The sequence below is a fragment of the uncultured Tateyamaria sp. genome, assembly GCF_947503385.1.
Lineage (GTDB): Bacteria > Pseudomonadota > Alphaproteobacteria > Rhodobacterales > Rhodobacteraceae > Tateyamaria.
Genome location: NZ_CANNDO010000001.1, coordinates 846,684 through 902,039 on the forward strand (window position 1 = coordinate 846,684; position 55,356 = coordinate 902,039).

A 55,356-nucleotide genomic window follows, 5' to 3' on the forward strand; every position below is an offset into this window, starting at 1 on the left:
GCATTTGAATACCAAAGCCGAACATACGGGCCTGACCGATCTTTTTGCCTCGCGCCGCTATTTCCGCAAGTTCGAGACGATCATCTCGCATCTGGGCCGGGTCGCCGCGGTGATGGAAGCGGAGGGCGGGTTGAACCGGGACGAGGTCAAGATTCTTACCCGCTATATCGCCGAAATGACGTTTACGTTTCGCGCGCTTAGCCTCAAATATCTGCTGGTCGGACGAGATACCGGGCGCTTTTTTGGCAGCCTCGCCATTGATGCGCGCGAAAGCGGGTTTCCCGCCGCCGACGAAATCCTGACCATGGCCAGCGACGCGCAGCAGGCCGAGCGGCATCTGGCCAACAGCCCCTCCGCCGCAGAGTTGAAAAAGCAGATGGTGGAGGTGATCGTCGGCGACCGCCAAGTTCCGACCAAGCTGCAATTTGCCCTGTCCCAACGGCTCTATTACGAAGAGTTGCGGACAGGTCACCTGTTCTGGCCCCGCAACGATCCGGAAATTGTCTGGACCGGCAATATCAACGAAAGGCGTCGCACCTTCCGTGTCCACTGGGCTGTTTATGACAGTGGCCTGAACCTGCCCGTCATATACATGATGGAACTGGAGGACAGCGGGCGCACCGCACTGCCCAAGGATCAGCGGCGCTGGCCCGAAGTGCAGGCGCACCTGATGGCGCAATCCCTTGGCGCGCTCAAGCTGGTGACGATTGCCAAAGGCTTTGATGAGGATTTTGCCGACCTGCACCCAAAGCGTCTGCGCCGGTTCCACGTGGGTCCGATGTATTCGTCCGCGTTCACCACCCAGCCCGGTCCGGTGAGCCAGGTCCTTGCCGCGGCGCGTGCGCCCGAGGGGCAGGACTGGGCGCTGGTCTGGACAGAAGAAGAGCTTCGGTCCGAACGGGTCATCGAAGAACGGCACGGCTGGTTCTCCACCGTGGAGCGCGAGGTGTTCGCGCTCGACCCCTTTGCCGGGCGCGGGGCAGAGACGGGGACCACGCGGCTCGAACGGTCCATTGTACTGCCGCAACGTGCCTTTCAATCGCTTGAAGAAATGAACCCACCCGGCTTTGGTACGGTTCGCAAATTCGTTGTCAGCCCATCGGGCCGCGTGCTGAGATACTGACCATGTCGGGCAAAGCAAACACATTCGTGGCCTACCCGATGCGGCGCAAGCAAGACCATAACATCGCCGCCACCATTTGGGTCGCACTGACCCTCTTTTGGCTGCTGTTCCCCGGTATCGTCGAAGACGGCGGCCGCTATGCCGCGTCCGTCAAGTTCTGGGTGATCGCAGGTTGGCCCATGTGGCTGGCGGTCAATTACATCATCTATCGCGGCTGGCTAGGCGGCCCCAAGAGGAACAAGAAATGAGCCAAACATCCGATCAGATGGAACTGCGCGAGCAGGAGATTGTCGCCCACTACCCAATGGCGCTGGCCATGCTTCAGGGGTTCGACCACGCGCCGCGTATCGGCAAGGGCAAAGAGGTGCCGCAAGCCGAACGGTCATCTGGCGTGGGCACGCGGCGGCGGTTTCGGTCAACCACACCGGGTCTGGTGACGCGGCGGACTGTGCCCACGGGGGCGGTGCAGTTGCTGGGCACCATCGAAGGCGCGGATGACGATGATGCGCTGATGTCGCCGGTGCAGGCGACCGTGCTGAATGCGCTGCGCCGCGCCATTTCCATCGCTTTGGCGGTGGCGGAAAATTATGCGTCCGTGTCTGGTCTGGGCGATTTGAAACGCGCCAACCTCGAAGGCGCGTTGCCTGCCGCGCGCAAGACCGAGTTTGCAGAGTTGCTGGCGGCGGAGGCTTTGATCACCCTGTACGTCTTTGGCAATGCGACCGCTTACATGTTGTCGTCGCACCAGACCGAAGTCACGGTCGAGGTGGACGAGGTCGAAGAGATCCTGACCGACAACGGTCAGACGGCCATGCACGGGTGCCTGTGGGAACTGGATCAGGACATCGCCGCCCATGCGCCCGACGACACACATTTGGTCGCCACCATCACCGCATTTGCCGAAGCGCTGATGGAAAAGGTCGCCATGCGCGCCCAGACGGCGCCGCGTCTCGCCGCCTTTACCGGTGCCAGTTGGCACGTGGAGGCGGATGATTTCACAGTGCAAGGGTTCACACCTGCCACCAAGGCCAAGTCATCCACGCTGACGATGACGTTCAAGAAACCCAACGAGGTCGTGGGCAACCACATCGCCAAATATCAGGCCATGAAACTGGCCAAGATGTTGATGGCCTACGATTTTGACCGCCGCCTCAACCCGTTTGCCGAACTGGGCGGCTTTATCTTTACCTTTATGGGTGACGGCAAGCCGGGAACGGGCAAGACCACGCTGATCCAGATGATGGCAGGTCTGATCAACGATTATTGCAAGGTTGCGGGCTACGCCTTTCGTTATCAGAACCTGTCCACCGACAACATCGACAGCTATCAGGGCAAATCGGGCCAGAACGCTAAGGCGTTTATCAACAACGTGCTTGATCCGAATGCGATCGGATTTGGCACCATTGATGATATCGACCAGTTGGCGGGCAAGCGCGGCGACCGCCAATCCTCGGCGGGTCAGCTTGAGATTACGGCGGTGCTGATGGAAAGCTTTGCCGGGGCCAACACGGTTGTGCGGGGCAACTGCACCTTTGGTATGTTCTCGAACTACCCCGAAAACGTGGACGACGCGCTGCGCCAACGGGCGGGTGCGCGGTTCCTCGTGGACGGGCCGCAAACGCGCGAGGATTACATCGACATCCTCTACCTGCTCATGGGCAAGAACCATGACATCCCCGTGGGTCAGCACGAGGTGTTCTCCGCCCAGGAAATCAAAAAGGCTGTGGCGGCGTCGTTCGAGTCGCACAGCCGACCGCATGAAGCCGGTTTGATGGAAGTGTTCGACCGCGTGCATTCCCAGATCGGCGAACTGAACACGATTGCGAAGCTGGGCACCTACCTCAAAGGCATTCAGGAAGCGGACGAACGGTTCACCGGCCGGGCGATCAAGAACATCACAGATGCGGTCAAGGTCCGTGCGATGGATTTCGAACTGCCCGACGCATGGATGGAAAACCCGGAATTGTTCCTGTTCAAGGATTATGACGCCAAAAAGGCGATGATTTCCGAGCTGCGCGTGCCCATCACGGTGGACATGGTGATCCAAGAGATCAACCGCTACGCGGATTCAGAGTTCCGCTATGCTGACAAGTCCGACGAGGTCGCCATTGACGCGATGGTCCGAGATTTCGGGCGTCAGGAAGCGGCAAAAAAACGGTATCTGGCGGGGAAGGAATAGTTTTGCAAAGGGTCCTCCGCAGGTGTCGTGACATGTGTCGGTCTACACTGATGCTGGCCGTGTGCCGCCGTCCCGGCCTGCGCCAACGGCGCTCGGACCCGCACTTTGGTTTGCCCGCCTTGACCGCTGCAAAGCCAGTCTGATGCACACAGACACCATTACCTTCTGGAACACCGGCGTGCCGCTCATCATTTTGGGTGTGTTGGGTTGGGTGTTGCCGCGGATGTTGGTAGCCGATGACACTCGGTCGCATTGGTCGGTTTGCATCGCCGTGTTGTGCGCCGCCATCTTGCTTGTTGCCGCGTCGGCAGCTGTGCTCGTCGCGTTTGATTTTGGCAGCTATGTTCATGCGCTGGATATGGGGGGTGCCATTTTGGTGGCTGAAATCGCCCTGATCAACGCGGCGCTTTTTGCTGTGGCGTGGGTGCCGATGCTGTTGCTGTCGTGGTTCAACATGGCGCAACGGGTCGAGCATTGGCGGGGCAGGGACCTGTCGATGGAGAAAGACGTATGATACTGCTGCTTGGTATCTCCGCACTTGCCCTTGTCACCGGCCTGTTGGTGCCGCTCCATTGGGGCGTGGCGGGATTTGTTGCGGCGGCGGCGCTGCTTTTTGCGGTGCAGGCCGGTATCACCACGGCACTCGGTTTCGAAGGCACGCCATTGTCGGAAAGCCTGCTGCTCTTCAACAACGACTGGGGTGCCTATATCGGCTTTAACGTGCGGGTCACCTACCGCGCCTTCGCATTGCCGCTTCTCGCCCTCTCGGTCCCGTTCATCTACCGGTATGGCAAAGCATGACGCTTCATCTGATCGTTGCCACTGTTCTGATCCTTGCGGCGGGTTGGGCGCTGCCGGGACCCATCGCGCGTGCAACGGGCCTGCCCAGCGGCGCGGTGGCGATCCTGTGCACGGTCCTGCTGTTTGGGGTCGGGGTCGTGCTGATGTGGCTGATGGACGCCTATGGCCACCCGCTGCGGTTCACCGATCCGACCGAAGAGGGCGCGTTCCTGTTCTCTGCTGTGGCCCTTTGTATTCCCGGCTGCGTCGCTCTGGCCACGCGCACTGCCATGTTGAAAGGCAAAGACACATGATCGAGCTTATCAAACGCGGATTGATGTTCGGGAACCTGTTCCATGTGGCCTCGCCCGCGTTGGCGGCGCGCTATAACCGGGCGCTTGAACAATTGACCGGCAAGACCACGGGCCTGAGCGATTTCTACATCGACATTTCCGGCTACTCGCCCGAGATCGGGCAAGAGTTAGGCGACCCGCTATACCTCAATCAGGACGGCGTGAACCGGCAATTCATCCTTCTGAGCACGGAACAACGGCGCTGTCCGCTGCTGGACGCGAAATTCTCCATCTCGCGGCCTATCCTGCAAAAGTTTATCACCGAGAACGAGGCCGCCCTGTTTGCCCTGACCGCCCGCGATGCCGTCGCGGGGGAATTGGTGAATTCCGTCTATGACATCTCGCATCCTGCGCGCCTGTTCGATCTGCGCGCGATCACGGTGGAGGCGGATACGACCACTGGCACTGTGCGCAATGCAGCCAAACTGGCGGGCAAGATCGACACATTTCTGGGCGAAGAGGACGCGTGGTTCGACGACGTCCTGATCGGTGAGATGATCCAGTTGGCCGGTGATACCGGTGACGTCACGCGCGCGCCCGTTACGCTCAAACCCCTGACCATCGAAGCGGGCAATTTCTGGACGGCGCATTTTGGCGGGGTTTACGTGTTCCAGACGCTGGATCACCCGGCGGTTATCGGCAGTGTGTCAGCGCCGGAGGATGTGCCGATCAAGTACAGCTTTGACCTGACAGACAGGAACCGCATCGCCAAGTTCTTTGAATACAACGATCTGGTGGAACCCATCGTCAAGGCACGCGGCATCGACGGCGCAGCGATCCTGCGCCAGAAGATGGACTTCATCCTGATTTCTACCGTGGCGCAGGCCGGTGTGGATCTGACCGGCACCACGCGGCGGGACATGCGGATGCTCACCCGGCGTCATCACGATATCCTGCCCGACGAATTCCACGCGCTGGCCGATCTGGTGAACTGGGCGGAACACGGCGGATCGTGGCCCCGCATCTCGTCCGAGCACCCGGCCTATTTCTACACCTTGCGCGCGGCGGATACCGACGTTGCACCGCTCGTCAATATGCTGCTGTCGGAGCTGTGCCCGCGTGACGTGCGCCAGTTGTTCATCTGCCATAAACAGGCGTTCTATGCCGCCTATGCATCATGGCCTGCACCCAAACAGGAATATGTCGCGCAATATCTCGAAGCGGAGTATCAAGCGGACAAGATGGGTGTGCGCACGGCGCTGTTTGGTCACGATGCGCCGATGGAAGAGCCCGCCACACCTGCGCCGGACATGATCGCCCGTGTGGGCCCGTGGGGCGCAGTGAGGAGATAGGAGATGGCCGTGATCCGACTGTTCATTATCGTCTTTGTGGTGCTGAGCATTATTTACATCAGCCTCAGCTTTTACAGCCGGGCGCGCGCCCGTGACCGGCTTGAGGCCGAATGGGACGCAGGCGGCATCGACATGCCCCGCGATGCCTATGTGCGTCATGGGCTGACGGATTACGACGGGTCGCTGCGGCGCAAGCTGATCCTTGGGGTTTATGTCGTGCCCATGGCGGTTGTCGGCCTTATCATCTATCTCGTGAACTTCGCCTGAAGGGGACGCATATGCGCTATATCGGCTGGACACTTCTGATTGCCTTTTGGGTCGCCGTGGGGGCCGGGCTGCACTACACCCTGCCGCAACGCGACATTGTGCGAGTTGTGCGGGTGTTTGAAGAACGTCAGGACCTCAACGACTGGACCCGCCTGTTCTGGTCGCGTCCGGATGAACAATCCGACACGTTGATCAACCGCGATGTGCAATTCATCCAGACGGTGCGCGCCAACGGACGGCCCATGGTGTACCGGAACGAAGACACCGGCTGGAGTTGGCCGCCCTATTTCAAGTTCGACACCTCGAACCTGTTCACCGAGGCTGCCGACGCCGTTTCAACCCGCGCCGAGCCGGAATGGTTCGTGATCACGCATTACGGCTGGCGGAACGAATTTCTGACGATCTTTCCCAACGCCGTTTCGATCCGGCAGGTCGACGGGCCGGATGCGTCCAAGGGCATCCCATGGGTGAACATCCTCGTCCTGACGATCATTGCGGCGATTTTCTATGCCATCTGGGTGCGCTGGCGGCGTTTCCGCAGGCGCCGTATCGATCCCACGCTGGAGGAATGGCAGGACAACTGGGAAGCCGCCGGTGACGCGGTTGAGAAAAAGCGCGGCCGTTTCCGGCGGTGGCTCAACACCTGGAAGTAAGGGGGTGATGGGCAGAATGCCCATCCTACGCAAGCGGGTCGGTCCGGTAGAGACGCACACGCAGGCCGCCATGGGCGATGGGCGGACCATCGGGCAGAAATGGCAGATCGCAGGTTTTGGCCAGCGATGGTTCGCTGGTCACGATCCCCACACGCCAACCCGAAAAGCGTGTGCGCAGCGCCTCGCCCAGCTTTGCATAGACAGGATAAAGCGCTTTTTTGTTGCCGATCCGTGCGCCGTAAGGTGGGTTGACCATCACCAGACCGGCGGCGGCACCGGGTGGCTCGATCTTCATGGCGTCGGCGGTATCGAAGGTGATCAGGTCGGACACGCCCGCCCGCTCCGCGTTTTGCTGCGCCATCTGGATGACGCCCTGATCGCGGTCTGACCCGTAATGCGTCACAGCAGGCGTAGCGCGGCGAGCCGTCACCCGCAGGGCGGCGACTGCATCCGCGTCGAACCCGCGCAATTGCTCAAAGGCAAAGCTGCGCGCGCGTCCAGCCTGCAATCCTGCCGACATCTCGGCCGCCTCAAGCACAAAGGTGCCCGACCCGCACATCGGATCCAGAACAGGCTGGGTTCCGTCATATCCGCACTGCCGCAAAAAAGCCGCCGCGATGGTCTCGCGCAGCGGCGCCTTGCCCACCGCCGGCTTGGTGCCGCGTTTGTGCAGCGGATCGCCGGACGTATCCACGCTGACCGTCACGCGATTGTCGTCGATCCGTATCTTGAGTGTCACCGGCGCGTCTGCGGCCACCGTGAACCCACAGGCCTCAAGCCCACCCGCGACGCGGCTGGTCGCAGCACCCGCATGGTAGATCTTGGACTTGCGCGATGTCGCCACCTCGACCCTTACCGGCACAGCGGGGTCCAGAACCGCGCCCCAATCGAACTTGTGCGAGCGTTTATCGAGCTGTGCGAGGTGAAAGGCCATGAACGACCCCATCCGCCACAGCACCCGCGTGGCGCAGCGCAGTTCCAGATTGGCGCGCCACAGATCGGGCCAGTCGCCCGCAATCTCGACCCCGCCGGGCGTGACTGCGCCCAGCGTGAAACCGGCGGCGCGTGCTTCGTCGGCGAGCACGGCCTCAAGGCCGGGCAGGGTGATAGCGTAGATACTGGGACCGTCAGACATGCGCCCGTGCATAGCGCGTCAGCCCAAACGGTACGAGCGGATATTCTCAATCGGCAAAGAGGTAATCAACCGCAGCAATCTCGCGCGCCTTGTCCTCTGGCACCGCAAGAAAACGCGACAGCGCCTTGGCATTGTCGTCGACGTCCGCATTTTCGCGAATCTGCTCGAGATGTTCGAATTCCGCGTCGCGGATGCGGTCGCTTTCAAAGGTCATGTCGTTGCGGATCGTGGGCAATAACCGCTCCAGCGTTTCCGGTGCTGTCTGTTCACCGGCCAACCCCACGCGCATCGCATGACCAATCAGATAGCTGTCAGAAAAGTTGCACTGGATTTCCAGCATCCGCGTGATCGACCGGTCGCCTGCAAAATCCTGCAACAGGTCCAGTTCGCCCGGATCCATACACACGATCAGCCGGTCCGTTTCGTAATAGTCGAACAGCATCCGCATCAGTGCGCGGCGGTGGCGGGTGCGCTTGCTCAGCGTGGTCTGGATCCCGCCCAGATCGGGCAGCGGCGTGTGCTCTTCGTTGAACAGGTATTCGATGGTCGGCACATTGGTCATGATGCGGATGCGTTCCAGCAGCCGCTTGGCCACGTGCCATTTCTTGCAAATGATGATCATCAGCTCGCGATTGCGGCCCAGCGTGCTTTCTGTTTCCCAGAACCGCGTGGCAAAGCGCCGTCCGATCCGGCCTCGGCCGGTCAGGAACTTGAACAGGCTCGCCCCTTCGTTCGAGATTTGGAACTGCACGTTTTCCGCGGCATAAAGCAGGCCCAAGCGCCGTTTCAGGTCCTGCGCTTCGGGGCTGATCTTGCGGGCGAACAGGAAATCCTGGCTCAGCAGCAGGTCATAGTGGTCGTCGTAGAATGTGACGGGCATCCCGTAGTCGGTGAACATCAGAAAGGTCAGCGTGCGTGTGCGGATTTCCTCTTCGGGCACTAGATGGCGCACGATGGTCTGAAAAAACGTCTCATCCGGAATCCATGTGGTGCGGAAAAACCGCATCACGTCCCGGCGCTGGCGGGTGAAATCCAAAACCCATTCGATTGTGCGGCGGCGCAGGCACCACCACTGGCTGCCGATCATCACTTGCAAGTCGTGGGGCACCTCGCGGGTCAGACCAAACCGTTTCTGGGTGTTGAAGCTGGCATAAAACAACCGCTTGTGTTTGCGCTCGTTGAAGAAGTGGCGGTAGATCAACCGCTCTTCCTTGAAGCCCGTCTTGATCCAGTCGCTTTCGAAATAGTCGAAGCTCTCGATAAAATCAGCGTCGTTCTCATCAAGGAACTTGTGCGTGTATTCCGCGGACTTTATCGCCATGCAATCGCCGGACAGCATGTAGAAATGCGTGGCGCGCGGAAATGCCTTTACCGCTGATTCCACAGCATAAAGTGTTGCCTGAACAAGGCTCCATTCGCCCCAGCCACATTTGATCCGACGTTTGGCGAATGTCACGTTGGGGTTGTCGTCCAACGCCGCGCGTATCTGTGCAAACGCACGCGCATCGGCCCGCGCGTCAAAGTGGATGGACATGTAATCGCCCGCCGCTGTCAGCCGCTCTGCCTGCTTGATGATGGCCTCTGGGTCTTTGTGACACAGCAGGATGTAGGCGATTTTTGCCATATGAGAAACTTAACTGCCCCTTTACGCAGGATTGTTTACGTAGATAAGACTAAGCAGAGATTGAATAAACACAATTTCTTTGCTTTTTTGACGTTAAGGTAAGCCGTGCTGCAACGCGGCGTGTGTATGAGGACGAGCAAAATGGGATTTCCCGGTACCTGGATGACGGAAAGTGAGAGCGTCGTGTACCGTGTGGTGCCGAAATGCGCCTGCTCCACTATTGGTCAGATCATGTTCTATTCCGATCATGGTGCCTTCTTTGACGGCGATATCCATGACGCGCAGGGCGGTATGCACAAGTGGGCGCTTGAATCGAGCCAGCCGATCATCACCGAGAATGTGAAAACCCACGGCTCTTACGCTTTCACCTGCGTGCGCAACCCCTACACTCGTATCCTGTCGTCCTTTTTCGACAAGATTTGCGGCATTCAGCGCAATGGCAAACGCTATCGCGGCAACCTTGTCCCGCTTTTGATCCAGAAATACGGGATCGAGGTGGGCGGCGACGACGGCAAGGAGGAGTTCGACCAGATCCAGTCCTTCCGACGCTTTTTGCTGTTTGCGCGCGACACCATCCGCTGGCGCCGCCCGATGGAGCCGGACATTCACTGGTCTGCAATGTCGGGCCACGTGAGCACGTTCATCGTGAACGGGGGGCGCTATGACAAGATCATCTGGACCGAAAAGTTCAACGAAGGCATGGCCGACGTGATGAAGGCGATTGATACGCCGAACAAGGTCGATCTCAAGAACGTCCCACGCTTCAACGAAAGCGAAGGGCACGGGCCGAAACGCGCGCACCCGGTCGAGGATTATTTCGACGATCTGTCCATGCACTTGGTCTACGAAATCTACAAACGCGATTTCGAAGTCTTCAAATATGATTTCGAAGACCCTGCGAACAAGCTACCCATTGCCGAGATTGATCTCGACGAAGTTCACAAAAAACTGGGCGAATAGGCCCTCACAGCGCAGGTACGCGCCTCGGTTCGCTGGACCTACGGCGTGACGTCTTGCCCCTCGCCTGCCGGGGCATCGGCCCATGGGGGCGCATCAGCGACGAATTCGTGGAATGTGTTTCGAATGCCGGGATCATCGTCGAGGCACTGTGCGTTGACCGGAAATGACGCGTCCGGTGACAGCGGCTCACCCAGCGATGTGCCGCAAGTCCGGCAAAATGATCGGGTGTAGGTAAAGGGCGCTTGTGGCTCAAGGGTCGCGATATGCGTTGGATCACTGTCCAGCCGAAATTGTTCGCGTTTCACAAATACGATGGTTGACGCGCCAAGTTTTCGGCACCGCGAACAATGACATGTGCCCATGGCGCTGGGCGCACCTTTGATCACAAAGCGCACCAGACCGCAGGCGCAGCTTCCCTTGATATCCATTCCTTTTGTCCTTGTGTTGTCTCGCCTGCCCCTTTTTAGCCTGCCCATGCTGACAGCATGGTGTCAGCATGATCGGGTAGACTGGCCTGAGGTCTTTCAGAAGGAGCGGCGCATGAGACGCGCAGACCGATTATTCGAGACCATTGAGATCCTCAGGCGCGCGCGGCACCCGATCTCCGCTCACGCAATTGGGGCAGAACTGGGCGTGACCAAATGGACGGTTTACCGCGATATGTCGGCCCTCATGGGGCAAGGCGTTCCCATCGAGGGGGAGGCAGGTGTCGGCTATGTGCTCAACGCAGGGTTCCATATGCCGCCGCTCATGTTGACCGCGGCCGAGATCGAAGCCGCCGTGCTTGGCGCGCAGTGGGTGCAGACACGGGGCGAACGCGAATTGTCACAGGCTGCCGCGGGGCTGATTTCAAAGATCGAAGCGGTGTCACCGGCCAGCGCGCGCGCCTCTTTTTTAGCACCGGCTACGAGCGTTGCCCCCGTGGCCCAACCCCAAGAGCATCTGAGTGCGGCAGACATCCGGCTGTCCATTCGGCGTCGGACCAAGATCCAATTGATTTACCGCGATGAAAGTGGAGCAGAAACGGATCGTGTGATCTGGCCGATCCTCTTGGGCTATCGTGATGTGGGGCGGATCGTGGCGGCGTGGTGCGAACTGCGGCACGGGTTTCGATACTTCCGCACAGAGCGGATCGTTCAGGCCGACATGCTGACGGACAAAATCCCGCGTCGCATGGACCTGTTGCGCGCGGAATGGGCTGCGGCGATGTAGGTCGAACGCCAAACCTTCGGAAACGCTGCGACGCGCGACGGCTGATCCGCCGGATTACTGCATCAATGCGGCGAGCCGTGCGGCGATGGCGGCGCTGCCCTTGGGGGATGGGTGCAGCAGGTCGCTGTCGTGAAAGCTGCGGTCGCCGTTGGGCACAAGGTCGCTGTTGGACACGAAGACAACGCCCGGATCGCGTGCGGCCAGTGCGGCAATCCGCGCTTCCAACGCGGAGCCGATGGCGACGCAGCCTTCAACAGGGGACCGAAACCCCGGCGTGCGCAGATATCCCACATAGGCCACGCGCGTCCCCTTGGCCCGGATGCGCCCGATCAACGTGGGAATGGCACCGCTGGTCCCGTCCGCAGAGATCAGACGCTCCAGTTGACCCCGGCACTTGCCGCAGCCGCAGCCCCGCCACAGATCGTTGCCGCCGCCGTTCAGGACAATCCAATCCCAGTCGCCCGCCACGAACTGCCGTTCGATGCGCAGGCCAAGGCTTCCGCTGATGGGCAATGGGTAGAGGTAGCTCGCCCCCGGCACCGACCGGTCCACCACCGGTTGGCCCAACCGCGCCTCCAGCGCATCCGACACGGCGCGGCCTGATCCAGCATTCCACGCCAACAGGCTGTCACCCATCGCCATGATGCGCGCCTGCCCGCCCGACGGCACAGGCTCCACACATCCAACCAGAAAAAACAGGGCCGCAAGGGCGCAAATCACGCGTCGCATCAATCCGTCCTCAAAGTGCCCCGACATCCTTTAATCAAACCGTTCAGATTCGGTGAAGCCCTCACAAAGCCTTGCGAGCATGAGGCCGACAGCCTACATGCCCAAACCATGGCCCAAGGTAAATCAGACCCCAACTACAAGGTGGCCGCCGAAAACCGGCGCGCGCGCTTTGACTACGCAATCGAGGATGACCTCGAATGCGGCATCGTGCTCGAAGGGTCCGAAGTGAAATCCCTGCGCGCGGGTGGTGCCAACATCGCCGAAAGTTATGCACAGGTGGACGAGGGCGAGCTGTGGCTGACCAACAGTTACATCGCGCCCTACGATCAGGCCAAATCCTTTCGCCACGAGGAACGTCGCCGCCGCAAGCTGCTGGTCAGCCGCAAGGAATTGTCGCGCCTCTGGAATGCCACCCAGCGGCAGGGCATGACGCTGGTGCCGATCGTGCTTTATTTCAATCACAAGGGCATGGCGAAACTCAAACTGGGCATCGCCAAGGGCAAGAAGTTGCACGACAAGCGCGACACCAGCGCCAAGCGCGACTGGAACCGCCAGAAACAGCGCCTGCTCAAAGAGCGCGGCTGAACGGTCCCTGTCTCTGTCCTGAAAAAATCCCGGGGTGAGGCCGCAGGCCAAGGGGCAGAGCCCCTTGCGCGGGCCAGCCAGCGGCGTTACCCAAGGGCGTTTTTCCCGCAGGGGCCAGAGACTCACCATGTCCGACGATCCAAAAACCCTCGTTTCAACAGATTGGCTTGCCGCGCATCTCAAGGACCCCGATCTGCGTATCCTTGATGCGTCGTGGTACATTCCCGGCACGGGACGTGATGCGCGCGCTGAATACGAGGCCGCCCACATTCCCGGCGCGCGTTTCTTTGACATCGACGAAATCAGCGACGCGCGGTCGGACATGGCGCACATGGCGCCCCCGCCGGAAAAGTTCATGTCGCGGATGCGCGCGATGGGCGTGGGCGATGGGCATCAGGTGGTTGTCTACGACGGCCACGGGATGCTTAGCGCGCCACGGGTCTGGTGGACCTTTCGGCTGATGGGGCACCGCGACGTTGCCGTCCTTGATGGCGGCTTCCCCAAGTGGCAGGCCGAAGACCGCGTGGTCGAAGACCTGCCGCCCGTGATCAAGGACCGTCACCTGACGGCGCGCTTTCAGAACAATCTGGTGCGCGACGTCACGCAAGTCAGCCGCGCGTCGAAACTGGGTAGCCCGCAGATTGTCGATGCCCGTACCGCCGCTCGGTTCCGCGGCGACGCGCCTGAACCACGCGAAGGCCTGCGTGCAGGCCACATCCCCGGTTCGCGCAACGTACCCTATGACACGCTCCTGAACGAGGACAAGACGATGAAGTCACCGGACGAGACGCGCGCCATCTTCGCCGCCGCCGGTGTCGACCTGTCTCAACCCATCATCACCAGCTGCGGCTCCGGCATCACCGCCGCCGTCCTCGCCCTCGCGCTTGAGCGGATGGGCCATGACAGCTGGTCCCTCTATGACGGCAGCTGGGCCGAATGGGGCATGTCGCCCATGGTCCCCGTCGCAACCGGAGACGCCTGATGTTCGAACACCTCAAAGCGCAAAAGCCCGACGCCATTCTGACGTTGATGCAAATGTACCGCGACGATCCACGAGACCAGAAGGTCGATCTGGGCGTGGGCGTCTACAAAAACGCCGCCGGTGTTACGCCGGTGATGCGCGCCATCAAAGCGGCTGAAGAGCGTCTGTGGCAAACGCAGGAGAGCAAGTCTTATGTGGGGCTTGCAGGCGATCCGGCCTTTAACGACGCGATGATCCGGCTGGTGCTGGGCGACGCCGTGGCGCGGGGCGATGTGTCCTCCGTTGCGACGCCGGGTGGCACCGGTGCGGTGCGGCAGGCGTTTGAGCTGATCAAGATGACCAACCCAGATGCCCGCGTTTTCGTGTCGAACCCCACGTGGCCCAACCACCTGTCGATCCTCGACTATCTTGGAATGGACATGGTGCCTTACCGCTATTTCGACACTGAAACACGAGGTGTCGACTTTGATGGCATGATCGCGGACATCAAGGGCGCGCGCAAAGGCGACGTGGTGCTGCTGCACGGCTGCTGCCACAACCCCACAGGCGCGAACCTGACCTTGCCTCAATGGCAAGAGGTGATTGCCGTTCTGCTCGACACCGGGGCTACCCCGATGATCGACATCGCCTATCAGGGCTTTGGCGACGGGGTCGAGGCGGACGCCGCAGGCACCCGTGCCGTCGCGGTCGCAGTGCCGGAATGCCTGATCGCGGCCAGTTGTTCCAAGAACTTCGGCATTTACCGTGAACGGACCGGCGTTCTGATGCTGGTGGCGCGCGGCGGCGACAAGGCTGTGCGCCAAGGCACGTTGGCCTTCCTCAACCGGCAAAATTACTCCTTCCCGCCTGACCACGGGGCGCGACTGGTCACGATGATCCTAGAGGATGACGCCCTGCGCACAGATTGGCTGGCAGAGTTGGAAGAAATGCGCGTTGGCATGTTGTCCTTGCGCGAACAGCTGGCCAAGGAACTCGAACAACGCTCGGGTTCCAACCGCTTCGGCTTCATCGCCGAACATCGCGGTATGTTCTCCCGCCTCGGGACCACACCCGAACTGGTGCAAAAAATGCGCGAGGATCACGGCATATATATGGTTGGCGACAGCCGCATGAACATTGCGGGTCTCAATGAGGCGTCGGTGCCGGTGCTGGCCGAGGCGATTGTCGCGGCGGGGGTCTGACCCCGCAGTTGGCCACAGGTTTGACACAGGAACGCCCGAAGAAAGCCGCAATTCCCCGAGAATGGAACGTGGCGTTCTGTTCATTAGAGGGGTGTTGGTGACAGAACTTCACGACAAGTGGCAGCAGTGGACAATGCTGCCCCAAAAGCGTCAACCGAACTATGCCGTGCTGGTCGCGTCCCTTGTGCTGGTGACCGCGACGATCCAGATTTCGGCGTTGCCCAGTTTGTAGCAGGTCGGGTTCAGGCGGGACAAACGCTTGGGGTGCGCACGATGTGCGCGCCCTTTTTTGTGGCGTGCGCAAAAAAGACCGGGCGCGAACGCCCGGCCAGTTGGTCTAAAAGGGTTGAGAGGAAGGAGGAGCTCAGCCCTTGGAGAAATCGGGATAGGCTTCCATGCCCAGTTCGGACATGTCGAGGCCATTGATCTCTTCCTCTTCGCCGACACGGATGCCCATGACTGCCTTGAGGATGAACCACACGATCAGGGATGCCACAAAGGTGAACACACCATAGGCGACGATGCCGGTGATCTGCGTGACGAGGGACGCGTCGGAGTTGTAGAACACAACCGCGATGGTGCCCCAGATGCCCGCGAACAGGTGAACCGGGATCGCGCCGACCACATCGTCCAGCTTGAACTTGTCGAGCATTGGGATGGTCAGGACCACGATGATACCGCCCACGGCACCGATCCACAGCGCACCAAACAGAGTGGGTGCCAGAGGCTCGGCCGTGATCGAAACGAGGCCCGCCAGCGCGCCGTTCAGCACCATGGTGAGGTCCGGCTTTTTGTAAAGGATCTGCGTCAGGATCAGCGCTGTGACAGCACCGGCTGCTGCAGCCATGTTCGTGTTGGCAAAGATGCGCGACACGTCGGATACGTCTCCCACGGTGCCCATCGCCAGTTGCGAACCACCGTTAAAGCCGAACCACCCCAGCCACAGGATAAATGTCCCCAAAGTGGCAAGCGCCAGGTTCGAACCGGGCATCGGGTTCACTTTGCCGTCCTTGTATTTGCCCAAACGGGGGCCAAGCACGATCACACCAGCCAGAGCGGCCCAGCCACCCACAGAGTGCACAACGGTCGAACCGGCAAAGTCGGAGAAGCCCATTTCGGACAACCAGCCGCCGCCCCACTGCCAGGAACCCGAGATGGGGTACATAAAGCCAGTCAAAACAACGACAAAGATCAGGAAGGGCCACAGTTTGATACGCTCAGCCACGGCACCAGAAACGATGGATGCGGTCGCCGCGACAAATACCAACTGGAAGAAGAAGTCGGAGCCGACAGAGGCGTAATCAAGGGCTGCATCCGCGGCCGAAACGCCGACGGCATCCAGAACGGTTTGACCGCCCAATGCAAAGTAGCCGTTGAAGTCGCCGGGATACATCGTGTTAAAGCCGACGATCCAGTACATGATGGCCGCGATGGAAAAGAGCGCGATGTTCTTGGTCATCTGCATCGTGACGTTCTTGGACCGCACCAGCCCGCCTTCGAGCATGGCGAAACCCGCCGCCATGAAGAAAACGAGGAAGCCCGCCATACAGAACAGCAGGGTTGTCATGATGTACGGGCCGATTTCATCGAAACCGGGGGCCGCGTCTTGCGCCATGGCTGCCATCGGCAGAGCCGTCAGCGCGGCGGCGATTGGAATAAGTCGTTTCAGGTTCATTTCTCGTGTTTCCCTATCTCAGCCGCCGCTTTTACAGCGCGTCTTCGTTGGTTTCGCCGGTGCGCACCCGCACGGCCTGTTGCACGTCGAGGACAAAGATCTTGCCGTCGCCGATCTTGCCTGTCTGGGCGGTCTTGGTGATGGTCTCGACGATCTGGTCGGCCATAGCGGCGGCAACCACGATCTCGATTTTGACCTTGGGCACGAAATTCACCGCGTATTCTGCCCCGCGGTAGATCTCCGTATGGCCCGATTGTGACCCGAAGCCCTTGATTTCAGTGACCATCATGCCGCGCACGCCGGCTTCGGTCAGCGCTTCGCGGACCTCTTCCAGCTTGAACGGCTTGATTGTTGCAATGATGAGTTTCACTTGCGTCCCCTTCGTTTTGGCAGGCGGCCCTGCGTCATGCCCGGAAAAGAGAGCATCCCGTGCGCAGGGCAAAGATTTCAGCCCATGTTTTCGGGGGTGGATCAGATGCGTGTGCACAAAAAATGCGCAAAAAGTGTAGGCTGCTTAATAATTGTGCGAACTAGAATCGTGCAGTGCGACGGACCCGCGCGTGGCAAACCCTCAGAAAGACGGTATGGTGCGTGCAAAGAAAAAGGCCGGGCAGGGGTCGAGAGATGAGCAACGCGAAAAAAGGCAAGCGCCCACTGGTGGCCGATCGCCGGTATCCCAAGGCTGGGACCAAGAAGCCTGCGCGCAAACCTGCGCCCAAGCGGCGCAAGCGCACGCCAACACCAAAGAAGCGCGGCAATATCCTGACACGTCTGATCCGCTGGGTGATGCGGCTGATCTGGGTTGTGACGTCGCGGGCTGTTCTGGTGGGCTTGGTCGCGCTGGGGTTGGCAGTGGGCTACGTCTATACGACCCTGCCGGATGTAAGCACCTTGTTGGATGGGCGTGCCCGTGGATCGGTGACGATGGTCGACCGAGACGGCGCAGTTTTTGCGTGGCGCGGGGATCAGTTTGGCGGGGCTGTAACGGCCAACAGCGTGTCGCCTGCCTTGAAAAACGCCGTTGTCGCGACCGAAGACAAACGGTTCTACCGCCATTTCGGCATCAGCCCCCGTGGTGTCGCCAGCGCCGTGCGCATCAACCTGAGCGAAGGGCGCGGACCCTTGTCCGGCCACGGTGGCTCCACCATCACCCAGCAGACGGCCAAATTGCTGTGCCTCGGGGTGGAGTTTGATCCGACGGCTTGGGAAAGCGAGGCGGCATATGTCGCCGATTGCCGACGCGGGTCCCTGCAACGCAAGGCACAGGAGGGTGTCTATGCCCTCGCCATGGAGGCCAAGTACTCCAAGGACGAAATCCTGTCGATTTACCTGAACCGTGCCTATATGGGCGGCGGCGCCTACGGTGCCGAAGCGGCCATGCAACGGTATTTTGGCAAACCCGCAGCGGCGGCCACGCCCGCCGAGGGTGCAATGATCGCCGGGTTGCTCACAGCCCCGTCGACCCTTGCGCCCACCGCCAACTTGCAGCGGTCGCAGGACCGCGCCGCCACGATTCTACGCCTGATGGGGGAGCAGGGTTATTTGTCAGATGCCGAAGTGGCCCAGTGGCAGCAAAATCCCGCCACCCTGTCCCCTGCCGCCAAGCAAAAGGCGGGCGGCTATTTCGCGGATTGGGTTATGGCGTCCGGCCCTGAGTTTTTCACCCGCAACACGACCGAAGACGTGGTGATCTCTACCACGTTGGACCAGCGCATCCAGAAAGCGGCAGAAGAAGCGATCAGCACGGTCTTCGAAACCAAGGTTCGCGAAGGGTCCAAGGCGCAGGCCGCTATCGTGGTGATGAGCGCGGATGGCGCAGTGCGCGCCATGGTCGGTGGGCGCGAGACCCGCGTTGCCGGTGTGTTCAACCGCGCGATCCAAGCTGAACGGCAGACCGGATCAGCGTTTAAGCCCTTTGTCTATGCCGCAGCGCTTGATCTGGGGTATTCGCCACTCGACACGGTCGAAGATGAACCGCTGACCATCAACATTCCCGGTTCCGGCCCTTGGTCGCCCAAGAACTACACCGGTCGGTATGAGGGCCGCGTGACACTGGCCCGCGCACTGGAGCAAAGCCTGAACATCCCCGCCGTCAAAGTCTCGGAAAGCGTGGGCCGTGACCTTGTCCGGCAGGTGGCGAGCCAGTTCGGCATTGAAAGCGATCTCGCCGCTGGACCTGCTTTGGCACTGGGCGCATCCGAAAGCAATCTGCTGGAGATGACTGGCGCCTATGCGGGTATCCTGAACGGTGGGTCGTCCGTGACGCCCTACGGTCTGGTGGAATTAAGGCTCAAGGGCGACGACGCGCCCTTGATGGGCACCGGTGGCGGTATTGGCGAACGGGTGATCCAAGAGGATGCGGCGGCCCAACTCATCTGGATGATGGAGCAGGTGGTGAGCCAAGGCACCGGTGCGCGCGCGCAACTGCCGGGCCGCCCGGCGGCGGGCAAGACGGGCACGACGCAGGCGGCGCGGGACGCATGGTTTATCGGGTTCACTGCCGATTACGTGGCGGGTGTCTGGATGGGGTATGACGACAATACGCCGCTCACAGGCGTCACGGGTGGCGGCCTGCCGGCGGAAATCTGGCGCGAGGCGATGATCCGCGTACATGACGGCGTGCCGGTCCGGCCTTTGCCCGGAAATGTGCCCGCACAGCTGCGCAACCAGACACCGCAGCCCCAGCCGCAAACGCAACCGGGACGCCGCGAGGTGCCCAGTTCGACCGAAGGGCTGATCGAAATGCTGGTGCGCGATATTCTGGGCAGCATCGGTGAGCCGGGTCGGCCCAACGACAATGTGTCCGGCAGCGATCGCTGACTGGGCTTAACCCGCTTTTGACAGGGCCGAGATCATGGCGTCGATGTTGCCGCCGTTGCGGTCCAGCAGCGCGCCCACTTCGGTCCGTTCGGTCAAAAGCAGGTTGATGCCTTCGATGAACATGTTGAAGAACAGCGGCTTGCCCGACCGATCCGACACGTGGAACGTCACATTGAACGGCGATTCACCCCGCAAGAACGCGGTTGTGCGGACTTCGTACCAGGTCTTGACCTGTTTGACGTCGTTGACCTCAAGCCGCCCGCCGATGAACTCCCGGAACCGTTTGCCGTATTTGCGCGATATATAGCCCTGAAACGCGTTGGAGAACGCCCGCTTTTGCGCGTTCGAGGCGCGACGCCCGTCCACGCCCATCGCGTAGGCGGCGATGTAGGAGGTGTCGCTGTAGCGGGCAAAAATGCGCTCAAAATCGCGAAACATCGCGTTTTCACCCTTGCCCGAAGCGATCACAGTGTTGATGTCCGCCACAAGGCCGTCAACCAGACGGCTCGCGCCGTTTGCGTTCAGTGCAAGCGCAGGCAGCGGCGGCACAAGCAGTGCGGTCCCCACACCAGCGATAAAGAAACGACGGTCAATCATCAGAATCCCTCCGTATCCAGGGCAAACGGGTCAATGGTGTTGCCGGGGTCATCGGCCCCCAGTTCAAACCTGCGGTTTTGCAGATAGATCAGGCGCGCCTGCGCATAGCTGTCAGCACTTTCGTAGAGGATACTGTCGACGGTTTCAGTAAACCTGCCCCGCGTGCTCAGCCCGGCGGCGACGCCCGCCGCGGTCCCGTAGTAACGCTCAGGCTCGTCGATCACATAGCTCAGCGGGTTGGTGAACAGGTCCACGATCATGCCGGTGGTGTCGCGCACATTCGATGGGCCAAGGACGGGCAGTTCAAGATACGGACCTTCGCGTGCGCCCCAGACATGGAGCGTTTCGCCAAAGTCGGTATCGTGTTCCGGCAGATTGAATTCCGCCGCCACGTCGGCAAGGCCGAAAATGCCGAGCGTGGAATTGGTCAGAAAGCGGACGGTAGAAAGGCCTGCGCCGCGCAAATCGCCCTGTAGCAGGCTGTTGACCATCACGGATGGCTCGCCAAGGTTGCTGGCAAACTGGCCAATGCTGTCCTCGATCTCGTCCGGCAAAACGGTCGAATAGCCGATGGCCGCAGGCCGGACCAAGGTACGGTCCAGACCCCGGTTGAACGCGTGCACTTTGCGGTTCTGGGTCTCGTAGGGATCAAAAACGCCATCCGGCGACGTGGCAGCGGGCGTATTACCGCCACAGGCCGCCAAGCCTGTCAAAAAAACAACAAGAACCGTCAGGCGTATCGCCGGTTTCAAATGCGCCAATGGAAATCTCCGAACAACACGCGTAAGCACCCACTTAATACCTTCGTGGCAAATGCCCATAGGGCGACCGAGGGAAATGAAGGGTTGTGGCACTTGCGTGACACGAAAAATGCGCCAAAGGTGGCGCGGCGACAAGGCCATGCCCGAAGCGGGCAAAAAGGCGCCGATGCAGGATAAAGCAATGAATCAAGGCCAGTCAGAGTTGCGCGCGGCGCGTAGTCAAAGCCGGGGATTGTATTGGACGGTCGGGTTGTTCAGCATGTTTGCCAATCTGCTGATGCTCACCGGGCCGATGTATATGTTGCAGGTCTACGACCGGGTGCTCGGCAGCCGCAGTTATGAAACGCTTGTGGCGCTGTCGCTGCTTGTGGCGTTTCTCTACGGGATCATGGGCATTCTGGATTACGCGCGCGGGCGTATCATGGCCCGTGCCGGTGCGCGGTTTCAGGCGTCTCTGGACCGGCGGGTATTTGACGCGGTGGTGCGGAAATCGGCTGTGGCCCCCGACATGCGGTCGCAGACCGGGCTTGCCGATCTTGAGGCTGTTCAGCGGTTTATGACCTCGCCCGTGTTGATGGCGATGTTCGACCTGCCTTGGACACCGATCTTTATCGCCGGAATTTTCATGTTCCACCCGATGCTGGGCTGGCTTGCTGTCGGGGGTGGCACGCTTTTGATACTGATCGCACTCGCGAACCAGTTTCTGTCCCGTACACCGCAGCTCAAGGCGGGTTATGCCGGTCAGGTGGCGACGAATATGTCAGATCAACTGCGCACAGAGGCCGAAATGGTGCAAGCCATGGGGATGCGCGACGCGTCCTTTGATCGCTGGCAAAAGGCGCGCAGTGTTGCGCTCGAAGAGCAGATGCGGGCGACGGATGTTGGCGGTGGTTTCACCGCCATGACAAAATCGATGCGCTTGTTTCTGCAAAGCGCCATGCTGGGTCTGGGCGCGTATCTTGTGCTGCAGAACCAGATGACGCCGGGTGCGATGATCGCAGGTTCGATCCTGCTGGGCCGCGCCTTGGCGCCGATCGAACAGATGTTAACCCAGTGGCCCGTGGTCCAGCGTGGGGTCAAGGGCTGGAATGCCCTCGCTGAATTGTTGAGCACTGTGGGTGTTGAGGGGCGCAAAACTGCCTTGCCGAAGCCCAAGGCGCGACTGGTCGCCAAATCGCTGACCGTTGTGCCGCCCGGTGAAAAAACGGCGGCGTTGCGCAGTCTTGATTTTGATCTGCCGCCGGGCAAGGCGATGGGCGTTATTGGCCCGTCCGGTGCTGGCAAGTCCACGCTTGCCCGCTGTCTGACAGGCGTATGGCGTCCTGCGGGCGGCACGATCCGGCTGGATGCGGCGGCGCTGGATCAATACGAACCGGCTGTGCTGGGTCAGCACATCGGCTACCTCCCCCAACGGGTACAATTGTTCGACGGCACCATTGCCGAAAACATTGCCCGCCTGTCCACGGACCCAGACGCGACCAAGGTGGTCGCCGCCGCCAAGAAGGCCGCCGCGCACGAGATGATCCTTGAACTGCCCGAAGGCTACGACACCCGCATCAGCGCCAGCCAGCAGCGGCTGTCAGGCGGGCAGATTCAGCGGATCGGGCTGGCCCGCGCGCTTTATGATGATCCGGTCATCCTTGTGCTGGACGAACCGAACTCGAACCTTGACAACATCGGCACGCAGGCGCTGAACCAAGCCATCCGGCAGCTTAAATCCGAAGGCCGGTCGGTCATCATCATGGCGCACAGACCGGCTGCCATTCAGGAATGCGACCTCTTGCTGGTGATCGAAAATGGCATCCGCTCTGCCTTTGGGCCCAAGGACGAGGTGCTGCGGTCAACGGTCAAGAACCATCAGGAAATCGCGCGTGCGCCAGCGGGTGCGGGAGGCGTATCATGAGCGAACGCAATTGGTCTGCCCGCGTACCGGTCGTCGTGGGATTTCTGGGGCTTGCCACCCTTGTGGGCGGGTTCGGCGTGTGGGCCACGCAAACGCAAATCGCAGGCGCGATCATCGCGCCGGGTCGGATCGAGGTAGATCAGAACCGTCAAGTCGTACAGCACCCACAGGGGGGCGTCGTGGTCGAAATCGGCGTCAAGGAAGGCGATACGGTCGAGGCGGGCGACCTCCTGCTGCAACTGGATGTCGCACAGCTGCGCACCAGCCTCGCGATTGTCGAAAGTCAGCTTTACGAGTTGATGGCCCGGCGCGGGCGGCTCGAAGCGGAGCGGGATGATCGGGACGAGATCACGTTTGACCCAGAACTCATCGCCATATCCAAGGATCGCGAAGAGGTGGAGGAACTGCTGCGCGGTCAGCAAAACCTGTTCGAAGCCCGCCGCGAATCCGCAGACAGCACCCGCGAACAGCTGGCCGAGCGCAGCGCACAGACCCGCAACCAGATCGTCGGGATCGAGGCGCAAGAGGAATCGTTTGCGCGCCAATTGGCCCTAATCGAAGAAGAACTGACCGCGCAGCAAAGCCTGTTGGATCGGGGATTGGCACAAGCCTCCGGCGTCTTGTCCCTGCAACGGCAGGCCGCGTCGCTTGACGGGCAATTGGGGGAGTTGGCCGCAAACAAGGCGCAGGCCGAACAGCGCATCACCGAGGTTCAGATCGAAGTGCTGCGTCTGGACAGCGACCGGCGCGAAGAAGCGATCACGCAACTGCGCGACCTGCGCGCGCGCGAACTTGAACTGGTCGAGCAGCGGCAAGGCCTGTTGACCGACATTGACCGGATGGAGTTGCGCGCCCCGGTGTCTGGCATCGTCTACAACATGCGGGTGCAGACCCTGCGGTCGGTTATCGTACCGGCGGATCCGGTGCTGTTCCTGATCCCGCAGGACCGCCCGCTGGTGATTGCCGCACGGGTCGATCCGATCCATATCGACCAGATCGTGACCGGGCAGGCGGTGAACCTGCGCTTTTCTGCGCTCGATCAGCGTACGACGCCTGAACTGGTGGGGCAGGTCGCGCTGGTGTCGGCGGACGCGTTCGAGGACGAAGCATTGGGTGCCAGCTATTACCGGGCTGAGATTGTCCTGAACCCCGGCGAGCAGGAAAAACTGCCAGATGGGCAGGTGCTGATCCCCGGTATGCCGGTGGAGGCGTTCATTCGCACCGATGACCGGTCACCGCTGACCTATCTGGTCAAGCCGATGATGGACTATTTCAACCGGGCGTTCCGCGAAAACTAGGCGTTGTCCGGCCCGCTGCGCTGCGCGGCCAGTTCCTTGAGCGAGGCGGTCATTCCCGCCACGTCCGAGGTTTCCTCGACGCCATTGTCGGTCAGCATCTGGGTCGCGCCTTCGCCCGGCTCAAAGGCCGCGTCTTTTGCCTGCGGCGCAGGCGGGATCGTCGCGGCGTCCCCATCAGTCTCACCAAGCGACGCAGCCGTCACTGCGGCAGCGGGCACTGCGGCCAATGGCACCGGGTCGGGGGCGGCCAGCAACTCGGGCTCGAAATCATCCATGGGGGCGCTCACCGCGCGGCGGAACACCATCATGTTGCGCCATTCCGTCGTGGTGCTTGTCAGGCCTGACCGCTCGATGGAGGGCAGCGTCTCTGCCCGCTGAAATTCCCAGCCTTCGGCACCCATCTCGTTCATCAACGTCTCCAGCGCAAAGGCGAACCGACCTTCTGCGCCTTTGACACCTTTGCCTTTGCGCCCTTTTGTCGGCGCTGGCACGACCTTGTATTCCCAACCTGCCATGATGCGGTCCCCTCGTCTGGCGGGCCGTATAGCGCGGGCAGGGACCGAGGGAAAGCCTGCCTCACCGCTGTCGTCGTATCCCGATGCTGGCGCCTACGCGGTCCGGGCGTGGCAGATCCGCGTGCGCGTCCCGCAAGGCTGTAACCTGCGCATAGATATCGGCAGGCATCGGTGCCACACGAGGCCCCGACTGGTCCACGTGCAGCGTCATCGTCTCGCCCGTGGCGGCCAGCCAGCCATCCTCGTGCCAAAGCTCCTGATACGAATGGAACCGCTTTTCGTCGCAGTCGATCATCTGGAAAGTCACGGTCACCGGCGCATCCACGTGCAACTCGCGCACGTAAGAGATGTGGAACTCCGCTGAATAGGTCGTGTGGCCTGTGCGTGTCTGATAGTCCGGACCAAACCCCATTTTCTCGAAAATCTGGTCCGCGCCCTGATCGAACAACACGCTGTAATAGGCCATGTTGAGGTGGCCATTGTAGTCGATCCATTCCGGGCGCACCCGCATCACGGTCGAACGAAAGGGGCTGGTCATGTGGCGGTCTCCTTTGACGCTGACCCTAGAAACAGCGGACCCCTGATTGCAACCATCCGCCGGGCTGATAGGGTCGCGCCGCAGCACCAAGGGGACAAGGCATGAGCAGATCGGATGTGCAGGCCCAATACGAGGCCTACCCCTATCCTGAACGCGATCCCAAGGACGAGCGCAAGCGGCTGATCACCGGCTCGCCCTCACTGCCCGTAGAGATGGATCACTGGCTGTGGGGCGGTGCGCGCGACTGGTCGCAGCCCTTGCGGGCGCTGGTCGCCGGTGGCGGGACCGGGGATGCGTTGATTCAACTGGCGCAGATGCTGACAGATGCAGGCCGACCCTATGAGATCACCTATCTTGATCTGTCGGAAGCGTCGCGGCGCATCGCGGAAAAGCGGGCCAAGATACGCAAGCTAAAGGGCATCACCTTTGTCACCGGCAGCCTGCTCGATGCGGGCGATCACGGCCCGTTTGACTATATCGACTGTTGCGGGGTTCTGCATCACCTCGACGATCCGCAGGCGGGTTTCAACGCGCTGGCCGGAGCTTTGAAGCCGGACGGGGGCATGGGTCTGATGGTCTATGCGCCGCATGGCCGGTCGGGTGTCTATCCTCTGCAGGCGGCCTTTGGCTCCGCGCTGGCTGGCTTGAAACCACGCGAGCGACTAAAGAAAGCGCGGGCCATCTATGACCGGCTCCCGGCGGGCCACCCGTTCAAGCGCAATACACGGGTGGTGGACCACGAAAAGGGGGATGCGGGGTTTTACGATCTGCTGCTGCACAGTACCGACCGGCCCTTTACCATCACCGAGCTGACCGATGCGCTGGACGCCGCGGGTCTGGACTATGCGGGCACGCCGGAGCCGATGCTCTACGACCCGTCGCCCCTCACCGGGGATATGGATCTGCCCGCAGGTGTCGCGCAGATGCAATTGGCCGAGGATCTGAGGGGCACATTCAAAACGCATGTTGTCTATGCCCGGCCCAAGGGGCAGGTGATCCCGCCGCCCACGGGCAAACCTGATGCGGTGCCGCACCTGCGTGGCGCGCGGTCAGACGTGGTGGCGCAACACGTGGCCCGGACCGGCCAGATCATTATTGATACCGCCGGGGAAGGGTTTGAGTTTGCCGTGCCCAAACAGGCGGCAGCGCTGATTGCTGGCATCGATGGGCGGCGCAACCTTGCGGATATCCGCGCCGGTGCCGGTCTGGATGCGCTCGCCTTCGGCGCGGTGTGGGCACGGGTGGAGGCGGCGCTGTGCGCCTCCGGCATGATGCACTATTCCCGGTTGCTGACCGCCTAAGGGTCAAAGATGGGAATATGGGGCGCGAGGCCACGGTCATAGCCGTGGGCGATGCGCGGATCATCGGCCAGTTCGAACTTTTGTGACACCGGGACAAAACCTGACCGACGGTAAAACGGCAGCGCCTGCGGGCTGTCGATCGTGCAGGTGTGCAGGTGAAACCGCGTAATGGCCTGTGCCCACGCCAGTTCGATTGCATTGTTCATCAGAAATCGCCCCGCACCCGATCCGATCAGCGCGGGTGCAAGGCCGAAATAGGCCAGTTCGCACTGGCCTGCTTCACGAAAGTCCAGCTCGAGCAAGCCGCCATCCACACCATCTTTTTGCAATGTGTAGATGTGAACTTTGGGATCGTGGATGATCTCGGACAATGTCGCGTCAGAGATGATCGAGCGCCCGTACCACAGCCAATCCTGTCCCACTGCGCGAAACAGGTCGCGATACCATTTCACCGCTGGTGCGGTGTGCCGCACCAGTTCCCATCCGGCAGGGGGCGTGACGGGACGGATGTCCATCTTGGTCCGCATCTCAAGCGTGGTGACAACCATTGCCACCTTGCCGCGCGGGATCTCGTGGAATCCGTCCGCCAGCATCAGATCAGCCCTTCGGTCCGGAATACGTTGAGCATGTTCTTTTGCGGGCGGGGGCCCACATGGCTGATCACTTCGGCTGCGCACAGGTTGCCCATGCGCCCGCATGTCGCCAGATCGCGACCCGAAATGAGACCATAAAGGAAGCCAGCGGCAAACTGATCACCCGCGCCGGTTGCGTCGACCGGAACAACAGTTTCCACCGGGATATCGTGACGATCGCCGCCCCCGATGATGGTCACACCGTCGCCAGACCGTGTGCAGATCACCAGCGGGATCATATCGGCGGTCTTGGCCAGAGCGGCCTCGAGGTCGTCAGTTTCGAACAGCGATGCAATCTCGTGCTCGTTCCCGATCACGTAATCCAGTTCGTTGCCGATCATGTCGAGGAAATCGGCCCGGTGCCGGTCCACGCAGAAGGGATCGGAAATGGCGATGCCGGATTTGCCACCGCCCGCGCGGGTCAGACGCGCGGCCTGACGGAAGGCGTCCTTGCCCTTGTCTTTGTCGAACAAATACCCCTCGAGAAAGATCATCTCGGACTGGGAGGCGACCGCATCTGGCACGTCATCAGGACCCAGCTCGGTCGAGATGCCCAGATAGGTGTTCATCGACCGCTCCCCATCGGGCGAGACAAAGATCATCGACCGCGATGTGGGCAACTCGCCACCCGGCACAGGCGCGTTCACGAAATCAGTGCCGCTGTCCTGCATGGACTTGGCATAGAACTGACCCAGTGCGTCGTCATGTACGCGGCCAATAAAGGCGGTTGGCAGGCCAAGCGCGCCGACACCGGCGATGGTGTTGGCCACGGCGCCACCCGGCGTCTGCAACCGGTCGTCCATGGACCCATACAGCACTTCGCCCCGTTCGCGTTCGATGAGTTGCATGATACCTTTTTCGATCCCCATCATCTCGAGAAAGTTGTCATCGGCATGGGAAATTACGTCCACAACGGCGTTGCCGATGCCGACCAGTTTGTATTGGGTCATTCGGTTTTGTCCTCGTAAGGGCAGATGTCTTTGATGATGCAGGTGGGGCACATGGGTTTGCGCGCCTTGCAGTGATAGCGGCCGTGCAGGATCAGCCAGTGGTGGGCGTGCAACTGGAAATCGGCCGGGATGTTGTCTTCGATCGCGCGCTCAACGGCATCCACCGTCTTGCCCGGTGCGATGCCAGTGCGGTTGCCCACGCGAAAGATATGGGTGTCCACGGCCTGCGCCGGGTGCTGCCACCACATGTTGAGCACCACATTGGCTGTCTTGCGACCCACGCCGGGCAACGATTGCAGCGCGGCGCGGCTGTTGGGCACGACGCCGCCGTAATCATCCACAAGAATCTGGCTGAGTTTCATCACGTTCTTGGCCTTTTGTCGGTAAAGGCCAATCGTCTTGATATGCTCGGTCAGCCCGTCAATGCCAAGTTCGAGCATCTTTTGCGGGGTATCGGCAACCTTGAACAGGGCGCGCGTCGCCTTGTTCACACCGGCGTCCGTCGCCTGCGCTGACAGGGCGACCGCCACGACGAGCGTGTAGACGTTCACATGCTCCAACTCGCCCTCGGGTGCCGGATCAGCGGCCTGAAAGCGCTCAAAGATCGTGCGGATCGTATGGTAATTCAGTTGCTTTGCCATGACGCTCCGTATGCGTAAAATCCCCGGCTGGGGCAAGCCGGGGTCTGAAAGTGATAAAATCCTAGCTATTGTGGTGTTCAGCTTTTGCCAGCTGTTAACGCACCCGGCGCTAAGCCCGTGTCAGGCGGGGGCCTGTAAAGGTGTGAGTATCATGGATGAATTGGCACGTCGGCGTCGTCCGAGACGTCATGCAGGCAAGCGTTCCAAACGAGAACATGCGGTTTTGGCCGGTTTCGATCCTCTGGCGGGGGTGATGACCGACGACGGGCCGACACCGCTGGAATGGATTGGTGAGGGCGACCGGGTGCTGACCAAATCCGGCACTTACGAACCGGTGTTGTGGGTTGAACGGTCGCGGCTGACCATGGGAGCGATCCGTGATCTGCCCGAATTGGCGCCGGTTCGGATCGAACGCGGTGCGCTGGATGACGACACGCCCGACCGGCACATGTTTGTCTCACCATCGCAATTGCTGTTCGTCCGGCGTAACTTGAACGACCCCAGCGGCGACGGCGTTTTCGTGCCTGCGTCGGTGGTGGGGCATCAGGTTGACCCGGCCCTGCGTCCAGCAGCCGAAGAGATCAGCTATGTGTCGTTGCTGCTGCCGTCGCATCACATGATCGAGGTGGACGGGGCGTGGATGGGGTCCCTGTTCCTCGCTGATCTTGCGCTTGAGCTTGAGCCGGATGATCCGGTCCGTGCCTCTCTGAGCGCGGATGTGATGGAGCCCGCTGCTCCGATCCTGGGCCGCCAAGCAGCGATGCAGTTTCTGGCCACCCGCGCGGCAATGGCATCGCGCAAATCTGCCTGAGCCTGCGACAGAGGCGCAGGAAACGGGTCGCGCGCGGACCGGCGCGTCACTATCTTGGCCGTCATGGAACAGATCGCATCACCCGCCGCCGAATCCGGTTATCACTTCAACGTCATGCGCCGCGCCATCGACCTGATCGATGGTGCGGACGAGACGATGACGCTGGATCGCCTTGCCGCCCAGATGGACATGAGCCCGGCCCACTTCCAGCGCATCTTTTCGCGCTGGGTCGGCGTCTCGCCCAAGCGCTATCAGCAATATCTGACCCTCGGTCATGCCAAGGCGCTGCTCGAAGAGCGGTTCACCACGCTTGATGCGGCCCACGCCACCGGTCTCAGCGGGACAGGCCGCCTGCACGACCTTTTCCTGCGCTGGGAGGCGATGAGCCCCGGTGACTACGCCAAGGGAGGCGCGGGCATCACGATTTTCTGGGGCTGGTTCGACAGCCCGTTTGGGTTGGCACTGGTCATGGGGACAGAACGCGGTATCTGCGGTTTGGGCTTTGCCGCTGAAATGGGCGAAGACTGGGCCATGCAGGACCTCCTGCGCCGCTGGCCCAAGGCCAAGTTTGTCGAAGATCCGATGCGCCTGCGTCCTTGGGTGCTTGCCGCCTTTGGCGCGCAAGAGGCGGAGTTGAGCGAAGCGCCGCTCTACCTCATTGGGGCACCGTTCCAGATCAAGGTGTGGGAAGCGCTGTTGCGCGTGCCCTCGGGCCACGTCACCACCTATTCCGAGATTGCGGGCAGCATCGGCAATCCGCGTGCGGTGCGCGCCGTGGGAACCGCCGTGGGCCGCAATCCGATCAGCTGGCTGATCCCGTGTCACCGTGCCCTGCGCAAGTCCGGCGGGCTTGGCGGCTACCACTGGGGATTGCCGGTGAAACGCGCGCTTTTGGCCTTTGAATCAGCCCGCGCCGAGGCCTGATTTGACGCAAAAGTGCTCGGCAGGATGCTGCTTATACGAAATTCCCCCTGTTGGAGGGAACCATACGCCCTTATCTTGAGCTTAGATAACAGGGGACGTGCCCGAACATGGCCCCGCTTCGAAGGCAGTAGGATATGACCATGCAAAAACTTCATCTTTCACTGGGTCTCGGCGCAGTTCTGGCGCTTGGCGCGTGTACCGACCCGGGCACATTGGGGGGCAACCCCGAAAACAAGAATGCAAACCAAGGCGCACTGATCGGTGCGGGCACCGGTGCGGTGCTGGGCGCGATCATCAGCGATGACAACCGGGGCCGCGGTGCGGTGATCGGTGCGGCTCTTGGGGGCGCCGTGGGCGCCGGGATCGGTTACAACCTTGATCAGCAAGAGGCCGAACTGCGCCGCGATCTGGGCAATGACCGGGTGACAATCACCAACACAGGCGACCGGCTGATCGTGTCGTTCCCGCAGGATATCCTGTTTGCCGTCAACAGTTTCGCGGTACGGTCAGACCTGCAATCGGACCTTGGCGTGCTGGCGGGCAGCCTCGGCGATTATCCGAACTCCACCATCCAGATCGTTGGTCACACTGACAGCGACGGGGACGCGGCGTTCAACCAACAGCTAAGCGAACGGCGCGCGAATGCCGTCGCGGACGTTCTGATGAACCGTGGCGTGCCGTTTAACCGGATCCAGACCTTTGGTCGCGGCGAAAGCCAACCGGTCGCCAGCAACCTCACGCCCGACGGCAAGGCACAGAACCGCCGGGTCGAAATTGTGATCCTTCCCAACGCGTAAACGATCAAAAATTCACGCATGTACACAAAAGGCCCCGGCGCGCGCGTTGGGGCCTATTGCCATGTGCGATGACTTGGTCAATGTGAACCCAGATCAGGGGAATTTTGGTATGACGACAACTTTATTGGGTATCTCCGGTGCGCTGCGGGCCGGATCGACCAACCGTAAACTGCTGCGCGAAGCGGCGCGCCTGTACGGCGACTGCACCTATGTGGAGGCGGACCTGCAAATGCCGCTATATGACGGCGATCTCGAAGAGGCCGAAGGTGTGCCTGCCGCGGCTGAACGCATTGCGGCCCAGATCGCCGAAGCTGACGCCGTGCTGCTGTCGACGCCCGAATACAACAAAGGACCGTCAGGCGTGCTCAAGAATGCACTGGACTGGGTCAGCAGGGTACCGGGCACGCCATGGGCCGGCAAGCCGGTTGCGGTGATGTCAGCGGCGGCAGGCCGCGCGGGCGGCGAGCGCGCCCAGATGCTCCTGCGTGCCTATCTGGTGCCGTTCCGTCCGCATTTGATGATGGGTCCCGAAGTGCATCTGGCCGCCTCTTCCACTCAGTTTGATGAGGACGGCATGTTGCAGGGCGAGCAATACATCAAAGACCTGACGGCTCTTATGACCGGTCTGCGCGAGGCGGTGCAACGGGCTGCGGCACACTGATTTCGATCAGATTGCCGTCCGGGTCCCGGACATAAAGCGACGTGATCGGCCCCGTCGCGCCGCTGCGGGGCACCGGTCCTTCCTCGATTCGGGTGTGCGTGGCGGCGAAATGCGCCTGCCACTTGTCCAGATCGGCATCGGTCAACAGACATAGGTCGGCGGTACCCGGTGACGGCGCGCGCGCCTTTGGGTCAAATTCTGCGCCCGCAAGGTGCAGGTTGATCTTGTGCGGACCAAAGCGCAAAGCGTGGCGCGTGCTGCCATCGGCCACAACAAAGGGCGCATGTTCCATGCCCAGAACGTCCCTGTAAAATGCGATGGTTGTGTCGATGTCTGACACGGTCAGCACCAGATGGTCAATTTGGGTCAATCGGGGCTGGTTCATGTCCTCAAAGTCCTGTCAAATGCGTGTCGATGCAGGATGCCGTACCTTCCGAACACCGTCAAAGCGATCTCTTGGACCCCGCGCGTGCCAATGCGATGCTGGCGACCTTGGGTGCGCCGAACAGGTTGCGCACGGGCGATGCGCTGCCGCCCTTTTTTCACCACCTGTATTTCTGGATTGCCGAACCGCCCGAGGTCCTTGGTCGCGACGGGCATCCCAAGGTGGGCGGTCTGATCCCTGACATGGGCTTGCCCCGGCGGATGTGGGCGGGCGGGAAATTGCAGTTTGATCATCCGGTAAGGCTGGGTCAGGCGGCGGAAAAACGAAGCATATGCGAGGCGGCGCAGCACAAGACCGGGCGCAGCGGGCCGCTCGCCTTTGTCACACTGCGGCACGAGATTTGGCAGGACGAGCGCTTGTGCGTGACGGAATGGCAGGACCTCGTCTATCGTCCGGACGCCGACCCGGACGCGGCGCAACCGCCCGTGCCAATGGCGCCAGGCATCAATGGGGACATCGTCAGCTTCGACAGTACCCTTCTGTTCCGCTATTCGGCCCTGACGTTCAACGGGCATCGCATTCACTATGACGAAACCTATGCCCGTGACGTTGAGGGGTATGACGGTTTGGTGGTGCATGGGCCGCTTCTGGCGCAGTTGCTGATGCTCAAGGCCGAACGCGAGCTGGGGCCGCTTGGCCGTTTTACGTTTCGCGGCAAAAGCCCCCTGACGCATCACGCGCAGGCGGTACTGTGTCGGGACAGCACGCGGATGTGGATTGCGGCACCAGATGGCCGCCTAGTGATGGAGGCGGAAGCCTAGAGCGACGCCGCGACCTCGAACCCCGGTGGGATGGCGTTGTGCCCGTCCAGCATCAGATCGGCCATGACCTCTGCCACCTTTGGTGCCATGCCAAATCCGATCTTGAACCCGCCATTGGCAATCATATGCCCGGGCCGATCCGGCCACGGCCCCAACATGGGTGCGCGGCTGCGGCTACGCGGTCGCACCCCGGCCCAGCGGGCGCGCACAGGCGCATCGCGCAAGACGGGAACCAGATCGCGCGCCTGATCCAATATGGCATCCAGTTGCGCATCAGTGCCGGTTGCTGTGTCAAAGTCACGCTCGGTGGTGGAGCCGATGGCGGTTGTCCCATCCGCGTGCGGGATAATGTGCAAGCCGTCGACAAAAAGCTGCGGAGCGTTGGGTGCTGCGTGATCCAGCAGCACCGCTTGCCCCTTGATGCCCGCGCCGACCATACGCGTGTGCGAAGCGTTCAGCGCCTCCAGCCCCGCCACTCCGGTGGCATGTAGGATGATGCCCTGATCCGGGGCCTCTGCGACAACCGCAACACTGTGCGCCGCCAAAGCGGCGACAAGGGCTGTGCACGCTTGACGGGGATGGACATGGGCGCTGAGCGTATCGAACACCTCGAACCCGGTGCCGCTGTGCAGACCCCAAGGGCTGTTTTCGATGGGCCGCACCGTCCACGAGGCGTGCCCGTCCCACAGCGCCGCAGCCCCGGCGCGGCGACCCTTGGCCAACTCCAGCGCGCGTGCGTCTGCAACCGGTTGCACACGCCCCGAACGGACATAGCCGGGCGCGTGGCCACCGACCTTTGCCACCTCTGCCCAGAACGCTTTGGCCATCAGCAGGCTTTCGAGTTGGAACTGCTTTTTGGGGTTCCAGTTCTCAGGCACGTGTGGGGCAAGTGCGCCGACGATCCCGCCACTGGCCCCGGCGGCGGGGCCGTTCGGGTCGACCACCTGCACGCGCGCGCCGCGCTGCACGCAGGTCCACGCGATAGACAGGCCGAATATGCCCGCGCCGCGCACTGTGATGTCTGCCGTTGCCAAGCCCCGTTCCTTTCGCCAAGGATGCCGCGACCTCTTACAAGGACGCCACATGCAGGACCAGAGTACAACGCTGGGATGGCGCGACGGGCGGGTGCCCGTTTCCACCCGTTTTGACGACCCGTATTTTAGCCTCGACAACGGGCTGGATGAAACACGGCACGTGTTCCTGACGGGAAATGACCTGCCTGCGCGCTTTCGCGACGGCTTCCATGTGGCGGAACTGGGATTTGGCACCGGCCTGAACCTTTTGGCCACGTGGTCCGCGTGGCGGCAGGCGAGGGTGTCGGGGCGCCTGCACTTTACCAGCTTTGAGGCGTTTCCCATGGCGCTGTCGGATATGGAGACCGCCGTGCGCGCGTTTCCCGAGGTCGAGACATTGGCCGCGACCCTTCTGAGCGCGCTGCGCGCCGGGGGGCCGGAATACGACCTGGGAGAGGTGATGCTGACGCTGATCACCGGCGACGCACGCACGACCTTGCCCGACTGGCAAGGCATGGCGGATGCGTGGTTCCTCGACGGGTTCTCGCCTGCAAAGAACCCCGAGTTGTGGGGGCAGAGCCTGATGGCCGAGGTTGGGCGCCACACCGTAAATGGTGGCACCGCGGCCACCTATACAGCGGCAGGCCACGTGCGGCGCGGGCTGGAGGCTGGCGGATTTGCCGTTGCACGGGTGCCGGGCTTTGGCCGCAAGCGGCACATGACCAAGGCGACACGAAGGTGAGCGCGGGCAACAACACGCGCCTAGGCATTGCGTTGATGATCGCGGTGTCGGTCGTGTTCGCCGCACAGGACGGCATCTCGCGGCATCTGGCAGACAACTACAATGTCTTCATGGTGGTGATGATCCGATATTGGTTCTTTGGCGCCTTTGTCATCACGGTGGCGTCGCGCAAGGCCGGTGGTCTCAGGGCGGCGGCGCGGACCGAGCAGCCAGTCTTGCAGGCCTTTCGCGGCTTTCTGCTGGCGGCGGAGATCTGCGTCATGGTGACCGCCTTCACCGTCCTTGGCTTGGTCGAAAGCCATGCGATCTTTGCGGCTTACCCGCTACTGGTCGCGGCCCTTTCTGGTCCGATCCTTGGGGAAAGTGTCGGCTGGCGCCGCTGGGTGGCAATCGGGGTCGGCTTTGTCGGCGTGTTGTTCATTTTGCGGCCCGGTCTTGGCGTGTTTGACCCCGCCGCAATCATCCCGGTCGTCTCGGCGTTGATGTTCGCCACCTACGGCCTGCTGACGCGATATGCGGCCCGGCGCGACAGCACCGCCACCAGTTTTTTCTGGACGGGCACAACGGGCGCTGTGGCGATGACAGGCGTGGGGATCTGGTTTTGGGAACCGATGAGCGGGCCAGACTGGCTGTGGATGGGTACGTTGTGCATGACCGGCGCGCTGGGGCACTGGTTGTTGATCCGATGCTACGAGGTGGCCGAGGCCAGCGCAGTGCAGCCCTTTGCCTATTTCCAGATGGTGTTTGCCGCCGGGGTCGGCATCGCGCTGTTTGGTGAGGCGTTGCAGTGGAACGTGGCGCTTGGCGCGGCCATTATCGTGGCGGCGGGGCTGTTCACCCTATGGCGCGAACGGCAGCAGGCTCGCGCCTGACAGTTCTTCGGAAAACGGGGCGGGATGCGGGTCATCGCCCAGCCGCGCCCGGTAGACCGGCAGGCTTTCGGTGACGCGCATCACGTAGTTGCGCGTCTCGCGAAAGGGGATGTGTTCAATCCAGTCGACGATATCGAAATCTGCGTCCAATTCGCGCGGATCGCCATAAAGACCCATCCACCGGTCCGCCCGGCCTGGCCCGGCATTATAGGCCACGGACATCAGCACCACATTGCCGTCATAACGCCCGGCCAGCGTGCTGAGGAAGGCCGCGCCAAGTTCGGCATTGTAGACCGGATCAGTGATCAGCCGTTCGGTCGTATGTGCCTCGCCCCGGTTGAGTTGTTCAGCAACCTCACGGCCTGTGGCGGGCATGATCTGCATCAGGCCGCGTGCGCCCGCACCCGATTGCACGGCGGGATCAAATTCGCTTTCGCGACGGGCAATGGCGAGGTTCATCTCAGCCGCCATGGGCAGGTCGGCCTGTGCAAGCGGGTGAAGCGGGTAATAGGGCGCGTGTAGGGTGATGCCGCGCCGCGCGACACGCTTGCCGATCATCACGGCAAGATGCGGCTGGTCTGCGTCAAGCGCGGCCTGCCCTAACTGACCCGCTTCCGTCCGGTCCAGATCCTCCGCCAGATGTGTCCAGAACCGTTCGGCGAGGCTCAATTCTCCCGAGGCTTGCAGCAGCAGACCCACCTCAAAGAGATCACGGCGGGCAAGGTCAGAACTGCGCCAGTCGCCAAAGTCTTCTGCGCCGTCAAGGTCGGGATCGGCGGGCAGTCCAGCGCGTTCGGCGGCGAGCAGGCCATAGAACGACGTCTGGAATTGTGCCCCGTCGGCATAGGCTGCGGCGGCATCGGCGGGTTGGTCCATCGCCTCATGTGCCCGCCCGATCCAGTACCCCGCCCGCCCGCGCGAAATGGGGGATTCGATGGCTGCGCGGTGGTTCTGAAAATGCCCCAGCGCCAATTCCGGATCATCCATCAGGCGCAGGGCGATGTAGCCCGACAGCCATTCCAGATCGGCATAGGCGGCACCTTCGGTCAGGTGGTGCCGGGCGGCAAGCTGATAGGCGATGGCCGCGTCCCCATCGCGCATCTCGTCCCGGGCAAGCGCCCTACGACGGTTGGCCCACGCCTGCGGGCGGCCCAGCTTTTCGGCAGAGGCGGAGCGCGTGCGCAAGAGTGCCTTGGCAGTATCCCAACGACCCTTGCGCACGCGCCATTCAAAGCGGTCATGGGCAAGGCCTGCGTTTTCGGACAGGGCCTCTGGCACCGCTTCGATCAGGGCGTCAGCGTCGTTGGACAGGTTTTGCAGGGCAAGACGCGCCCGTGCCAATGCAACCTGACCGTCGGACACAAGCCCGAACATACGGCGCGCCTCGCCGCCTTGGCCGTCCCACAGCATCGTGTCCAGACGGGCCGTATGGTGCGGCGCAAGCAGCGCTTCATGCCGCGCCAGAAACAGCGATTGGGAGGTGGCGTTCATTGCCATGGTGCGCCAGGCAAGGACCAGATTTGCCTCTGCATCGCCCTCTTTGCCCGCTTTGATCAGCGCATCGGCATGGGCCAGCACACCACGCGGAGTCTGTGGCGGTTGATCTGCGAAAAACGTGAGGATGTCTGCGTCGTTCTGACGGATGACCACCGGTTCCGCGCGGCGGCGCAACAGCGCCTCGCCCGGCCAGTCGGGGCGGCGGTCAAGAAAGGCGATGACATCAGCATAGCTGCCGCGCCCTGCACGCAAACGCTGCCATTCGATGACATCTGCCGCGGCCTCTCCGTCACGGGCGGCCAGCATGGCGGCTGTATCCCAGTTTCCACCGCGCAGCGCATCCATCGCCCAGCCCAAGGGTCGCGGACGCTCTGCAAGAGCCGCTGTGACGGTGACAAAAACGAGGGCCAGAGCGCAGGCAAACCGGCTCATCACTTGCATTTCCTGTTGGGCCGTGGTCAGAGCCTTGAGCATATGCCGCTGGTGTGACGTTTCAACTCACCTCTGCGGCATAGGCGAAAAATCATCCCAGGCCCTCTGCCTGCCAAATGTGAAACACGACCCCGGTCAGGGGTCCAATTAGGAGCGTGAGAATGTTCAAAGGTTCTATGCCTGCCCTCGTCACGCCGTTTCGAGACGGCGCTGTGGATCTGGAATGCCTCAAGAAACTGGTCGAGTGGCATATCGACCAAGGCAGCCACGGCCTTGTGCCCGTCGGCACCACCGGGGAAAGCCCGACGCTGACGCACGAAGAGCACGAGCAGGTTATCGAAACAGTGGTCAAAACCGCCGCTGGCCGCATCCCGGTGATTGCCGGGGCCGGGTCGAACAACACGGTCGAGGCGATGCGCTTTGTCCAGTTTGCCGCCGAGGTGGGTGCGGATGCCGCATTGGTCGTCACACCCTATTACAACAAGCCGACGCAGCGCGGCCTGATCGCGCATTTCAAGGCGCTGCATGATTGTGCCGACATCCCGATCATCATTTACAACATTCCCGGACGGTCCGTGGTGGATATGACCCCTGCGACCATGGGCGAGCTTGCCAAGCTGCCCCGCATCGTGGGCGTGAAGGACGCGACCGGTGATCTGGCGCGGGTGTGCGACCAGCGCATGTCCTGCGGAGCGGATTTCATCCAGCTGTCGGGCGAAGATGCCACCGCGCACGGGTTCAACGCACAGGGCGGTGTGGGCTGCATCTCGGTCACCGCAAATGCGGCGCCCAAGCTGCTGAGCCAGATGCAGGAGGCCTGCCTTGCCGGGGATTATGGCGCTGCTCTGAGCGTGCAGGACAAGCTGATGCCGCTGCACAAGGCGATCTTTACCGAGCCGGGGCTGGTGGGCGCGAAATACGCGATGTCACGGCTGGGTCTGTGTTCGGACGAGGTGCGGTTGCCGCTGACGACCCTGTCGGACGAAACCAAGGCGCTGGTTGATGACGGGTTGCGCCACGCAGGCCTGATGAACTGATTGAGGTGGCGGTGGGCAATGTTGCCCACCCCACGCTTCAGCGTTTGCCGTAGTAGAGGCCGACCACATGCTCGGCCTCTGCAAAGAACAGCCAGCGGGCCGCCAGCGCGCCGGCCACGTGGCTGGCCACAGCCAACAGCGCGATGAAGTGCGAGAATGGCAAAAGCAGCAGCACAACCGGCAGCACGGCGAACAGGCCGATTGATATGATCCGCAGCTTTTGACTGTGCTTGCGGCCCACGGTGTAGGCAAATTCCTTGAGCAGGTAATTCGTGCCGGTATGTGGCGGCTCAAACGCGCGGACGCTGCCGCCCGTGCCCAGCCCCGTGGCGGTGGCAAGGTCAGTGCCCGAGCCCGCCAGCGCGCCATCGCCCTGCATCCACAGCACGATCTGGATCGCTGCGGCAATGGCGATAAGGACCATCGCCCAAGTGGTCTGTCCGGCCAGCAGCGCGCCACCCGACAGTGAGAAGGACATGAACATGGCCGGTGTCAGGGGGGTGTTCCAGCGTGGGATGGTCTTGAGCTGAGTGTAGATCATCGACGTGGTGAATACGGTCAGCACCGAGAACACTGAGCCGAGAAACCCGATCAACCCCCAGTGTTGGCCGAAGAACACAAGCCCCGCGCCGTAAAGCCCCATGAGGATCAGAGCAATCACTGCGCACCAGCCTTCGCGGCTCAGCCACGAGCTACGCCATTGGGTGAATGCCTTGAGCGCCCGTTCCGGGTGGCCGAGGTGAAAGGTGGAGGAGATCAGACCGCCCACCGCGCAGAGATAGGCAATGACAAAGAAGGCGAAGGCGGTCCAGCCGGTCACGGCCGGAATGCCAAGGCCGAGAAAGAACAGCAGACCAAAACCGATGCCGGAAAAGACAGTGAAGAAGATAACGGACGGTGCGGGATGCATCAGAGCTTCTCCAATGTCTTGTCGAGCCAGCCGAGAAAGCCTGTCGCTTCTTCGGCGACGGGCGCGAGGTAGGGGGCCAGAATGTCGATCTGATCGGTTTCGATCGTGTCCTTGGGCCGTGGCGGCAGGTAGCGGTTGACGGGTTTGGTGCCCTGTTCCGGCATCAGTTCCATCCCGCCACGCTCGGCGGTCAGTTTGGACACGTTGCTGTCGGGGTCCGCAAAGTCGCCAAAGTGGCGCGCGCCCGCGGGGCAGGTGCGCACGCAGGCCGGTTCACGGTCTTCTTCGGGCAGGTTTTCGTTATAGATGCGGTCCACGCAGAGGGTGCATTTTTTCATCACCTTTTCGACCGCGTCCATTTCGCGCGCGCCGTAGGGGCAGGCCCATGCACACAGGCCGCAGCCAATGCAGTCCGTTTCGTTGACCAGCACAATCCCGTCTTCGACCCGCTTGTAGCTGGCCCCGGTGGGGCAGACGGTGACGCAGGGCGCGTCCTCGCAATGCAGACAGGACTTGGGGAAGTGGATCAACTGTGCCGCGCCTGCTTCGGGCTGTACCTCGTAACTGTGCACGCGGTTGAGGAAGGTGCCGGACGGATCGCCGCCATAGGCGTCGGTGTCCGACAGGGGCGCGCCGTAATTTTCGGTATTCCAGCCTTTGCACGAGATCACGCAGGCGTGGCAGCCAACGCAGGTGTCGAGGTCGATGACGAGGCCGAGTTTGCGTTCGGTGGTTTGGGGCAATGTGGTCATGCGATTGTCCTCATTGTGAGGGCAGGACTGGGGCGCTGCCCCAGACCCCGGAGTATTTGGAAAGAGAAGAAGGCGGGCGCGTTGTCTGTCGCGCCGATCGGTTGCGTTCTGGTCGCGTCCCAGTTGGCGATGAAGTACACGAACGTGCCGACGGCGATGGCGACAAAGGCCGCAATGGCGAGCAGGGTTTTCTGGATACCCGTCATTTGCCGACCTTCCAGGACAGTTTGGACGGCCCTTTGCCCACCGGCGACTTGATAGGTGCGAGGCTGGGTTGGCTTTCGGCTGGGGCGTCTGCCTTTTCGATGCGCACCTTGAGGTCAAACCAAGCGGCCTGTCCGGTGATCGGATCGGAATTCGACCAGCGCAGCCCGTCGCCTTTGGGCGGGAGCAGTTCGTGGATCAGGTGGTTCAGCAGGAAACCGCGGGTGGCTTCGGGCGCGTCTTCGTCCAACGCCCATGCGCCCTTGCGTTTGCCGATCGCGTTCCACGTCCAAACGGTGTTGGGGTTGAGTGCTGCCATTTCGAGAACAGGCACAGTGATCTCGCCATGCGGTGAGATCACGCGCGCCCAATCGCCGTCTGTCAGACCGTGCAGGCGCATCAGATTCGTGGGCACATAAAGCGGGTTGTGGCCGTGCAACTGCCGCAGCCATGCGTTCTGCGAACCCCACGAGTGGTACATCGCCATGGGCCGTTGGGTCAGCGCCGTGATCGGGTAGGCCTCGGCCCGGTTGTCGGGGGCGGGGTCGTACCAGATCGGCAGCGGGTCCATCGTTTCAAGGATGCGCGCGCGCAGGTGTTCGGGCGGCTGGCGGTCCCCATGCCCTTCGGCGGCCAGTTGGAACCGGCGCATCGGCTCGACATAGAGTGAGAAGAGGTAAGGCTGCGGGCTGTCAAACAGGCCAAGTTCCACCGCCCAGTCCTGATATGCGCTGTTCCATGGCTTGTAATACAGCGCCTCGTCCGGGATGTGACCGACCCAGAAGCCGCCATTGTTGATATAGCTGTCAAGCTGGCCTTCGTTCACGTCGCCACGTCCGTTTGTCAGCCCCTTGTCGCTCATCCGCCATCCGGCGAGAGGACCGATGCCCGGTTTGCGCTGGTGGTTGACGATGTAATCGCCGTAGTCGGCATATTTCTGGCTGCCGTCCTCGTTGGTGAAACCCGGAAGACCCAGCCGCGCGCCCAGATCACAGAGCACCGACTGGAACCCCCGCACGTCGCGGTCGGGTTCGATCACGGGCCAGCGGATCGCGTCCGCCGCCGCGTCGGCCTCGCAGATGGGACGGTCGAGCAGTGAGATGCAGTCGTGCCGTTCCAGATAGGTGGTGTCCGGTAGAATCAGGTCCGCATAGGCGACCATTTCGGAACTATACGCATCCGAATAGATAATGCGTGGGATGACATATTCGCCCTCTTCGTCCTGATCCGTCAGCATGTCGATCACGCCGCGCGTGTTCATGGACGAGTTCCACGACATGTTGGCCATATACATGAACAACGTGTCGATCTTGTACGGGTCACCTGCATGGGCGTTCGATATGACCATGTGCATCAGCCCGTGCGCCGACATCGGGTTTTCCCATGTGAAGGCCTTGTCGATGCGGGCGGGCGTGCCGTCCTCTTTGAGTGCCAGATCGTCGGGACCGTGAACAAAGCCCAGATGCGGGCCGTCCAGAGGTGCGGCGGGTGTGACGCCGCAATGCGGTTTGGGGTGGGCGGTTGCAGGTTTGGGGTAGGGCGGTTTGAAGCGGAAGCCGCCCGGCACCTCGACCGTGCCGAGAATTATTTGCAGCACGTGCAGCGCGCGGCAGGTCTGGAACCCGTTGGCGTGCGCTGAAATCCCGCGCATGGAGTGGAACGACACAGGCCGCCCGGTCATGGTCTTGTGCGTCTCACCGCGGAAGTCGGTCCATTCCTGATCTAACTCGAACGCTTCTTCGAAAGCGGTGCGCGCAATTTCAGCGGCGAGGGCGCGGATGCGGGGGGCGGGAATGCCAACACGGTCAGCGACGGCTTCGGGGGTGTATTCGTCTTGCAGGTAACGCTCGGCCATGTGGTGCATGACAGTGCGGTGGGTCACGCCCGCGTGGCGGTAGGTGGCCGACAGATCCGGCTTCACACCCTTTTGGTCGAACGGGGTCAGCTTGCCCGCGGCGCGGTCCATCACCAGTTCCTTGCCCGCGTCGTCGCGCAAGAGCAGACCGAATTCAGGCGACTTTTCGTCGCCATTCACGAAACAAGGCGCGTTGGTGAACCGCGCGAGATAGTCCAGATCAATGCGCCCGGCTTTCATCAGGCAATGCACGATGGACAGGATCAGCAAACCGTCCGTGCCGGGGGTAATGCCAAACCAGTCGTCCGCAACAGCGTTGTAGCCGGTGCGGATCGGGTTCACGCCAACGACGCGCGCGCCGCGGGCCTTGATCTTGCCGATACCCATCTTGATCGGGTTGCTGTCGTGATCCTCGGCGACGCCAAAGAGGACAAAGAGTTTGGTGTGATCCCAGTCAGGTTGGCCAAACTCCCAGAACGCGCCGCCCATTGTATAGATGCCTGCCGCGGCCATGTTGACCGAGCAAAAGCCGCCATGGGCCGCGTAGTTGGGCGTGCCAAAGTTCTGGGCAAAGAAGCTGGTAAAGCTCTGCGATTGGTCACGGCCTGTGAAAAACGCGAGCTTTGACGGATCATCCTTGCGGATCGGAGCCAGCCAGTCAGTGGCGATTTCCAGCGCCTCGTCCCAGCTTATTTCCTCGAATTCGCCTGACCCGCGCGGCCCCACACGTTTCAGCGGCGCGCGAAGCCGCGACGGCGCGTTGACCTGCATGATGCCCGCCGACCCCTTGGCGCAGAGCACGCCTTTGTTCACCGGGTGGTCTTTGTTGCCCTCGATATAGGCGACCTCGCCGTCCTTCATGTGGACGTTGATGCCGCAGCGACAGGCACACATGTAGCACGTCGTCTTGCGCACCTCGTCTGACACCTTGGGCGACAGGTCAATCGTCGGTTGGTCCTTGGGCATCAGGTGGCTCCTTTCATGCACGCGAGGGCATCGTTCGCGATTTGTCGTTCTTCGTCAGCTTTGACCACATGCACCGGCACGTCACCAAAAAGCGCAAGATGCTTGACTATTCGGTCCCGTATGGGAGCTGCGTTCTCGCCTATGCCGCCAGTAAAGGCGATGGCATCCAGCCCGCCCATGGCAACAATAGCAGAGCCGGCATGGCGCGCGGCCCAATAGCAGAAATGGTCGACGGCGAGCCGGGCTGCATCCGTGTCGGCGGCGAGGAGAAGGCGCATATCGTTGCTTCCACCCAAACCCTTGAGCCCGCTTTCCTTGTTCAGCAGGCGACCGGCTTCTTCGGCACCGTAGATCTCGGCAAGGCGCAGCACGGCCATGCCGTCTATGGCTCCGGACCGGGTGCCCATGGTCAGCCCATCCAGCGGCGAGTAGCCCATGGAGGTAGCAACGGAGACGCCCTTGTGGATCGCGCAAAGCGATGCGCCGGAGCCGAGGTGAAACGCGAGCAGGCGTTCGGGCAAGGCATCGCCGAATTGCGTGACAATCCATGCATAGCTGAGGCCGTGGAACCCATAGCGCCGGATGCCCATTGACCGGGCCTCCTTGGGCAGGGCGTAGGTCGTCGCGACTTCTGGTTGATGGGCGTGGAAGGCCGTGCCGAAGCTTGCATATTGCGGCAGGTTCGGTGCCAGCGCTTGCAGCGCGCGGATACCAGCGAGGTTGTTGGGGTTGTGCAGCGGGGCAAGCGGCGTGGCGGCTTCGATCCCTGCAATCACGGTGTCGTCTACCGCGCAGGGTTCAACGAGTGACGTGCCACCATGTACCACCCGGTGCGCACCGGCGGTCAATGCGCTAGCCTCGATCCCTTGCCGGGCGAGGCTGTCGAGGATCATCACGAGGGCCGCGTCGTGATCCGGCGCGGCGACATTCTGGTCCTCGGTCCCAAGTGTGAGATGTGCAAGCGCGCCGCCAATGCCGCTGACCTGCCCTGCCATCACTTCGGTCAGGTCGGTCGTGAACACGCCCACCTTGATGGAGGACGAGCCTGCATTGACGACGAGGATCATGTGGCTGCCATGATCGCGCCGAGCGCGATGGAGGACAGCCGTGCCGCCGCCGGATCGGCCCGCGATGTCAGGAGGATCGGCACCTTGGCACCCATTACGATGCCCCCCGCACACCCGCCGGCGAGGTAGACAAAGGATTTGAACAGCCCGTTGCCCGACACGATGTCCGGTACGATGATCGCGTCGGCCTGACCTGCGACGGGGTCGTCGGTCAGCTTTTTCGCGGCGACGGATTTGGGCGACATGATCAGGTCAAAGGCCAGCGGGCCGGAGAAATCCGCGCCGTCTATGTTCTCTTTGGCCCAGGTGCAAAGCTCGTCCGCTTCCATCGAGGAGGGGACCGACGGTATCGCGCTTTCGGTGGCGGACAGGAACGCGACCTTGGGGCGCGCGTTGCCTAGCTTGTGCAGCAGCTTGACGACCTCGCCCGTCGCGTCCTTGCGGGTGTCGATGTTCGGGTCCACGTTCACCGCAGCGTCCGAGATCGTGATGGACCCGGTGCCGTCAGGCGTCGTGATGTGAAAGATGTGGACAAAGCGGCGGCCCGTCCGCAGGCCCGCATCGCGAGACACGGCGGCTTTCATGAATGCATCCGTATGGAGTTGCCCCTTCATCAGGACATCTGCACGGCCCTCACCGCAGGCCAGCGCCGCGGCCATGCCTGACGCGGCCTCGCCCTCGGCCTCGATGATCTCATACCCGGAAATGTCCCAGTCGAGCTTGGCGGCCTCGTCCTCGATCATGTGCCGCTCGCCGGTAAAGACGGGCACCATCATGTTTGCCTCGGTCGCTTCTTTTGCGGCCAGCATCGGCAATGGTGCGCCCGCGCGGGCGATGGCCACGCGTGGGCTGGGGGCCTTTTGCGCCATCTCGATGATGTGCGCAGGCGGTACGGCCACGGCGTCAGACAGAAAGGATTGGGGCACGTTAATACCGCCTCTGGTCAAAATACAAAATCAGGGGCAAGCCTAGCCTGCCCCTGATCCATGTCTATCGGATTACGCCGCGTCTTGGGGACGCATGTCATCCTTGGAGATACCCGCAACCGACACCGGTTTTTTCATCGCGTCGCGGCGGAAAGGCTCGCCCAGTTCCTGGTTCAGCAGCACCTCGATCAGCGTGGTCTTGCCGTGGTTCATCTGGTCGTCGATGGCCTTGTTCAGGGCGGCGGTCAGTTCCTCCATGCCCTTGACCGCGACACCTTCGAGGCCACAGGCCCGTGCGATCCCGGCATAGGACACCTCTTCATCCAACTCGGTGCCGACAAAGTTATCGTCGAACCACAGGGTCGAGTTCCGCTTTTCCGCACCCCACTGGTAGTTGCGGAACACGATCTGCGTGACCGGCGGCCAGTCACCGCGACCGATGGCCGTCAGTTCGTTGACCGCGATACCAAAGGCACCGTCCCCGGCAAAACCGACAACCGGCACATCCGGCTGGCCGATCTTGGCGCCGACGATGGCGGGCAGGCCGTAGCCGCAGGGACCAAAGAGGCCGGGTGCGAGGTATTTGCGACCCGCGTCAAAGTCCGGGTAGGCGTTGCCGATGGCGCAGTTGTTGCCGATGTCCGAGCTGATGATGGCCTCGCGGGGCAGGGCGGACTGGATCGCGCGCCACGCCATACGGGGGCTCATCCAGTCGGGCTTGTCCGCGCGGGCGCGCTGGTTCCATGTGGTGCCGGGATCGTCGTCCTCGTGGTCCATGGACGCCAGTTGCTGCTTCCACGCCGATTTTGTCTGCGCAATCTTGTTCTTGCGCTCGTCACGGCCTGCGTCGCCCGCGTCGTCGGACAGGTTGGCGAGGATGCCATTGGCCACTTTGGCCGCATCACCCACGATGCCCACAGTGACCTTCTTGGTCAGGCCAATGCGGTTGGGGTTGATGTCGACCTGAATGATCTTGGCGTCTGTCGGCCAGTAGTCGATGCCATAGCCCGGCAGGGTCGAGAACGGGTTGAGCCGTGTGCCAAGGCACAGGACCACATCCGCGCCGTTGATCAATTCCATGCCCGCCTTGGAGCCGTTGTAGCCGAGCGGGCCAGCAAACAGCGGGTGCGAGCCGGGAAAGGCGTCGTTGTGCTGGTAGCCCACGCAAACCGGCGCAGTCAGCCGTTCGGCCAGCGCCATGGAGGCGTCGATGCCGCCGTCGGACAGGACAACACCCGCACCGTTCAGGATCACCGGATTCTTGGCTTCGGACAGCAGTTTGGCCGCGTCCTTGACCGAGTTTTCGCCGCCCGGGGACACTTCGAATTCGATCGGGTCGACAATCTCGACATCGATTATTTGCGTCCAGAAGTCGCGCGGAATGTTCAGCTGTGCGGGGCCGGACAGGCGCTTGGCCTGACTGATGACGCGTGTAAGCACTTCGACCACGCGGGTGGGGTCACGCACCTCTTCCTGATAGGCGACCATGTCTTCGAAAAGTTTCATCTGCTCGACTTCCTGAAAACCGCCCTGACCGATGGTCTTGTTCGCGGCCTGCGGGGTCACCAAAAGCAGGGGCGTATGATTCCAGTATGCAGTTTTAACGGCGGTGACGAAGTTGGTGATGCCGGGGCCGTTTTGCGCGATCATCATCGACACTTTGCCGGTGGCGCGGGTGAAGCCATCGGACATGAAGCCGGCAGAGCCTTCGTGGGCGCAGTCCCAGAATTTGATCCCAGCAGCCGGGAACAGATCAGAGATCGGCATCATGGCCGAACCGATGATCCCGAACGCGTGTTCAATGCCGTGACGCTGGAGGCATTTCACAAAGGCTTCTTCGGTCGTCATTTTCATGTGGAGCACTCCGATAGGGGGCGATGATTCGCCCAGTGTGAGGATTCGCGCCAACCTATAGGGCTGGGGGCGTGTGCGTTAGGGCCAGAACAAAAGTCGATTTAAGGCCAGATCAGGCGTTCAGGACGTCTCGTACAATGCTAAGCCCATCGGCAATACGTGTGTGCGGAATGGATGAGTATCCAAGCCGGTAGAAATTGCGCGGCGGCGCGTCGCCCGCAAAGAACGCGTGACCCGGTTCGATCAGCACGCTGCGTGCCTCAAGCGCTTTGGCTCGTTCGACCGTATCCACGCCTTGCGGCGCGCGCATCCAAAAGGATGACCCGCCAAAGGCACCCATGCCCGCCACGCTTAACCCTGCGACGTCAATGGCCGCCTGCATCGCCTCCCGCCGGGCCTGAAGGGCCGCGCTCATCTTGCGAATCTGCGCATCATAATGGCCCATCGACAGGAAATAGGCCGCGGTGCGCTGGATGTGCCCCGGCGGGTGCCGCAGAACAGAGGTGCGGAGCGCCCGCGCCTCGCGCACAAACGGCTCCGACCCCACCAGATACCCCAGCCGCAATCCCGGAAAGAGCGACTTGGAAAAGCTGCCCACATAGATCACGCGCCCATCCTGATCCATGGATTTGAGCGCGGGGGAGGGCGGTTCGAGAAAGGACATCTCGAACTCGTAGTCGTCCTCGACAATCAGCGCATCCAGCTCTGCCGCCTTGTCCAGCAGCGCCTGCCTGCGCGTCATGGGCATCGTGGCGGTGGTCGGGCATTGGTGGCTGGGAGTGCAGAAAATCACGTCCGTCTCAGGCGGCAATCCATCCGGGGGCAGCCCGTCTCCGTCCACGCGCACCGGCACCATATGACATCGCGACTGGGTCAGGATATCCCGCAACGCGGGGTAGCATGGGTCCTCAAACGCGGCGGTCCGGCGTTGCGTCAGCAGCACTTGGGCGGCCAGCCACAGGGCATTCTGGGCACCAAGGGTGATCAGGATCTGATCACTGCTGGCGGCGATGCCGCGGCGGGGCAAGGTGTTGCGCTGAATAAATTCGATCAGCTGCGGGTCGTCCTGGTCAAAGTAATCGGAGGTGAGCGAGGCAAAATCGCGTTGTCCCAGCGCCTGCAATGCACATTGCCGCCAGTTGGTATGGTCGAACAATTGCGGGTCGGTCTGACCATAGATGAACGGATATTTGTAGCGCGCCCAGTCTTGCGGCTTGCTCAGCGTGACACCACCGGCAAAGCGTTGTCCTATGGCACGGGTCCAGTCCACTGCATCTTCGGTGGTGGTCTGTGGGCGAAAGACCGGTGGAACGGGTGCATTGCCCGAAACGAAATAGCCCGAACGTCCCCGCGACACGAGGTAGTCAGACGCGACAAGCTCGGTGTAGGCGAGCGTGACAGTTATGCGGCTGATGCCCAGATGCGCGGCCAGCTTGCGGGTCGACGGCAGCTTTTCCCCTGCGCCAAAGCGACCTGATAGAATGCCATGCGCCACCATCTGCTGCACCTGATTTTGCAGCGTGCCCTGATGGTGAGGCTGGAGAAAGAATGTTTCGACAGGAAGCGCCATGTAGCGAGCTTACACTGGATATAAGTGAACCGCAAACTGGCATTAAGCGCAGTTGAAACCCCATTGGGCGGATTTACCAATTCATCACTTAATGAGACAATACGTATCATTTTTGGATCGTACGCGCAAGCGCACGTGATGTTTCAACCTTACACCACACATGTGCCAGTTGGTTACACGGAACGTGTTGCACCGGTTAGGGTGAGGGTTTGGTTGCTTTCGCAAAGGGCGTCCGATGCTGCGCGGGCTGTTAATCTACCATTCTGAAAAGCTGCAAAAACGGGCGCACGTAACGCGGCGACGGCCAACTGAGCCATCATCATGCGCTTGCAGGTTCCGACCGTCTCACTGTCAGCGCAACAAGAAGGCCAAGCGCGACAACAGCCAGTCCCGCAACTTGCAGGGGGCCTGGTATCTCCATCGTCAGGGGTATGCCGATCAATAGTGCAAAACCCGGAACCAGCGCGGGGAAAGTCGCAGCTTTTGCGGCCCCCAGCAGTTTGACGGCCTGAGCAAATGCAATCATTGCAATGATCCCGGACAGGGTGCCTTGCACAACAATCTGCGTGGCAAGCATAGATGCCGGCAGGGCAAGCAATACCTCTGGTCCTCTGAGCACAAGATAGGCCGGAACAACGCTCACCAGTCCTGCCAGCGACACAACCAGCGTGACGTCGACCGCATTCAGCTTCCACCTTTGCTGCAAGACACTGAAGCCCGCCCAGAACAGTCCTGCCAAAACGAACATCGCGTCTCCGCGCAATGCCAAGGCGGAGCCCGTAAGCACGGTTGGACCTGCGATCAGAACCAGACCCGACAAGATGGCGGTCGCTCCGATGATCTGTCCCAAGGACAACCGCTGCCCAAGAAAGACCCGTGCCAAAATGAAGCCAGCAAGCGTCAGCGTTGCGGGCAGGATGACTGCGCCATGCGCCAGCGGCGCATATGCGTAGCCGCCAACACTGAGCAACACAAACGGCGGGCCCAAGAGAAGGGCCACCGCCACGGCTTGTCCCGGGTGCAGGGCTGGGCGCTGTCCGGATTTGAATGCGACCCAGGCCAGCCCCATGACAGGACCCGCCACGGCGTAGCGCAAAAAGGCCACATCGAACCCGTCCAGCCCGGACGCGACACCGGCCCTCGACAGAGAAAGGTAGGCACCCCAGATTACCGCGGCCACCAGCCCCGCCAACACGCCTGTGTGGATCGGGGAAAATGCACGGGTCTGTGGAGCAACTGTGGCGACATGTGACATGGGATGTCCTGACTGAATTTGCGTGAGGTTATGCTTGGTTCAGCAGCGCGAGGATGCCGCGCGCGCCTTCGGCAGAGGATTGCGGATTTTGGCCGGTCACCAGATTGCCGTCCGTAACCACGTTGACGGCAAAGTCCTTGCCGTTGCGGATTGTGGCCCCAAGTGCGCGCAACCGATCTTCCAGCAGGAACGGGACGACGTCACTTAGCCCGACAGCGTCTTCTTCGCCATTGGTGAAGGCGCTGACGGTTTTCCCTGCAACCAAAGGCGTTCCATCTGCCTTTCGCGCGGCGACAAGGGCCACCGGGCCATGACAGACTGCGCCAACCGGTTTGCCCTCTTCGTCAAAGGCCTCGATCAAATGCGCCAATGTCTGGTTGCCGGGAAAGTCCCACATTGGTCCGTGCCCGCCGGGGAAAAAGACTGCGTCAAAGTCACCGGCGTCGATGTTGGCAATTGGTGTCGTGTTGCCCAAAGCCTTGCGGGCGGCGGTGTCGGCGTCAAAGCGACGCGTCTGATCCGATTGCCATTCCGGCAGCGCGCTTTTGGGATCGACCGGAGGCTGTCCACCTGCGACCGAGGCCAGCGTGACCTCTGCGCCCGCGTCGCGGAACACGTAGTAGGGGGCGGCGAATTCTTCCAGCCAGAAACCGGTTTTTTCGCCGGTATCGCCGAGTTGATCGTGAGATGTCAGAACGATGAGGATACGAGGGTTGGTCATGGGGTGTGCCTTGTGGGTTTATCTGCGTTTTGAGGGGGTTCGGTTTCAGTCGATGGTCGTTTTGCCCAATTGGCGGAACCAATCGACGTTGTCCCAGAATGCGGTCATGTGCGTGATCTTGCCGTCATCGTTTGTGTCCAAGACAAACAGGTGACGGACGGTGTAGGCATGTCCCCGGCTCGGAACGCCAAATGCCTCTTTCTCTTGAGTGCCGGACACATCGACATCGACGTACGCCTTGCGGCCACTGGCATCTGCCGTGATCGAATGCACCGTGTTCGACAGGTTGGGGAAGCTGTCGATCAGGACGCCCCAACTGCCGGGCCCGACCTGTTCGACAGGACCAGCAAGAGCAAATGGTACGTATTCAACGATGCCTTCAGGTTCGAACATCTCGATCATCGCCGGCACGTCCTGTGCGCGGTAACGGTCGAACAGCGTAGCAGCAATTTCGGCTACGGTTTGCGGTTGTGTGGACATGGTGTGCTTCCTTGTTTGGTGTGCGTTTGTCTGATGAGAGAAAGCTATCCATTGCCGAGAGACAGATTAAGGCGGTAAATAGTTCAAGGATTATTGCTCAGGAAAAATAATGCGTCACTTGGATGGGCTTGCAGAATTTTGTGCGGTTGTGAGCGAAGGCGGCTTTACCCGCGCCAGCGAGGCGCTTGGTGTATCGGCCTCGTTCGTCAGCAGGCGGGTTGCTGATCTTGAGGCGCGGTTGGGCGTCCGTTTGTTGCATCGTACGACGCGCAGCGTGAACCTTACGGACATCGGCGCGCGCTATTTTGAGCGGGCGACAGCCATACTTGATGACATTGACACACTGGAGGCGGACCTTGCTGAGCAGCAAAACCTTGTCAAAGGCAGGCTGCGCATTGCAGCGGGCGGTCTGTTTGCGGAAACGTGGGTCAGCCGCCAGTTGGCAGCCTTTGCGGCACAGCATCCACATGTGGAAATCGAACTGGACATAACCGATCGGCGCGTGGATCTGGTGCGCGAGGGGTTCGACCTTGCAATCCGTCATGGGATGCCCGCCGACCCTGATCTGGTGGTGCGAAAAATCGGAGCCCGTCGCATGATGGTCTGCGCATCGCCGAACTATCTGGCAGAGCATGAGCCACCCGGGCATCCCAGTCAGTTGACCCAACATGCCTGTCTGGCGGCGACGGGCCAGCGATGGATGTTCTGCGAGGGCGCGGCCCCCTATGAGGTCAAAGTGAGCACCAGATGGTCAAGCAACAATGGTGTGGCCCTCGCTGCCGCCTGTGAGGCGGGTCTTGGCCTTGCGCGGCTTGCGGAAAACTATTTCAGCAATGGCATCGCTGCGGGAAAACTGGTCCCTATTCTCACGACTTTCGAAGTAGAACCACAGGAAATCGTCCTCGCGTATCCATCGCGGGAACGGCTGCCCTATCGCGTAAGGTCGCTCATCACATTTCTGTCGGACGCCATATGATGCGGGCGGACGACCCGGGGACAGTGCGTAAGAAATACCGTTGCCCGGTCGGCAAGCTGCAATTCATCTTGGTTCATTCACAGCAGGGATTCATCTGAAACGATGCCAAGGGGCATCGTGCCCGGACCCAGCGCTTGCACCCGACGCCGGAACGTCGGCGGAGTGCCCGTATCACAGCGTGCGCCCTGATAGACACTACATGCAGACGCTACCAAGACGGAGTTGCGTTTTTTGGGTCCAAGCCGCCATGTGCATGGCGGCCTATCCATTTGCCGGTGTGGCGTACGCCTTAGCCGAATACGCGGGTCAGGGCGCCGTCCACTGCGTCGACGATCTGGTTGATGTCGTCTTTGGTCGCGATCAAGGCGGGCGAGAAACACAGCGTGTTGTTGCGCGTCGGGATCGAACGGTTCGTGGCGCCAATGATGACAGCCTGCCCCATGCAATCCTTGACCACCGCCTGTACCATCGCTTCGGCTGCCGGTTCCTTGGTGTCGCGGTCAGCGACCAGTTCGGCACCGAGAAACAGGCCCTTGCCACGCACGTCACCGATCACGGCGTGCTTGTCTTTCAACTCCGCCAGCTTGTCGAGCATGTAGTCACCCATCGCAATGGTGTTGCCCAGCAGGTCTTCGTCCTCGATGATCCGCATATTCTCCAGCGCTGCCGCCGGGCCTGCGGTGCAGCCGCCAAAGGTGGAGATGTCGCGGAAGTAATTCAGGTGGTCCGACGCGTCGTCCTTGAACAGATCAAACACCGCTTCGGTCGTGGCGAGGCACGAGATAGCGGCGTAACCCGAGGCAACGCCTTTGGCCATCGACACCATGTCAGGCTGGATGCCGTAATGCTGGTAGCCGAACCACGTGCCGGTGCGCCCGATCCCGCACACAACCTCGTCGATATGAAGCAGGATGTCGTATTTCTTGCAGATTTCCTGAACGCGCGGCCAGTAGCCGTCCGGTGCTTCGATCACGCCGCCGCCTGCGGTGACAGGCTCAAGGCAGAGGGCACCCACGGTGTCGGGGCCTTCGCGCAGGATGACCTGTTCGATCTGATCCGCGGCCCATTCGCCGTAATTCTGTTCGGGCGCGCCGTCCTGTTCGTGCTTGCGGTACTCCATGCAGTGGGGAACGCGAATGAAACCGGGGGCAAAGGGGCCGTATTGCGCGTTGCGTTCGTCCTGCCCGCCCGCGGACATCGTGGCGAGGGTGGAGCCGTGGTAGTCGCGGTCGCGGTAGAGGATCTTGTGCTTTTTGCCGCCGTATTTCTTGTGCGCAATCTGGCGCACCAGCTTGAATGCCTTCTCATTCGCCTCGGAACCGGAGTTGGCATAGTAGACGCGGCTGAGGCCCGGCATCTTGGTCAGCAGTTTTTCGGCAAAAAGCGCGCCGGGGATTGAACCGACGGTGCCGCCAAAAAAGTTCATCTTCACGATGGCATCGCGCACGGCATCGCCCATGGATTCGCGGCCATAGCCCACATTTACGGTCCAGACACCGCCCGATACGGCGTCGATATGTTCGATCCCTTTTTGGTCCCAAACGCGCAGACCCTTCCCCTCGACGATGATCTTGGGGTCGGCACCGGTAAAGAATGGCTGGTGCTGGATGAGGTGATGCCAGACGTTGGCGCGGTCCGCCTCGATCACACGGCTGATATCGTTTTCGTTGAACGTCCCGTCCATCATTGTCCTGACCTTTCCTAAGGATACGCGCTTGCCCACGAATTCAGGGGCCAAGATCAGCGCTGCGGCACACAATCGCCTAGAATCTGGTCATGTAAGTAGGGCCAGATTTGCCCCGTAAGTAAAGCCAGTTGATGGGGTCAACCCCGGTCGCAACACGGGAATTGCGCCGAAATGTCCTGTTTTTCAGGCAGATGCGCTGGTTTTCGCGAATCTTCATGCCAGTGTTGGCTGAGCCAAATTGTGCGGCCATACGCGTTTTTGCGTTGAAACGGCGGGCATTATCGGCTCCGATCCGGCCAGCGCCGCGAAAACGCGGCCCGACAGAGGCGGGACACCGCCCGCTAAGATCGATGCGTGGGGGTAACCTGCGCAATAACACGGGAGAAACACTATGACTTTCAAAACCAAGCTGATGGGTGCGGTTGCAGCGACGGCGATGCTGGCCGGTGCACAAGGCGCAGTGGCCGCAGGCCACGGCGGCGAGATCACCGTCGCCTACTTCCTCGAATGGCCGATGCCGTTCCAGTTTGCCAAAGAAACAGGCATGTACGAAGAAGCCATGGGCACCAAGATCAACTGGGTGAGCTTTGACACTGGCACCGCGATGTCCGCGGCGATGGCGTCTGGCGACGTGCAGTTGTCGGTGAGCCAGGGCATCCCGCCCTTCGTGGTTGCAACATCCGCGGGTCAGGACCTTCAGGTGCTTGACGTGGCCGTGTCCTATGCGGACAACGACAACTGCGTTGTGCGCGCCGATCTGGAGATCGACAAGGACAGCGCAGCCGAACTGGCCGGCAAGAAAGTGGCCGTGCCGCTGGGGACAGCCGCGCATTACGGTTTCCTCAAGCAGATGGAGCACTTCAACGTCTCCCTCGACAGCCTCGACATCGTGGACATGGCACCTGCCGAAGGCGAAGCAGCGCTGAGCCAGGGTGCCGTCGACATGGCCTGTGGCTGGGGTGGCGCGCTGCGTCGTATGCTGGGGTCCGGCAACGTGTTGCTGACCGGCGCCGAGAAAACCGAGCTGGGCATTCTGGTGTTTGACGCGACAACCGCGCCGACATCTTTCGTCGCCGAAGAAGGCGAACTGGTGTCGCAGTTCCTCGCCGTGACAGCCGAAGCAAACGCGATGTGGGCGGACGAATCCAACCACGCGAAAATGCTGCCGGTGATCGCCAAGGATGCGGGTATGTCCGAAGAAGATGCGGCATCGACCCTGTCCACATTCGTGTTCCCGACAGTCGACGAACAGCTGGGCTCAAGCTGGCTGGGCGGCAACGCTGCGACCTTTATGAAAGGCGTTGCAGACGTCTTTGTGGCAGCCGGTTCCATCGACGCGGCCAAAGCATCCTATGCAGACAACGTGAACGCTGAGCCTCTGACAGACGCCAAGTAATCACGGACTTTCGGGGTGGGCGCGACTTGAACGCGCCCACCCTTTTTTCGCTCTGGCAT

The 55,356-nt window shown here is 61.5% G+C and carries 57 protein-coding genes; 29 read left to right on the forward strand and 28 right to left on the reverse strand.

The window, feature by feature from the left end:
* Window positions 1–4: 4 nt before the first annotated feature.
* From Q1A85_RS04155 to Q1A85_RS04195, 9 genes are all read left to right on the forward strand, one after another.
* Window positions 5–1,123, forward strand: coding sequence for a hypothetical protein (locus Q1A85_RS04155; protein ID WP_299685485.1), 1,119 nt, complete (start codon window positions 5–7; stop codon window positions 1,121–1,123).
* 2 nt (window positions 1,124–1,125) lie between these two features.
* The gene (locus tag Q1A85_RS04160; protein WP_299685488.1) at window positions 1,126–1,371 is read left to right on the forward strand and encodes a hypothetical protein; all 246 of its coding nucleotides are present in this window, start codon (window positions 1,126–1,128) and stop codon (window positions 1,369–1,371) included.
* Window positions 1,368–3,302 (forward strand): ATP-binding protein, encoded by a 1,935-nt coding sequence (locus Q1A85_RS04165; RefSeq protein ID WP_299685491.1) that lies wholly within the window; start codon window positions 1,368–1,370, stop codon window positions 3,300–3,302. The genes Q1A85_RS04160 and Q1A85_RS04165 overlap by 4 nt, the downstream gene beginning before the upstream one ends.
* 142 nt (window positions 3,303–3,444) lie before the next feature.
* The gene (locus Q1A85_RS04170; protein WP_299685494.1) at window positions 3,445–3,816 is read left to right on the forward strand and encodes a hypothetical protein; all 372 of its coding nucleotides are present in this window, start codon (window positions 3,445–3,447) and stop codon (window positions 3,814–3,816) included.
* Window positions 3,813–4,103: a hypothetical protein gene (locus tag Q1A85_RS04175; protein ID WP_299685497.1), complete on the forward strand. Its 291-nt coding sequence runs from the start codon at window positions 3,813–3,815 to the stop codon at window positions 4,101–4,103. Before Q1A85_RS04170 ends, Q1A85_RS04175 begins: the two co-directional genes overlap by 4 nt.
* Window positions 4,100–4,396 carry a hypothetical protein gene (locus Q1A85_RS04180; protein ID WP_299685500.1) on the forward strand — a complete coding sequence of 99 codons (297 nt, stop codon included), beginning with the start codon at window positions 4,100–4,102 and terminating at the stop codon, window positions 4,394–4,396. Before Q1A85_RS04175 ends, Q1A85_RS04180 begins: the two co-directional genes overlap by 4 nt.
* Window positions 4,393–5,727, forward strand: coding sequence for a DUF6638 family protein (locus Q1A85_RS04185; protein WP_299685503.1), 1,335 nt, complete (start codon window positions 4,393–4,395; stop codon window positions 5,725–5,727). Before Q1A85_RS04180 ends, Q1A85_RS04185 begins: the two co-directional genes overlap by 4 nt.
* A 3-nt stretch (window positions 5,728–5,730) precedes the next feature.
* A complete protein-coding gene (locus tag Q1A85_RS04190) occupies window positions 5,731–5,994 on the forward strand; it encodes a hypothetical protein (protein ID WP_299685506.1) in 264 nt (87 codons plus the stop codon).
* A gap of 11 nt (window positions 5,995–6,005) precedes the next feature.
* Window positions 6,006–6,647 (forward strand): DUF1523 family protein, encoded by a 642-nt coding sequence (locus Q1A85_RS04195; RefSeq protein ID WP_299685509.1) that lies wholly within the window; start codon window positions 6,006–6,008, stop codon window positions 6,645–6,647.
* A gap of 25 nt (window positions 6,648–6,672) precedes the next feature.
* Here the strand turns inward: Q1A85_RS04195 and Q1A85_RS04200 are convergent, their stop codons facing one another.
* A complete protein-coding gene (locus Q1A85_RS04200) occupies window positions 6,673–7,782 on the reverse strand; it encodes a class I SAM-dependent RNA methyltransferase (RefSeq protein ID WP_299685512.1) in 1,110 nt (369 codons plus the stop codon).
* Between the two features lie 46 nt (window positions 7,783–7,828).
* Entirely contained in the window at window positions 7,829–9,406 is a 1,578-nt protein-coding gene (locus Q1A85_RS04205) for a DUF5928 domain-containing protein (protein ID WP_299685514.1), read from the reverse strand.
* 141 nt (window positions 9,407–9,547) lie between these two features.
* Between Q1A85_RS04205 and Q1A85_RS04210 the strand changes: the two genes are divergently transcribed.
* On the forward strand, window positions 9,548–10,366 hold the full coding sequence (locus Q1A85_RS04210) for a sulfotransferase family protein (protein ID WP_299685517.1): 819 nt from the start codon (window positions 9,548–9,550) through the stop codon (window positions 10,364–10,366).
* A gap of 38 nt (window positions 10,367–10,404) precedes the next feature.
* On the opposite strand, the gene Q1A85_RS04215 is transcribed toward Q1A85_RS04210, so the two are convergent.
* Complete coding sequence (locus Q1A85_RS04215; protein WP_299685523.1) at window positions 10,405–10,794, reverse strand: GFA family protein; 390 nt, start codon at window positions 10,792–10,794, stop codon at window positions 10,405–10,407.
* A gap of 112 nt (window positions 10,795–10,906) precedes the next feature.
* Here Q1A85_RS04215 and Q1A85_RS04220 point away from each other — a divergent pair, with 112 nt between their 5' ends.
* Window positions 10,907–11,578 (forward strand): YafY family protein, encoded by a 672-nt coding sequence (locus Q1A85_RS04220; RefSeq protein ID WP_299685526.1) that lies wholly within the window; start codon window positions 10,907–10,909, stop codon window positions 11,576–11,578.
* A gap of 54 nt (window positions 11,579–11,632) precedes the next feature.
* Here the strand turns inward: Q1A85_RS04220 and Q1A85_RS04225 are convergent, their stop codons facing one another.
* Window positions 11,633–12,307 (reverse strand): SGNH/GDSL hydrolase family protein, encoded by a 675-nt coding sequence (locus Q1A85_RS04225; RefSeq protein WP_299685529.1) that lies wholly within the window; start codon window positions 12,305–12,307, stop codon window positions 11,633–11,635.
* A 108-nt stretch (window positions 12,308–12,415) separates the two neighbouring features.
* Between Q1A85_RS04225 and smpB the strand changes: the two genes are divergently transcribed.
* The 4 genes from smpB to Q1A85_RS04245 all read left to right on the forward strand — a co-directional run bounded on the left by smpB (window position 12,416) and on the right by Q1A85_RS04245 (window position 15,287).
* A complete protein-coding gene (gene smpB, locus Q1A85_RS04230; protein WP_299685532.1) occupies window positions 12,416–12,892 on the forward strand; it encodes an SsrA-binding protein SmpB in 477 nt (158 codons plus the stop codon).
* A 127-nt stretch (window positions 12,893–13,019) separates the two neighbouring features.
* Window positions 13,020–13,874 (forward strand): 3-mercaptopyruvate sulfurtransferase, encoded by an 855-nt coding sequence (gene sseA, locus Q1A85_RS04235; protein WP_299685535.1) that lies wholly within the window; start codon window positions 13,020–13,022, stop codon window positions 13,872–13,874.
* Window positions 13,874–15,055 carry an amino acid aminotransferase gene (locus Q1A85_RS04240; protein WP_299685538.1) on the forward strand — a complete coding sequence of 394 codons (1,182 nt, stop codon included), beginning with the start codon at window positions 13,874–13,876 and terminating at the stop codon, window positions 15,053–15,055. Before sseA ends, Q1A85_RS04240 begins: the two co-directional genes overlap by 1 nt.
* A gap of 97 nt (window positions 15,056–15,152) precedes the next feature.
* Window positions 15,153–15,287, forward strand: a complete 135-nt coding sequence (locus tag Q1A85_RS04245) for a hypothetical protein (protein WP_299685541.1) — start codon at window positions 15,153–15,155, stop codon at window positions 15,285–15,287.
* Between the two features lie 132 nt (window positions 15,288–15,419).
* Here Q1A85_RS04245 and Q1A85_RS04250 read toward each other — a convergent pair whose 3' ends face one another.
* Together Q1A85_RS04250 and Q1A85_RS04255 are read right to left on the reverse strand one after the other, a co-directional pair.
* A complete protein-coding gene (locus Q1A85_RS04250) occupies window positions 15,420–16,730 on the reverse strand; it encodes an ammonium transporter (RefSeq protein ID WP_299685544.1) in 1,311 nt (436 codons plus the stop codon).
* Between the two features lie 31 nt (window positions 16,731–16,761).
* Complete coding sequence (locus tag Q1A85_RS04255) at window positions 16,762–17,100, reverse strand: P-II family nitrogen regulator (RefSeq protein WP_299685547.1); 339 nt, start codon at window positions 17,098–17,100, stop codon at window positions 16,762–16,764.
* 254 nt (window positions 17,101–17,354) lie between these two features.
* Between Q1A85_RS04255 and Q1A85_RS04260 the strand changes: the two genes are divergently transcribed.
* Window positions 17,355–19,550, forward strand: coding sequence for a PBP1A family penicillin-binding protein (locus Q1A85_RS04260; protein WP_299685550.1), 2,196 nt, complete (start codon window positions 17,355–17,357; stop codon window positions 19,548–19,550).
* A 6-nt stretch (window positions 19,551–19,556) separates the two neighbouring features.
* Here Q1A85_RS04260 and Q1A85_RS04265 read toward each other — a convergent pair whose 3' ends face one another.
* Together Q1A85_RS04265 and Q1A85_RS04270 are read right to left on the reverse strand one after the other, a co-directional pair.
* The gene (locus tag Q1A85_RS04265; protein ID WP_299685553.1) at window positions 19,557–20,147 is read right to left on the reverse strand and encodes a phospholipid-binding protein MlaC; all 591 of its coding nucleotides are present in this window, start codon (window positions 20,145–20,147) and stop codon (window positions 19,557–19,559) included.
* Window positions 20,147–20,860, reverse strand: coding sequence for a VacJ family lipoprotein (locus tag Q1A85_RS04270; protein WP_299685556.1), 714 nt, complete (start codon window positions 20,858–20,860; stop codon window positions 20,147–20,149). Before Q1A85_RS04270 ends, Q1A85_RS04265 begins: the two co-directional genes overlap by 1 nt.
* Before the next feature lie 214 nt (window positions 20,861–21,074).
* Here Q1A85_RS04270 and Q1A85_RS04275 point away from each other — a divergent pair, with 214 nt between their 5' ends.
* Complete coding sequence (locus Q1A85_RS04275) at window positions 21,075–22,811, forward strand: type I secretion system permease/ATPase (protein ID WP_299686341.1); 1,737 nt, start codon at window positions 21,075–21,077, stop codon at window positions 22,809–22,811.
* Window positions 22,808–24,109, forward strand: a complete 1,302-nt coding sequence (locus Q1A85_RS04280) for an HlyD family type I secretion periplasmic adaptor subunit (RefSeq protein WP_299685559.1) — start codon at window positions 22,808–22,810, stop codon at window positions 24,107–24,109. The genes Q1A85_RS04275 and Q1A85_RS04280 overlap by 4 nt, the downstream gene beginning before the upstream one ends.
* Here Q1A85_RS04280 and Q1A85_RS04285 read toward each other — a convergent pair.
* Window positions 24,106–24,624 carry a DUF4177 domain-containing protein gene (locus tag Q1A85_RS04285; RefSeq protein ID WP_299685562.1) on the reverse strand — a complete coding sequence of 173 codons (519 nt, stop codon included), beginning with the start codon at window positions 24,622–24,624 and terminating at the stop codon, window positions 24,106–24,108. The genes Q1A85_RS04280 and Q1A85_RS04285 overlap by 4 nt on opposite strands.
* A gap of 61 nt (window positions 24,625–24,685) precedes the next feature.
* Window positions 24,686–25,162, reverse strand: coding sequence for a thioesterase family protein (locus Q1A85_RS04290; RefSeq protein WP_299685565.1), 477 nt, complete (start codon window positions 25,160–25,162; stop codon window positions 24,686–24,688).
* 101 nt (window positions 25,163–25,263) lie between these two features.
* Here Q1A85_RS04290 and Q1A85_RS04295 point away from each other — a divergent pair, with 101 nt between their 5' ends.
* Window positions 25,264–26,463, forward strand: a complete 1,200-nt coding sequence (locus tag Q1A85_RS04295) for a class I SAM-dependent methyltransferase (protein WP_299685568.1) — start codon at window positions 25,264–25,266, stop codon at window positions 26,461–26,463.
* Here the strand turns inward: Q1A85_RS04295 and Q1A85_RS04300 are convergent.
* The 3 genes from Q1A85_RS04300 to nth are packed head-to-tail and all read right to left on the reverse strand — an operon-like array spanning window position 26,460 to window position 28,686.
* Entirely contained in the window at window positions 26,460–27,056 is a 597-nt protein-coding gene (locus tag Q1A85_RS04300) for a GNAT family N-acetyltransferase (protein WP_299685571.1), read from the reverse strand. The two genes, Q1A85_RS04295 and Q1A85_RS04300, sit on opposite strands and share 4 nt — an antisense overlap.
* Window positions 27,056–28,045, reverse strand: a complete 990-nt coding sequence (locus Q1A85_RS04305; RefSeq protein WP_299685574.1) for an adenosine kinase — start codon at window positions 28,043–28,045, stop codon at window positions 27,056–27,058. Before Q1A85_RS04305 ends, Q1A85_RS04300 begins: the two co-directional genes overlap by 1 nt.
* Window positions 28,042–28,686, reverse strand: coding sequence for an endonuclease III (gene nth / locus Q1A85_RS04310; protein WP_299685577.1), 645 nt, complete (start codon window positions 28,684–28,686; stop codon window positions 28,042–28,044). The genes Q1A85_RS04305 and nth overlap by 4 nt, the downstream gene beginning before the upstream one ends.
* 151 nt (window positions 28,687–28,837) lie before the next feature.
* On the opposite strand from nth, the gene Q1A85_RS04315 reads away from it, so the two are divergent.
* The 4 genes from Q1A85_RS04315 to Q1A85_RS04330 all read left to right on the forward strand — a co-directional run bounded on the left by Q1A85_RS04315 (window position 28,838) and on the right by Q1A85_RS04330 (window position 31,879).
* Window positions 28,838–29,497, forward strand: coding sequence for a Hint domain-containing protein (locus Q1A85_RS04315; protein ID WP_299685580.1), 660 nt, complete (start codon window positions 28,838–28,840; stop codon window positions 29,495–29,497).
* Window positions 29,498–29,560: 63 nt separating this feature from the next.
* The gene (locus Q1A85_RS04320; RefSeq protein WP_299685583.1) at window positions 29,561–30,421 is read left to right on the forward strand and encodes a bifunctional helix-turn-helix domain-containing protein/methylated-DNA--[protein]-cysteine S-methyltransferase; all 861 of its coding nucleotides are present in this window, start codon (window positions 29,561–29,563) and stop codon (window positions 30,419–30,421) included.
* Between the two features lie 134 nt (window positions 30,422–30,555).
* Entirely contained in the window at window positions 30,556–31,218 is a 663-nt protein-coding gene (locus Q1A85_RS04325; RefSeq protein WP_299685586.1) for an OmpA family protein, read from the forward strand.
* A gap of 109 nt (window positions 31,219–31,327) precedes the next feature.
* A complete protein-coding gene (locus tag Q1A85_RS04330) occupies window positions 31,328–31,879 on the forward strand; it encodes an NAD(P)H-dependent oxidoreductase (RefSeq protein WP_299685589.1) in 552 nt (183 codons plus the stop codon).
* Here the strand turns inward: Q1A85_RS04330 and Q1A85_RS04335 are convergent.
* Window positions 31,833–32,264, reverse strand: a complete 432-nt coding sequence (locus tag Q1A85_RS04335; RefSeq protein WP_299685592.1) for a VOC family protein — start codon at window positions 32,262–32,264, stop codon at window positions 31,833–31,835. The genes Q1A85_RS04330 and Q1A85_RS04335 overlap by 47 nt on opposite strands.
* Window positions 32,265–32,293: 29 nt before the next feature.
* On the opposite strand from Q1A85_RS04335, the gene Q1A85_RS04340 reads away from it, so the two are divergent.
* Window positions 32,294–33,085: an acyl dehydratase gene (locus Q1A85_RS04340; protein WP_299685594.1), complete on the forward strand. Its 792-nt coding sequence runs from the start codon at window positions 32,294–32,296 to the stop codon at window positions 33,083–33,085.
* Here Q1A85_RS04340 and Q1A85_RS04345 read toward each other — a convergent pair.
* Complete coding sequence (locus Q1A85_RS04345) at window positions 33,082–34,119, reverse strand: FAD-binding oxidoreductase (protein WP_299685596.1); 1,038 nt, start codon at window positions 34,117–34,119, stop codon at window positions 33,082–33,084. The two genes, Q1A85_RS04340 and Q1A85_RS04345, sit on opposite strands and share 4 nt — an antisense overlap.
* A gap of 49 nt (window positions 34,120–34,168) precedes the next feature.
* Here Q1A85_RS04345 and mnmD point away from each other — a divergent pair, with 49 nt between their 5' ends.
* Both mnmD and Q1A85_RS04355 read left to right on the forward strand, forming a co-directional pair.
* Window positions 34,169–34,840, forward strand: a complete 672-nt coding sequence (gene mnmD, locus Q1A85_RS04350) for a tRNA (5-methylaminomethyl-2-thiouridine)(34)-methyltransferase MnmD (protein WP_299685599.1) — start codon at window positions 34,169–34,171, stop codon at window positions 34,838–34,840.
* Window positions 34,837–35,712, forward strand: coding sequence for a DMT family transporter (locus tag Q1A85_RS04355; protein ID WP_299685602.1), 876 nt, complete (start codon window positions 34,837–34,839; stop codon window positions 35,710–35,712). Before mnmD ends, Q1A85_RS04355 begins: the two co-directional genes overlap by 4 nt.
* Here the strand turns inward: Q1A85_RS04355 and Q1A85_RS04360 are convergent.
* On the reverse strand, window positions 35,680–37,641 hold the full coding sequence (locus Q1A85_RS04360; RefSeq protein WP_299686342.1) for a lytic transglycosylase domain-containing protein: 1,962 nt from the start codon (window positions 37,639–37,641) through the stop codon (window positions 35,680–35,682). The genes Q1A85_RS04355 and Q1A85_RS04360 overlap by 33 nt on opposite strands.
* A 161-nt stretch (window positions 37,642–37,802) precedes the next feature.
* On the opposite strand from Q1A85_RS04360, the gene dapA reads away from it, so the two are divergent.
* Window positions 37,803–38,678 carry a 4-hydroxy-tetrahydrodipicolinate synthase gene (gene dapA / locus Q1A85_RS04365; protein WP_299685605.1) on the forward strand — a complete coding sequence of 292 codons (876 nt, stop codon included), beginning with the start codon at window positions 37,803–37,805 and terminating at the stop codon, window positions 38,676–38,678.
* A gap of 37 nt (window positions 38,679–38,715) precedes the next feature.
* Here dapA and Q1A85_RS04370 read toward each other — a convergent pair whose 3' ends face one another.
* The 11 genes from Q1A85_RS04370 to Q1A85_RS04420 form a co-directional block, all read right to left on the reverse strand.
* Complete coding sequence (locus Q1A85_RS04370; RefSeq protein WP_299685608.1) at window positions 38,716–39,588, reverse strand: DmsC/YnfH family molybdoenzyme membrane anchor subunit; 873 nt, start codon at window positions 39,586–39,588, stop codon at window positions 38,716–38,718.
* Window positions 39,588–40,340, reverse strand: a complete 753-nt coding sequence (locus Q1A85_RS04375) for a 4Fe-4S dicluster domain-containing protein (RefSeq protein ID WP_299685611.1) — start codon at window positions 40,338–40,340, stop codon at window positions 39,588–39,590. Before Q1A85_RS04375 ends, Q1A85_RS04370 begins: the two co-directional genes overlap by 1 nt.
* Window positions 40,337–40,546, reverse strand: coding sequence for a hypothetical protein (locus tag Q1A85_RS04380; RefSeq protein WP_299685614.1), 210 nt, complete (start codon window positions 40,544–40,546; stop codon window positions 40,337–40,339). The genes Q1A85_RS04375 and Q1A85_RS04380 overlap by 4 nt, the downstream gene beginning before the upstream one ends.
* Window positions 40,543–43,365 (reverse strand): molybdopterin oxidoreductase family protein, encoded by a 2,823-nt coding sequence (locus tag Q1A85_RS04385; RefSeq protein ID WP_299685617.1) that lies wholly within the window; start codon window positions 43,363–43,365, stop codon window positions 40,543–40,545. Before Q1A85_RS04385 ends, Q1A85_RS04380 begins: the two co-directional genes overlap by 4 nt.
* Window positions 43,365–44,432: an acetate kinase gene (locus tag Q1A85_RS04390; RefSeq protein ID WP_299685620.1), complete on the reverse strand. Its 1,068-nt coding sequence runs from the start codon at window positions 44,430–44,432 to the stop codon at window positions 43,365–43,367. Before Q1A85_RS04390 ends, Q1A85_RS04385 begins: the two co-directional genes overlap by 1 nt.
* Window positions 44,429–45,358 (reverse strand): phosphate acyltransferase, encoded by a 930-nt coding sequence (locus tag Q1A85_RS04395; protein WP_366140554.1) that lies wholly within the window; start codon window positions 45,356–45,358, stop codon window positions 44,429–44,431. Before Q1A85_RS04395 ends, Q1A85_RS04390 begins: the two co-directional genes overlap by 4 nt.
* A 72-nt stretch (window positions 45,359–45,430) precedes the next feature.
* The gene (gene xsc, locus Q1A85_RS04400; RefSeq protein WP_299685623.1) at window positions 45,431–47,212 is read right to left on the reverse strand and encodes a sulfoacetaldehyde acetyltransferase; all 1,782 of its coding nucleotides are present in this window, start codon (window positions 47,210–47,212) and stop codon (window positions 45,431–45,433) included.
* A gap of 112 nt (window positions 47,213–47,324) precedes the next feature.
* Window positions 47,325–48,782: a PLP-dependent aminotransferase family protein gene (locus Q1A85_RS04405; RefSeq protein ID WP_299685626.1), complete on the reverse strand. Its 1,458-nt coding sequence runs from the start codon at window positions 48,780–48,782 to the stop codon at window positions 47,325–47,327.
* 319 nt (window positions 48,783–49,101) lie between these two features.
* Window positions 49,102–50,037: a DMT family transporter gene (locus Q1A85_RS04410; protein WP_299685630.1), complete on the reverse strand. Its 936-nt coding sequence runs from the start codon at window positions 50,035–50,037 to the stop codon at window positions 49,102–49,104.
* 28 nt (window positions 50,038–50,065) lie between these two features.
* Window positions 50,066–50,758 carry a type 1 glutamine amidotransferase domain-containing protein gene (locus tag Q1A85_RS04415; RefSeq protein ID WP_299685633.1) on the reverse strand — a complete coding sequence of 231 codons (693 nt, stop codon included), beginning with the start codon at window positions 50,756–50,758 and terminating at the stop codon, window positions 50,066–50,068.
* A gap of 45 nt (window positions 50,759–50,803) precedes the next feature.
* Entirely contained in the window at window positions 50,804–51,238 is a 435-nt protein-coding gene (locus Q1A85_RS04420; RefSeq protein ID WP_299685637.1) for an ester cyclase, read from the reverse strand.
* A gap of 109 nt (window positions 51,239–51,347) precedes the next feature.
* Here Q1A85_RS04420 and Q1A85_RS04425 point away from each other — a divergent pair, with 109 nt between their 5' ends.
* Window positions 51,348–52,214 (forward strand): LysR family transcriptional regulator, encoded by an 867-nt coding sequence (locus Q1A85_RS04425; RefSeq protein ID WP_299685640.1) that lies wholly within the window; start codon window positions 51,348–51,350, stop codon window positions 52,212–52,214.
* Window positions 52,215–52,503: 289 nt separating this feature from the next.
* Here the strand turns inward: Q1A85_RS04425 and Q1A85_RS04430 are convergent, their stop codons facing one another.
* Entirely contained in the window at window positions 52,504–53,898 is a 1,395-nt protein-coding gene (locus tag Q1A85_RS04430; RefSeq protein WP_299686344.1) for an aminotransferase class III-fold pyridoxal phosphate-dependent enzyme, read from the reverse strand.
* A 394-nt stretch (window positions 53,899–54,292) separates the two neighbouring features.
* Here Q1A85_RS04430 and Q1A85_RS04435 point away from each other — a divergent pair, with 394 nt between their 5' ends.
* The gene (locus tag Q1A85_RS04435) at window positions 54,293–55,297 is read left to right on the forward strand and encodes an ABC transporter substrate-binding protein (protein ID WP_299685643.1); all 1,005 of its coding nucleotides are present in this window, start codon (window positions 54,293–54,295) and stop codon (window positions 55,295–55,297) included.
* Window positions 55,298–55,356 lie beyond the last annotated feature (59 nt).

Bases quoted from the DNA above. Each gene is read 5' to 3' on its own strand.
- Q1A85_RS04160 (WP_299685488.1), top strand. From the start codon at position 1,126: ATGTCGGGCAAAGCAAACACATTCGTGGCCTACCCGATGCGGCGCAAG.
- Q1A85_RS04165 (WP_299685491.1), top strand. From the start codon at position 1,368: ATGAGCCAAACATCCGATCAGATGGAACTGCGCGAGCAGGAGATTGTC.
- Q1A85_RS04170 (WP_299685494.1), top strand. From the start codon at position 3,445: ATGCACACAGACACCATTACCTTCTGGAACACCGGCGTGCCGCTCATC.
- Q1A85_RS04175 (WP_299685497.1), top strand. From the start codon at position 3,813: ATGATACTGCTGCTTGGTATCTCCGCACTTGCCCTTGTCACCGGCCTG.
- Q1A85_RS04180 (WP_299685500.1), top strand. From the start codon at position 4,100: ATGACGCTTCATCTGATCGTTGCCACTGTTCTGATCCTTGCGGCGGGT.
- Q1A85_RS04185 (WP_299685503.1), top strand. From the start codon at position 4,393: ATGATCGAGCTTATCAAACGCGGATTGATGTTCGGGAACCTGTTCCAT.
- Q1A85_RS04190 (WP_299685506.1), top strand. From the start codon at position 5,731: ATGGCCGTGATCCGACTGTTCATTATCGTCTTTGTGGTGCTGAGCATT.
- Q1A85_RS04195 (WP_299685509.1), top strand. From the start codon at position 6,006: ATGCGCTATATCGGCTGGACACTTCTGATTGCCTTTTGGGTCGCCGTG.
- Q1A85_RS04200 (WP_299685512.1), bottom strand. From the start codon at position 7,782: ATGTCTGACGGTCCCAGTATCTACGCTATCACCCTGCCCGGCCTTGAG.
- Q1A85_RS04205 (WP_299685514.1), bottom strand. From the start codon at position 9,406: ATGGCAAAAATCGCCTACATCCTGCTGTGTCACAAAGACCCAGAGGCC.
- Q1A85_RS04210 (WP_299685517.1), top strand. From the start codon at position 9,548: ATGGGATTTCCCGGTACCTGGATGACGGAAAGTGAGAGCGTCGTGTAC.
- Q1A85_RS04215 (WP_299685523.1), bottom strand. From the start codon at position 10,794: ATGGATATCAAGGGAAGCTGCGCCTGCGGTCTGGTGCGCTTTGTGATC.
- Q1A85_RS04220 (WP_299685526.1), top strand. From the start codon at position 10,907: ATGAGACGCGCAGACCGATTATTCGAGACCATTGAGATCCTCAGGCGC.
- Q1A85_RS04225 (WP_299685529.1), bottom strand. From the start codon at position 12,307: ATGCGACGCGTGATTTGCGCCCTTGCGGCCCTGTTTTTTCTGGTTGGA.
- smpB (WP_299685532.1), top strand. From the start codon at position 12,416: ATGGCCCAAGGTAAATCAGACCCCAACTACAAGGTGGCCGCCGAAAAC.
- sseA (WP_299685535.1), top strand. From the start codon at position 13,020: ATGTCCGACGATCCAAAAACCCTCGTTTCAACAGATTGGCTTGCCGCG.
- Q1A85_RS04240 (WP_299685538.1), top strand. From the start codon at position 13,874: ATGTTCGAACACCTCAAAGCGCAAAAGCCCGACGCCATTCTGACGTTG.
- Q1A85_RS04250 (WP_299685544.1), bottom strand. From the start codon at position 16,730: ATGAACCTGAAACGACTTATTCCAATCGCCGCCGCGCTGACGGCTCTG.
- Q1A85_RS04260 (WP_299685550.1), top strand. From the start codon at position 17,355: ATGAGCAACGCGAAAAAAGGCAAGCGCCCACTGGTGGCCGATCGCCGG.
- Q1A85_RS04265 (WP_299685553.1), bottom strand. From the start codon at position 20,147: ATGATTGACCGTCGTTTCTTTATCGCTGGTGTGGGGACCGCACTGCTT.
- Q1A85_RS04275 (WP_299686341.1), top strand. From the start codon at position 21,075: ATGCAGGATAAAGCAATGAATCAAGGCCAGTCAGAGTTGCGCGCGGCG.
- Q1A85_RS04280 (WP_299685559.1), top strand. From the start codon at position 22,808: ATGAGCGAACGCAATTGGTCTGCCCGCGTACCGGTCGTCGTGGGATTT.
- Q1A85_RS04285 (WP_299685562.1), bottom strand. From the start codon at position 24,624: ATGGCAGGTTGGGAATACAAGGTCGTGCCAGCGCCGACAAAAGGGCGC.
- Q1A85_RS04290 (WP_299685565.1), bottom strand. From the start codon at position 25,162: ATGACCAGCCCCTTTCGTTCGACCGTGATGCGGGTGCGCCCGGAATGG.
- Q1A85_RS04295 (WP_299685568.1), top strand. From the start codon at position 25,264: ATGAGCAGATCGGATGTGCAGGCCCAATACGAGGCCTACCCCTATCCT.
- Q1A85_RS04300 (WP_299685571.1), bottom strand. From the start codon at position 27,056: ATGCTGGCGGACGGATTCCACGAGATCCCGCGCGGCAAGGTGGCAATG.
- Q1A85_RS04305 (WP_299685574.1), bottom strand. From the start codon at position 28,045: ATGACCCAATACAAACTGGTCGGCATCGGCAACGCCGTTGTGGACGTA.
- nth (WP_299685577.1), bottom strand. From the start codon at position 28,686: ATGGCAAAGCAACTGAATTACCATACGATCCGCACGATCTTTGAGCGC.
- Q1A85_RS04315 (WP_299685580.1), top strand. From the start codon at position 28,838: ATGGATGAATTGGCACGTCGGCGTCGTCCGAGACGTCATGCAGGCAAG.
- Q1A85_RS04320 (WP_299685583.1), top strand. From the start codon at position 29,561: ATGGAACAGATCGCATCACCCGCCGCCGAATCCGGTTATCACTTCAAC.
- Q1A85_RS04325 (WP_299685586.1), top strand. From the start codon at position 30,556: ATGACCATGCAAAAACTTCATCTTTCACTGGGTCTCGGCGCAGTTCTG.
- Q1A85_RS04330 (WP_299685589.1), top strand. From the start codon at position 31,328: ATGACGACAACTTTATTGGGTATCTCCGGTGCGCTGCGGGCCGGATCG.
- Q1A85_RS04335 (WP_299685592.1), bottom strand. From the start codon at position 32,264: ATGAACCAGCCCCGATTGACCCAAATTGACCATCTGGTGCTGACCGTG.
- Q1A85_RS04340 (WP_299685594.1), top strand. From the start codon at position 32,294: ATGCAGGATGCCGTACCTTCCGAACACCGTCAAAGCGATCTCTTGGAC.
- mnmD (WP_299685599.1), top strand. From the start codon at position 34,169: ATGCAGGACCAGAGTACAACGCTGGGATGGCGCGACGGGCGGGTGCCC.
- Q1A85_RS04360 (WP_299686342.1), bottom strand. From the start codon at position 37,641: ATGAGCCGGTTTGCCTGCGCTCTGGCCCTCGTTTTTGTCACCGTCACA.
- dapA (WP_299685605.1), top strand. From the start codon at position 37,803: ATGTTCAAAGGTTCTATGCCTGCCCTCGTCACGCCGTTTCGAGACGGC.
- Q1A85_RS04370 (WP_299685608.1), bottom strand. From the start codon at position 39,588: ATGCATCCCGCACCGTCCGTTATCTTCTTCACTGTCTTTTCCGGCATC.
- Q1A85_RS04375 (WP_299685611.1), bottom strand. From the start codon at position 40,340: ATGACCACATTGCCCCAAACCACCGAACGCAAACTCGGCCTCGTCATC.
- Q1A85_RS04380 (WP_299685614.1), bottom strand. From the start codon at position 40,546: ATGACGGGTATCCAGAAAACCCTGCTCGCCATTGCGGCCTTTGTCGCC.
- Q1A85_RS04385 (WP_299685617.1), bottom strand. From the start codon at position 43,365: ATGCCCAAGGACCAACCGACGATTGACCTGTCGCCCAAGGTGTCAGAC.
- Q1A85_RS04390 (WP_299685620.1), bottom strand. From the start codon at position 44,432: ATGATCCTCGTCGTCAATGCAGGCTCGTCCTCCATCAAGGTGGGCGTG.
- xsc (WP_299685623.1), bottom strand. From the start codon at position 47,212: ATGAAAATGACGACCGAAGAAGCCTTTGTGAAATGCCTCCAGCGTCAC.
- Q1A85_RS04405 (WP_299685626.1), bottom strand. From the start codon at position 48,782: ATGGCGCTTCCTGTCGAAACATTCTTTCTCCAGCCTCACCATCAGGGC.
- Q1A85_RS04410 (WP_299685630.1), bottom strand. From the start codon at position 50,037: ATGTCACATGTCGCCACAGTTGCTCCACAGACCCGTGCATTTTCCCCG.
- Q1A85_RS04415 (WP_299685633.1), bottom strand. From the start codon at position 50,758: ATGACCAACCCTCGTATCCTCATCGTTCTGACATCTCACGATCAACTC.
- Q1A85_RS04420 (WP_299685637.1), bottom strand. From the start codon at position 51,238: ATGTCCACACAACCGCAAACCGTAGCCGAAATTGCTGCTACGCTGTTC.
- Q1A85_RS04425 (WP_299685640.1), top strand. From the start codon at position 51,348: ATGCGTCACTTGGATGGGCTTGCAGAATTTTGTGCGGTTGTGAGCGAA.
- Q1A85_RS04430 (WP_299686344.1), bottom strand. From the start codon at position 53,898: ATGGACGGGACGTTCAACGAAAACGATATCAGCCGTGTGATCGAGGCG.
- Q1A85_RS04435 (WP_299685643.1), top strand. From the start codon at position 54,293: ATGACTTTCAAAACCAAGCTGATGGGTGCGGTTGCAGCGACGGCGATG.